42 protein-coding genes and 3 pseudogenes are annotated in these 45,127 nt (G+C 40.7%); 17 read left to right on the top strand and 28 right to left on the bottom strand.

Translation table 11 applies throughout. The features are described 5' to 3' along the window. Nucleotides 1-288: 288 nt before the first annotated feature. Nucleotides 289-678 (bottom strand): annotated as a pseudogene (locus tag FTU72_RS11440) (tautomerase family protein). Between the two features lie 183 nt (nucleotides 679-861). On the opposite strand from FTU72_RS11440, the gene FTU72_RS11435 reads away from it, so the two are divergent. Further along, nucleotides 862-1,152, top strand: a complete 291-nt coding sequence (locus FTU72_RS11435) for a hypothetical protein (protein WP_004785797.1) — start codon at nucleotides 862-864, stop codon at nucleotides 1,150-1,152. Between the two features lie 204 nt (nucleotides 1,153-1,356). Here FTU72_RS11435 and FTU72_RS11430 read toward each other — a convergent pair whose 3' ends face one another. From FTU72_RS11430 to FTU72_RS11415, 4 genes are all read right to left on the bottom strand, one after another. Further along, nucleotides 1,357-1,800: a BLUF domain-containing protein gene (locus FTU72_RS11430; RefSeq protein ID WP_179993017.1), complete on the bottom strand. Its 444-nt coding sequence runs from the start codon at nucleotides 1,798-1,800 to the stop codon at nucleotides 1,357-1,359. Nucleotides 1,801-2,015: 215 nt separating this feature from the next. Next, complete coding sequence (locus FTU72_RS11425) at nucleotides 2,016-3,023, bottom strand: HlyD family secretion protein (protein WP_179993018.1); 1,008 nt, start codon at nucleotides 3,021-3,023, stop codon at nucleotides 2,016-2,018. A 34-nt stretch (nucleotides 3,024-3,057) separates the two neighbouring features. Continuing rightward, the gene (locus FTU72_RS11420) at nucleotides 3,058-3,258 is read right to left on the bottom strand and encodes a DUF1656 domain-containing protein (protein WP_179993019.1); all 201 of its coding nucleotides are present in this window, start codon (nucleotides 3,256-3,258) and stop codon (nucleotides 3,058-3,060) included. Nucleotides 3,259-3,261: 3 nt separating this feature from the next. Next, on the bottom strand, nucleotides 3,262-5,337 hold the full coding sequence (locus FTU72_RS11415; protein WP_179993020.1) for an FUSC family protein: 2,076 nt from the start codon (nucleotides 5,335-5,337) through the stop codon (nucleotides 3,262-3,264). Nucleotides 5,338-5,761: 424 nt separating this feature from the next. Here FTU72_RS11415 and FTU72_RS11410 point away from each other — a divergent pair, with 424 nt between their 5' ends. Continuing rightward, nucleotides 5,762-6,556, top strand: a complete 795-nt coding sequence (locus FTU72_RS11410) for an IclR family transcriptional regulator (RefSeq protein WP_180052936.1) — start codon at nucleotides 5,762-5,764, stop codon at nucleotides 6,554-6,556. Between the two features lie 361 nt (nucleotides 6,557-6,917). Here FTU72_RS11410 and FTU72_RS11405 read toward each other — a convergent pair whose 3' ends face one another. Then, complete coding sequence (locus FTU72_RS11405) at nucleotides 6,918-7,847, bottom strand: LysR family transcriptional regulator (protein WP_179993022.1); 930 nt, start codon at nucleotides 7,845-7,847, stop codon at nucleotides 6,918-6,920. 134 nt (nucleotides 7,848-7,981) lie between these two features. Between FTU72_RS11405 and FTU72_RS11400 the strand changes: the two genes are divergently transcribed. From FTU72_RS11400 to FTU72_RS11390, 3 genes are all read left to right on the top strand, one after another. Further along, nucleotides 7,982-8,410 carry a DMT family transporter gene (locus tag FTU72_RS11400; protein WP_180012210.1) on the top strand — a complete coding sequence of 143 codons (429 nt, stop codon included), beginning with the start codon at nucleotides 7,982-7,984 and terminating at the stop codon, nucleotides 8,408-8,410. A gap of 12 nt (nucleotides 8,411-8,422) precedes the next feature. Further along, entirely contained in the window at nucleotides 8,423-8,887 is a 465-nt protein-coding gene (locus FTU72_RS11395) for a DMT family transporter (protein WP_034170895.1), read from the top strand. Nucleotides 8,888-9,007: 120 nt separating this feature from the next. After that, nucleotides 9,008-9,706 (top strand): DUF1826 domain-containing protein, encoded by a 699-nt coding sequence (locus tag FTU72_RS11390; RefSeq protein ID WP_180012212.1) that lies wholly within the window; start codon nucleotides 9,008-9,010, stop codon nucleotides 9,704-9,706. Between the two features lie 65 nt (nucleotides 9,707-9,771). On the opposite strand, the gene FTU72_RS11385 is transcribed toward FTU72_RS11390, so the two are convergent. The 7 genes from FTU72_RS11385 to FTU72_RS11355 form a co-directional block, all read right to left on the bottom strand. After that, complete coding sequence (locus FTU72_RS11385; RefSeq protein ID WP_180012214.1) at nucleotides 9,772-10,266, bottom strand: flavin reductase; 495 nt, start codon at nucleotides 10,264-10,266, stop codon at nucleotides 9,772-9,774. An 87-nt stretch (nucleotides 10,267-10,353) separates the two neighbouring features. Beyond that, the gene (locus tag FTU72_RS11380) at nucleotides 10,354-11,382 is read right to left on the bottom strand and encodes a methionine synthase (protein ID WP_180001986.1); all 1,029 of its coding nucleotides are present in this window, start codon (nucleotides 11,380-11,382) and stop codon (nucleotides 10,354-10,356) included. Between the two features lie 42 nt (nucleotides 11,383-11,424). Beyond that, nucleotides 11,425-12,423, bottom strand: coding sequence for a putative oxygenase MesX (locus FTU72_RS11375; RefSeq protein WP_179993026.1), 999 nt, complete (start codon nucleotides 12,421-12,423; stop codon nucleotides 11,425-11,427). Nucleotides 12,424-12,706: 283 nt separating this feature from the next. After that, the gene (locus FTU72_RS11370; RefSeq protein WP_159123558.1) at nucleotides 12,707-13,399 is read right to left on the bottom strand and encodes a metallophosphoesterase; all 693 of its coding nucleotides are present in this window, start codon (nucleotides 13,397-13,399) and stop codon (nucleotides 12,707-12,709) included. Between the two features lie 459 nt (nucleotides 13,400-13,858). Continuing rightward, nucleotides 13,859-15,175 (bottom strand): sorbosone dehydrogenase family protein, encoded by a 1,317-nt coding sequence (locus FTU72_RS11365; protein WP_179993027.1) that lies wholly within the window; start codon nucleotides 15,173-15,175, stop codon nucleotides 13,859-13,861. Nucleotides 15,176-15,351: 176 nt separating this feature from the next. Beyond that, nucleotides 15,352-17,076 carry a bifunctional protein-serine/threonine kinase/phosphatase gene (locus tag FTU72_RS11360; RefSeq protein WP_180012218.1) on the bottom strand — a complete coding sequence of 575 codons (1,725 nt, stop codon included), beginning with the start codon at nucleotides 17,074-17,076 and terminating at the stop codon, nucleotides 15,352-15,354. Nucleotides 17,077-17,128: 52 nt separating this feature from the next. Next, complete coding sequence (locus FTU72_RS11355; protein WP_125278664.1) at nucleotides 17,129-17,938, bottom strand: formate/nitrite transporter family protein; 810 nt, start codon at nucleotides 17,936-17,938, stop codon at nucleotides 17,129-17,131. Nucleotides 17,939-18,218: 280 nt separating this feature from the next. Between FTU72_RS11355 and cynS the strand changes: the two genes are divergently transcribed. The 5 genes from cynS to FTU72_RS11330 all read left to right on the top strand — a co-directional run bounded on the left by cynS (nucleotide 18,219) and on the right by FTU72_RS11330 (nucleotide 23,744). Further along, the gene (gene cynS / locus FTU72_RS11350) at nucleotides 18,219-18,668 is read left to right on the top strand and encodes a cyanase (protein ID WP_004785763.1); all 450 of its coding nucleotides are present in this window, start codon (nucleotides 18,219-18,221) and stop codon (nucleotides 18,666-18,668) included. Between the two features lie 348 nt (nucleotides 18,669-19,016). Beyond that, the gene (locus FTU72_RS11345) at nucleotides 19,017-21,173 is read left to right on the top strand and encodes a TonB-dependent siderophore receptor (RefSeq protein WP_180012220.1); all 2,157 of its coding nucleotides are present in this window, start codon (nucleotides 19,017-19,019) and stop codon (nucleotides 21,171-21,173) included. Between the two features lie 72 nt (nucleotides 21,174-21,245). Continuing rightward, on the top strand, nucleotides 21,246-21,857 hold the full coding sequence (locus FTU72_RS11340; RefSeq protein WP_159123563.1) for a DUF4198 domain-containing protein: 612 nt from the start codon (nucleotides 21,246-21,248) through the stop codon (nucleotides 21,855-21,857). A gap of 45 nt (nucleotides 21,858-21,902) precedes the next feature. Beyond that, nucleotides 21,903-22,181, top strand: coding sequence for a hypothetical protein (locus FTU72_RS11335; RefSeq protein WP_166138842.1), 279 nt, complete (start codon nucleotides 21,903-21,905; stop codon nucleotides 22,179-22,181). A 3-nt stretch (nucleotides 22,182-22,184) separates the two neighbouring features. Continuing rightward, entirely contained in the window at nucleotides 22,185-23,744 is a 1,560-nt protein-coding gene (locus FTU72_RS11330) for a PepSY domain-containing protein (protein ID WP_179993030.1), read from the top strand. A gap of 378 nt (nucleotides 23,745-24,122) precedes the next feature. Here the strand turns inward: FTU72_RS11330 and FTU72_RS11325 are convergent, their stop codons facing one another. The 6 genes from FTU72_RS11325 to FTU72_RS11300 all read right to left on the bottom strand — a co-directional run bounded on the left by FTU72_RS11325 (nucleotide 24,123) and on the right by FTU72_RS11300 (nucleotide 29,190). Then, nucleotides 24,123-25,016 (bottom strand): copper resistance protein B, encoded by an 894-nt coding sequence (locus FTU72_RS11325; RefSeq protein WP_179993031.1) that lies wholly within the window; start codon nucleotides 25,014-25,016, stop codon nucleotides 24,123-24,125. Further along, nucleotides 25,003-26,895, bottom strand: coding sequence for a copper resistance system multicopper oxidase (locus FTU72_RS11320; RefSeq protein WP_179993032.1), 1,893 nt, complete (start codon nucleotides 26,893-26,895; stop codon nucleotides 25,003-25,005). Before FTU72_RS11320 ends, FTU72_RS11325 begins: the two co-directional genes overlap by 14 nt. A gap of 39 nt (nucleotides 26,896-26,934) precedes the next feature. After that, nucleotides 26,935-27,360, bottom strand: a complete 426-nt coding sequence (locus FTU72_RS11315) for a hypothetical protein (RefSeq protein ID WP_179993033.1) — start codon at nucleotides 27,358-27,360, stop codon at nucleotides 26,935-26,937. A gap of 118 nt (nucleotides 27,361-27,478) precedes the next feature. Continuing rightward, nucleotides 27,479-28,354, bottom strand: a complete 876-nt coding sequence (locus FTU72_RS11310; protein WP_180012222.1) for an MBL fold metallo-hydrolase — start codon at nucleotides 28,352-28,354, stop codon at nucleotides 27,479-27,481. A 2-nt stretch (nucleotides 28,355-28,356) separates the two neighbouring features. After that, complete coding sequence (locus FTU72_RS11305) at nucleotides 28,357-28,773, bottom strand: DUF6691 family protein (protein WP_179993035.1); 417 nt, start codon at nucleotides 28,771-28,773, stop codon at nucleotides 28,357-28,359. Next, nucleotides 28,774-29,190, bottom strand: coding sequence for a YeeE/YedE family protein (locus FTU72_RS11300; protein ID WP_179993036.1), 417 nt, complete (start codon nucleotides 29,188-29,190; stop codon nucleotides 28,774-28,776). A gap of 99 nt (nucleotides 29,191-29,289) precedes the next feature. Here FTU72_RS11300 and FTU72_RS11295 point away from each other — a divergent pair, with 99 nt between their 5' ends. After that, nucleotides 29,290-29,601 carry a metalloregulator ArsR/SmtB family transcription factor gene (locus FTU72_RS11295; RefSeq protein ID WP_125278654.1) on the top strand — a complete coding sequence of 104 codons (312 nt, stop codon included), beginning with the start codon at nucleotides 29,290-29,292 and terminating at the stop codon, nucleotides 29,599-29,601. Nucleotides 29,602-29,664: 63 nt separating this feature from the next. On the opposite strand, the gene FTU72_RS11290 is transcribed toward FTU72_RS11295, so the two are convergent. From FTU72_RS11290 to FTU72_RS11280, 3 genes are read right to left on the bottom strand one after another with little or no spacing between them, the layout of a single operon-like run. Further along, entirely contained in the window at nucleotides 29,665-30,396 is a 732-nt protein-coding gene (locus FTU72_RS11290) for an ABC transporter ATP-binding protein (protein WP_179993037.1), read from the bottom strand. After that, entirely contained in the window at nucleotides 30,389-31,612 is a 1,224-nt protein-coding gene (locus FTU72_RS11285) for an ABC transporter permease (protein WP_179993038.1), read from the bottom strand. Before FTU72_RS11285 ends, FTU72_RS11290 begins: the two co-directional genes overlap by 8 nt. Further along, a complete protein-coding gene (locus FTU72_RS11280) occupies nucleotides 31,609-32,832 on the bottom strand; it encodes an efflux RND transporter periplasmic adaptor subunit (RefSeq protein WP_179993039.1) in 1,224 nt (407 codons plus the stop codon). The genes FTU72_RS11285 and FTU72_RS11280 overlap by 4 nt, the downstream gene beginning before the upstream one ends. Nucleotides 32,833-33,210: 378 nt before the next feature. Here FTU72_RS11280 and FTU72_RS11275 point away from each other — a divergent pair. Continuing rightward, nucleotides 33,211-33,582 (top strand): annotated as a pseudogene (locus tag FTU72_RS11275) (SDR family NAD(P)-dependent oxidoreductase); the annotation flags it as partial. 8 nt (nucleotides 33,583-33,590) lie between these two features. On the opposite strand, the gene FTU72_RS11270 reads toward FTU72_RS11275, so the two are convergent. Beyond that, nucleotides 33,591-34,619: a transposase gene (locus tag FTU72_RS11270; RefSeq protein WP_180087659.1), complete on the bottom strand. Its 1,029-nt coding sequence runs from the start codon at nucleotides 34,617-34,619 to the stop codon at nucleotides 33,591-33,593. Nucleotides 34,620-34,679: 60 nt separating this feature from the next. On the opposite strand from FTU72_RS11270, the pseudogene FTU72_RS11265 reads away from it, so the two are divergent. The 3 genes and pseudogenes from FTU72_RS11265 to FTU72_RS11255 form a co-directional block, all read left to right on the top strand. Continuing rightward, nucleotides 34,680-35,186, top strand: a pseudogene (locus tag FTU72_RS11265) (SDR family oxidoreductase); the annotation flags it as partial. Nucleotides 35,187-35,413: 227 nt separating this feature from the next. Further along, nucleotides 35,414-35,578 carry a hypothetical protein gene (locus tag FTU72_RS11260; protein WP_166138732.1) on the top strand — a complete coding sequence of 55 codons (165 nt, stop codon included), beginning with the start codon at nucleotides 35,414-35,416 and terminating at the stop codon, nucleotides 35,576-35,578. Between the two features lie 174 nt (nucleotides 35,579-35,752). Further along, the gene (locus tag FTU72_RS11255) at nucleotides 35,753-36,430 is read left to right on the top strand and encodes a type 1 glutamine amidotransferase domain-containing protein (RefSeq protein WP_179993040.1); all 678 of its coding nucleotides are present in this window, start codon (nucleotides 35,753-35,755) and stop codon (nucleotides 36,428-36,430) included. Between the two features lie 100 nt (nucleotides 36,431-36,530). Here the strand turns inward: FTU72_RS11255 and aliA are convergent, their stop codons facing one another. Genes aliA through FTU72_RS11235 form a run of 4 tightly spaced genes read right to left on the bottom strand, consistent with a single transcriptional unit; the run spans nucleotide 36,531 to nucleotide 41,028 of the window. Continuing rightward, entirely contained in the window at nucleotides 36,531-38,198 is a 1,668-nt protein-coding gene (gene aliA, locus FTU72_RS11250; RefSeq protein WP_179993041.1) for a cyclohexanecarboxylate-CoA ligase, read from the bottom strand. 54 nt (nucleotides 38,199-38,252) lie between these two features. Next, nucleotides 38,253-39,410, bottom strand: a complete 1,158-nt coding sequence (gene aliB / locus FTU72_RS11245) for a cyclohexanecarboxyl-CoA dehydrogenase (RefSeq protein WP_180012224.1) — start codon at nucleotides 39,408-39,410, stop codon at nucleotides 38,253-38,255. A gap of 12 nt (nucleotides 39,411-39,422) precedes the next feature. After that, the gene (gene badI / locus FTU72_RS11240) at nucleotides 39,423-40,205 is read right to left on the bottom strand and encodes a 2-ketocyclohexanecarboxyl-CoA hydrolase (RefSeq protein ID WP_179993043.1); all 783 of its coding nucleotides are present in this window, start codon (nucleotides 40,203-40,205) and stop codon (nucleotides 39,423-39,425) included. Nucleotides 40,206-40,263: 58 nt separating this feature from the next. Continuing rightward, nucleotides 40,264-41,028, bottom strand: a complete 765-nt coding sequence (locus FTU72_RS11235; RefSeq protein ID WP_166138714.1) for a glucose 1-dehydrogenase — start codon at nucleotides 41,026-41,028, stop codon at nucleotides 40,264-40,266. 505 nt (nucleotides 41,029-41,533) lie between these two features. On the opposite strand from FTU72_RS11235, the gene FTU72_RS11230 reads away from it, so the two are divergent. Next, on the top strand, nucleotides 41,534-42,022 hold the full coding sequence (locus FTU72_RS11230; protein ID WP_034706362.1) for a MarR family winged helix-turn-helix transcriptional regulator: 489 nt from the start codon (nucleotides 41,534-41,536) through the stop codon (nucleotides 42,020-42,022). An 87-nt stretch (nucleotides 42,023-42,109) separates the two neighbouring features. On the opposite strand, the gene FTU72_RS11225 is transcribed toward FTU72_RS11230, so the two are convergent. After that, nucleotides 42,110-43,399: an MFS transporter gene (locus FTU72_RS11225; protein ID WP_180053091.1), complete on the bottom strand. Its 1,290-nt coding sequence runs from the start codon at nucleotides 43,397-43,399 to the stop codon at nucleotides 42,110-42,112. A 345-nt stretch (nucleotides 43,400-43,744) separates the two neighbouring features. Between FTU72_RS11225 and FTU72_RS11220 the strand changes: the two genes are divergently transcribed. Continuing rightward, on the top strand, nucleotides 43,745-44,968 hold the full coding sequence (locus FTU72_RS11220; RefSeq protein ID WP_159123583.1) for a CaiB/BaiF CoA-transferase family protein: 1,224 nt from the start codon (nucleotides 43,745-43,747) through the stop codon (nucleotides 44,966-44,968). Nucleotides 44,969-45,127 lie beyond the last annotated feature (159 nt).

The following is a 45,127-nucleotide window of genomic DNA, read 5'->3' as shown; positions in this document are numbered from 1 at the left end:
GTTGAATTTCCTTGTCAGACATAGTGATCAACATCTCTAATTTATATCCAGTCCATGATGGTAAAAACCATCATAAACTAGACATTTTTATTGGTGAGAATATAGACACTTTAAATGGTTTCTAACAGATTCATTTCGTATAATGTATATTATGTTAAATAAGATATTATGCATATAGCCTATTCCTGTATGTAGCACTCACTAATTAGTTAATATGTCTTTTTCATCCTCGTCGTGTTAAAACGTAGTTATTAAGATTAGTTTGAAAGTTTTCTTTATATAAATCACTTAAATATTTACCTCATAACCTAGATGAAGCTCATCCGCAATTTTCCCTCGAACACCCCAATTTTCTTTTAGGAGTTTCAAATATAGTTATTTGAATATCATTAGATTTAATTTCACATAAATGACTTATATTTTTAAATAAAGCCAAAACAAATGCTTTCTTGGTCTCTTTTGTTCTTCCTTCAAATATTGAAATCTCGATAATGATATAAAATCTAGATCGATTCTTTAGGTAAATAAAATTTTCAGACTCTAAAGGTATAAATCGTTGAAAAATCTTTTGTCGGGACAACTTAGCTTTTTGATTAAAGCTTGATGGATAGCTTGAATCAGTTCTATTCTATGTACTTCGATTGTTTCATGTAAAGCATAAATTTTTATTTGAGACATTGTTTTCTACGCGCTTATAGTTAAAGTTTTAATTATAGTTAGCACTTTAATCTGGCCGACGTTGTAGTACAGCATCATTCATAAAAAGTTCAATTATTTATACAAAACAACTAAATGCTGCCCTGTCTAAATTGATAAAATTCTGGTCCTCTATAAAAAACTTGAAGATCGATAAGGACTAAAGTGAACAGACAACATGATTTACCTGAACTAAGTAAATATAGTGAGCTAAGTAGCGATGAACAAGTAGCTATTCATCAAATGCTTATCTCTTACGTACGCTCAGATCACTTTTATAATATTATCTTGACTCACAATGTTGAACCCTATGACTTGGTTAAGCTTGTAAGTATTAGTTTTGAGAATAGAGATGCAGCTATCTGGGTTCATTTCGAAACAATAACGGCTGAAAGACTAACTATGCCTCTCGATTTTATTTCAAGAATAGAAATATGTAATCAGGAAATATTTTAAATACTGAGACTTGAAGTGTTGAAATTTATTTAAGTTGCCTCGGAATTTTAAATCTATTAAAAAATAGAGACGGTTAACCCTCTCTATTTTTTAAAACTAAAAATTTAATTATTTTATAAATTTCAATAACTTAAAATTATAAATATAGCATGTAATATATCAATTTCTTTAAATTAACATATCACATGTTACATCTTAATTTGATTAGGCCATCACCTGGGCTTTGTATAAATCATCTTCGTGCTGTCTGAGTAATTCTATAAAAGCAGGAATAGTATCTGGATCCAGGAGATAAGGATTAAATCCATCATGATGATTCTTGATAAAGAACTCAATGAGATCATTATGGACATTGGCATACTTCATGTGCCAACTAGAGAAAAGATATGAGTCAATTAGTTCATAAGAAAGAATTTCACAGTTCTTATGGCGTGGATCTTTAACTATTCGATTATAGAAAAGGTCTTTTACACTTTCTTCAGTGCCTTCCAAACACTGGACAAAATAATTATTTCCGAAATAGAGTGCACCAAAGATTTTGTGTAACTCATTAAATTCTAAGGCTTCTGTTAAAATATTATAAAGTTCAGAAGTAGAGTATCTCTCATCTTTGAACTTACTTACATATAAAAGCCTTACGTCATTCATAATAAAAAATTCCTCCTGTTTAAAAAAAGTTCATACGAAAATATAAAAATTTGAACGAATGGTCAATAAAAATGTAATGACAAGGTAATTTATTGATTGAATTATATACTTCTTATTATTGGGGTTTTCATATAGCTGTTTGATCTTTTAAATCAGGATTCATGACAAGGTTCTCTTTTCTTCAAGAACCTTGTGTTATTGAATTACAGGTCAGTTTATTTTTCTTGCTTTTCTATATGCACTGTTGCTGTTCGCCCTGCAACGAAGGCAAGTTCATTCTTTGGTAATTCATCCAGAATAATCTTAACAGGGACACGTTGGGCTAAACGTACCCAGCTAAAGGTTGGATTCACATTCGCTAAAAGACCTGAACCAGCAGTACGTTCGCGATCTTCAATCCCCGAGGCAATACCTTGCACATGGCCCTTAAGTTTTTGCGAATCACCCATCAGCTGAATTATAGCTGGTGCCCCTACGTAAATTTTATCCAGTTTTGTTTCTTCAAAATAACCCACTACATAGAGTTGTTTGCGATCTAGTAATGCTGCAACCGCTTGGCCAACTTTGACATAGTTCCCTTCTTTTAATTCAAAATTTGATAATGTCCCATTTGCTGGAGCAACAACTTCTGAACGATGTAAATTAAGTTGCGCGAGATTGAGGTTATTCTCGGCGACTTGTATTAGTGCTTTTTGCTGTTCGATATTCGCTTTTGCCTGTTCGATTGCAGCTAAGGACTGCTCATGCTCGGCATGTGATTCATCTCGTGCAGCAAAAATCTGATCCTGTTCCTGTTTTGAAATAGCACCATCCATTAAACTTGAATAACGGCTCGCATTCTTGTCTGCCAGATGAATACTTGCTTGGGATTTCACGACATTGGCTTTAGCATTCGCCAGTTCAGCCTCAGCTTGCGCTAAACCTGCTTTTGCTTTCGCAAGATCCGCACGAGCTTCTTCAACATCTAGTTCTTGACGTTCAACATCAATTTTAAATAATGGTTGCCCTTTCTTGATGGTCTGGTTATCTTGCACCAGTACTTCTGTGACCAGGCCTGAAATATCTGATGACACCTGAATAACATCACCACGTACACGCCCGTCCCTCGTCCATGGCTCAGAATTATAATAATTCCAGATATGTCGAATCACTAAAATGGCGAGAACAGCCACTACCGTCAAAAGTACAGGTCGCAAATATTTGCGTAAATTGACAGATGTCATATACGGTTTCCCTCAATCATTTTAATATCAGGCCTCATAGTAATAAGCCTGCCCAATGGACGGCGCCCAGCAAAAGTACGTAAATGCATAAGTAGAAAATATTCGGCATGATGATCCAGTCATTTGCGACTAGTTTATCTAGCCACTTCATCAAGATTCTGAGCAGTACATAGGCAATCACAGCTTGAATCAATAAAATCGGCACATACACACCATAGATATTCAGCTCTCCCATGTATTAATCTCCTGCGCCTGCATATCTTGGCGGTGTCTTGATATGACATAAGCTGCTACGAATATTGTTGAGTGAAATATGCAGCCGTTCTACAACATCTGTATGTTCCTGCATGATGAGATCTGCTTCTAGAGCCTGTATGTTGTTAATTAACTGTGTGAAGGCAGCATCATAATTTTGTCCAATTTCTTTGGCACGAAAATATTCATCCAGCTGTATTTGAAGATCTTCGAGTTGCTGGGTCAAAGGCTGCTGTTCAGGTAACTTGAGTATGAGTTCCTGTAACCGTGCCAGATCCACGACGGCGCTGGATTCAATGAGTGCCTGATTGATTTTATTTTTCAGATCTTCAGATTCTACTGCTTTAGTATTTAATACCCCGATGCGGTCAATCATCGTACGTAAATGAATACGGAACCGTACCCCATAAGGAATATACAGTGCCTGACGAATGGCTCGATTATGAATAGCCAAAATGCGCTGTACGGTTATATCTGGCGACATTGCACGGATCATATGGATAATAAATACAGCGATGATTGGCCCGATCACTGTACCAATTGCTGCATCGAAGAAAGAAATTTGATCCAGGGTATAACGGTTCTGAAAATTCAGCCCCATGATCGTCCCCATCAACAAAGGCAAACCAATTCCAACTAAGGGTGGATGCAAAAAAAGCATCAGGCAATATACGCAGAATGGTGCAAGTACAAGTGCTAACTGCCAAAATTCTATAATGTTTGGAAAAATTCCATAGGCATATATGAAGATCACGATCGAAGCATATAAGCTACTGCGAATAAACAGCTTCAATGCAGGCACCGGATTATCCAGCGCCGTTAAGATACATGCACTGATCGCAGCCATTTCAGCCAGCATAAATCCAGCTTTCCAGCCGCTTAAGATCCAAAAGGCAGTAGCAATAAAAACTGTGAGGCATGCAGAAACCCCGCCCCGCACTGCTACGCCATGATCACGATGTAAAGTTGGATAGTTTGTAGTAAGTGGAACAATCATTTCAGGCAGTGAAGTATCCCCCTGTTGGATTCGCTGCCAGATCAACTTAATTGCATGGATATTCTGAATAAAATGACGGATATCCATTTTCAAACTTTTCAATATTACAATTTGCTCATCTTTTGAATGTTCAAAAATTTTTAGGAAATCTGTTTCAAAATCAGTAGGAAGCTGATTCAATTCAGACTCTTTCAATAGATGTTCATCTGTTAGATATGTATTAATTTTGGAATGTAAATCTGCCAATGACTGGCGATATCCTGTATCAATGAAGTCTAACTGTTGCATGCGTTCAGACATCGCCACCAAATTACTCACCAGCATTGTGATCTGGTTCAGCATTTCCTGTAGTGGTTTGGTCATTCCCTGTAGAGCTGACTTTTCATAGCTTAAATGCACAGCCATGACATGAATATCTGCAATATCTGCAGCCAATTGGCTTAAAGCTTTTGTATAGTTCTGGTCTTGACGTGGTTCTAATAGAATTTTATTAAAAATCTGCTGAGTATCCGCTAAGGTTTTACTGACACGACTTTTCACTGCGGGGCCAATATGCATTGGAAATATGGTCGTCGTCACAATCGCGCTGCAAACGACGCCAATAGTAATTTCCAGAAAGCGTCCTACCGCCATATCAAATAATGAAGCAGTATCAATAAAGTAAATGATATTAAAGCAGACGATGACTGTCGTATATCCAGCCAGCATCAATATATAACTGCGCGGTGTACGATCAAGCAGAGAGAAATATAAGCAAAGACCAACCCAACAGGATAAAAACAGCGTAAACAACCACGGCGTATTGATTAGCCAAGGAGTAACTGCAACTGCCACAATTGCGCCTAATAAAGTACCTAGTACACGATAGATACTTTTTGAAGCGGTCATTCCCGTATAAGGATTGGCAATAACGAAAACTGTGCCAATAGCCCAAATCGGATAAGCAAGATCCAAACTCAACGCAACGTAGAGCGCCAAAATACCAGCCACAAACGTTTTAGTCGCAAAAATCCAGTCCATTTTATTTGGACGAAATGCGAGTAAAGATTTTATAAGCAGCATGGTTTCTCTCTAAGAGCTTATTTTATTTTCTAAAGCAAATAACCTGCCCACCAAGCCCAAAGAACTCAGTGACAAAATTTTTACTTGTTGAAAGTCTATAAAATTAGAATATTCAGCTGATTAAACTGAAACTGGTTGATGAAAATATAAAAAGCAAAAGATAATGCTTTGCTTAATTATTCATCATTGGATATTTGTGTAAGTAATTTTTTCAAATAAACGCTTTATTGTCAATAAAAATATCTCTATATGAGAATAAGTATGATTTTTTATCATTGCACAGGCAGTTAGGCTGAATATTTGTATCTTTTCTTCCTCTATCCTCATGATTCGAGAATTTAAGATAAATAGTTGCCTCTACTACCCTCTTTTAAGCTAAAGTGAGTCATCATCTTTTTCAATGGTCAGCACTTCAGGTTTTTTTATGGCGCAAGCAAGTTTTGGAAAAATTCTTACGGTTCTCGATCTATTTTCGTTATCACGTTCAGTGATTAATGTAGATATCATCAGTGAAGAATTAAACCTCTCCAAACCTACCAGTTATCGCTATTTAAAAGAATTGGTATCGGCTGAATTATTACAGCGAATCAGTGGCACATCCGGTGACTATACGCTGGGTTCGAAAATTGCTGTTCTGGATTATATTTCAAGAAAAACTGATCCTTTGGTTCAGATCAGCATTCCCTTTATGCAGGAAATCGTCGAACGGACTGAGTTCTCTTGTATATTGACTCATCTCAATTATGATTCTTGTATCGACTTACATGACGAAGTCTTTAAAAATGCACATCTGCTTTCATTCGGACGCGGTTGTCCACGTCCTGTCTATGTAGGTTCATCTTCAAAAGTCATCATGGCACATTTACCGAAACAAGTGTTGCTTGACTATTATCAACGTTATGCAGATGCATTTGCAGAAGTAGGATTTGTGCAGAATGAAACCGCTTTTCTGGAACAAATGAGAAAGATCAAAAAACAGGGATATTATTATTCTAGTGGTGAACTTGATCCTCAAGTTGCAGGTTTGTCTGTACCAGTTAAATTCTCTCTTAAAGAGCCACCTTTAGCGCTTACTTTATTAGCTTCAAAAAATAGATTTGATTTTGTAAATCTGGAAAAATTAGTACAAATTCTTCAGGAGAAAGCACAGATTATTAAAAAGAAGCTCCTGCACCATCCTGAAAGCACAAGTGACATTCGTAATAATTTAACCAAATAAAATTTAAATTATGTTTGAAAAACTATTTATATTCTCATAATATGATTATCAGTCTTTAAGCCATAGCATTCTTACTGAATTAAATGGCGAGAAGATTCCTCAGAGGTAAAAAAGCCTATTTCGAATGAGATAGGCTTTTTTATTTTAATTTTGGATTTATAGCAATAATGCAGATACATTTAAGGAAAGTTAAGAATTTTGCAATTGCAATGTGTAGATAAAATCTAAAATCAGAAATCTAAAAACGTATAAATTCATCCATTTTATGCTTTTCATCTTAGCTCTGCTTTAGAACCCTTCTTGATCGAAAAAAGATAACTAAGAAATCAATTAAGCTTTCTCTAATTAGATCATAAAAATTTTATAATTTAAGAATATTATCCCAGTAAGGCGGATCTCCAATTTCTTTTAAAATGAAATCAAGCACAGTTCTGACTTTTTGTGAACGAATTCTGTTTTCGGGAGAAACCAGATGAATCCCTATAGAATAAGGCTCTACTGTACTGATCCAGTCAGGAAGAAGTTGAACCAGTTTATGGGTTTTAAAATAGTCTTCCGTAAAAATCCAGGTTGGAAATAATACAATCCCCCGTCCTTCCAATGCCGCATCTACCAAGACTTCTGCATTATTACTTCTTAAAGGCCCTTGTGGCTCAATTAAAACCGGAGTGTCATGCTCTTGCTGACGGAAATACCAACGTTGGCTGCCTGAAACGCCCTTATACACCAAACATTGATGATTCTGAATCTCGTGTGGGGAATGTGGAGTTCCATATTTTTCAAGATATGCAGGACTCGCACACAGCACATATTGTTGATCACAGATCTTGCGTGCGATTAATGCTGAATCTTGTAATGAGCCAATCCGTATGGCAATGTCTACACCTTCTTGTACAGGGTCAATAAAAGTATCCGTCAAGATCAGCTCGACTGAAAGATCTGGAAAGCTATCATGCAATTTATTCACTATATGCGATATATGTAGCCTTCCCAGCGCAACCGCTGTATTGATACGAATTAACCCTCTGATCGCATTTTTACCAGAAATTTCTTCATTGGCCAGATCTAGCGTATCAAGCACTTCCTTAATTTGCACAAAGTACTTTTCTCCTATGTCAGTTAGCCGAACAGAGCGTGTATTACGATAAAAAAGTTGTTGCCCAATTTCCTGTTCAAGTTTGGAAATAAAACGAGATACTGAGGAAGATGAAACCTGAAAATGCTTTGCCGTAGCTGAAAAACTGCCTGTCGTTGCCACCATCACAAAATAGCGTAATGCATTGAGTTGCATACTTGATCTATCCCTGAATTTAATTCAATCATTTTATTATTGTCATAATAGCAATTATGTTTTGAAAAATTGCGGAATTGTAGCTTTTAAATAAGAGAATATAATTCGTTGCTTTCTTCCTTTGGAAAGCATATATGAAACAGTTGTGGATTTTCCCATTAGTCGTTCTTGCAGGTATGGGGTTATCTGTTGAAGCGGGTTTACTGGGTCCACTCGGGGAAGAAATTGGGCATTTCTGGGCGACCTTGGGAATTTTCGCGATCGGATCACTGCTCTTAACCTTGGGGTTGATCTTCAACCGTCCAAAGCTTTCTCTTATGTTCAAGCAGCCACGGTGGCAACTGACTGGCGGTATATTAGGCCCTATATATGTAGTGGCTTTAACTGTAGCGACACCTCATATTGGCGTTGGCCTGACCATGGTGGGCATCCTGTTTGGCCAGGTTGCAACCAGTCTTATTATTGATCACTGGGGTTTGTTAGGTAGCCATAAACGGGCTGTAGACAAATATCGTATTGGCGCGCTGGTAGCTATTTTAGCTGCATTATGGCTTATTCAATAAGGAAGCTTCTCCATGATTTATATAATGTTATTAGTCGTTATTTTTGGCGGAGCAGTTTTATGTGCTCAATCTTCAATTAATGGTCGTTTGGGTGCTAAAGTAGGTGTATTAGAAAGTTCTTGGCTGACATTTGTCTTAGGTGCTCTAGTCAGTTTTCTAATCGCTTTCTTTCTTGAACCCAACCATGCATTGAATTTATTCACCGCACCAAGATGGCAATTAACAGGTGCATTTTTTGGCGTGGCCTATATGCTTACGATTGTATTTGCTATGCCTAGACTGGGCGCTGCTGCCACCACTGTCGCCGTCATTAGTGGCCAGTTATTAATGAGTCTGCTCATCGATCATTTTGGATGGTTGAATAATCCGGTGATTCATTTAGATGGATCCAGACTAGCAGCAATTGCCCTATTAGCTGTTGCACTATTTTTTATCTATAAAAGTAATATTGCAGCCAAAGCACAAGCTGAAAATTAAGATACTGTGAAAGGAAAGAGATTTTAGGTTTTAAAATCTCTTTTTTTATGAGCTCATAAAGTTATTTTGAGGAATCTAAGGGTAATATTAGGCATAGTTCATAAGTCATTTCACTTAAGCATGCATAATCAATTTTCAGGCAATAAACAAATTCGTGTAGTCTCAAACTTTTCAGAACTCGTTAATTCGGATTTTAAGGGTGCGATGAATGCGATTTGCTGGTCTAGAAATTTAGCGGGTGATTTTGCCGAGATCGTGAATAAGCTTCATTTACAGGAAAATATGACTGAAGTTTCAATTGATGATCTTATGAAACTCCAGCTGTCAGAAAGCGGTCATCTGGCAAGAAAGATTATCTTAGAAGATATACAGCTACTGACTGACTACGGCGCTTCCCCTTCACTCAATCTGCTCAAATGCTATGAACGGGATGATGAGCTTGATTTTATTACTACAGATGTCTATTCATTTCATGTCGATCGCTCACCGATTGAAACAGATACTTTCTTATGTACCTATCATGGCGCTGCAAGCGATATCTTGCCTAATGATCAGGTGGAACAAAAGATTCTGATTCCAGAAATCAGGGCAAAGCTGAAAGAATTATATGATGGCCCAGAAGCCGGATTTGAAGATTTTCTGGAAGAGTATTTCTTTGATCTGCATTATCAACCTAAGCCTAATGCAAAACCTGTAAATTTAGGTCAGGGACATCTTTGGCGATTGGCAGTCGATCATCCAGCCCAAAGAGCCCTACCTTGTGTACATCGGGCTCCGGTTGAAAATGAGGGTGAATATCGATTGCTTTTGATTTGTTAAATTCGATACAAATCTTAAAAATGAGAAAATCCACATTATCTTATTGTCATTTTTCTCATTTTCATTCAAGCAAATTCTAACTGTCCAACCGAATGGTAAGTACGATTAAAATACACCAGGCTCTGATCTTGTTCGCTCCGTTGAATCGCAACCACTCGACACATAAAGATACTATGTGTCCCTACTTGCTGGATATTCTCGATTTCACAGTCAAAACTCACTAATGCATCGCCTAGTACAGGTGAGCCTGTTTTTAGTATTGTCCAAGAACCTAATTGAAATCTTCGTTCAGAACTGAATTTGCTGGATGCGAATGCATTAGAAATCTGTTCGTGCTGTGGACCCAAGACATTCACCGACAAAATTTTGTTCTCGATAAAATGCGCATGTGAGCGAGATGACTGATTCATACAGACCAGCAATGTCGGTGGTGTATCAGTCACGCTGCATACTGCAGATGCCGTAAAACCATGCATTCCTGTCTCACCCGAGGTTGTAATGACATTCACTGCTGTGGTGAGTAAGGACATGGCATTTCTAAAGTCAGTCGCTTCAATCATCTCTTAAATCCCTAATTGACTATCGCTTTGATGAAGAGCGGTAAAAGTACATGTATTCCTTATACAGCTCTTAAGACAAATGAATACTCAGGCTGTCAGTTCTTGACGAACAATAGCTGCGCCAGCACTTAAAGCATTCAGTTTGCCTTGTGCGACTTGACGCGATAAAGGTGCCATACCACAGTTGGTTGAAGGATACAGCTTGTCAGCATCCACGAACTGAAGCGCCTTTCGTAAAGTATCTGCAACCTGTTCTGGTGTTTCAATTTGATTGGTTGCGACATCTATGGCGCCGACCATGACTTTTTTGCCACGAATCAATTCAATCAGATCCATTGGTACATGAGAGTTTTGGCATTCAAGTGAAACAATGTCAATCTTGGACTTTTGCAGTTTCGGAAAAATTGCTTCGTATTGGCGCCACTCTGAACCTAGAGTCTTTTTCCAGTCCGTATTGGCTTTGATACCGTAACCATAGCAGATGTGTACTGCTGTTTCACATTTCAGACCTTCAAGCGCTCGTTCTAATGTGGCAATGCCCCAGTCATTTACTTCATCAAAAAATACATTAAATGCAGGCTCATCAAACTGGATGATATCTACACCTGCTGCTTCGAGTTCAAGTGCTTCCTGATTCAGGATTTTTGCAAATTCCCAAGCCAGTTTTTCACGGCTCTTATAATGAGCATCATAAAGCGTATCGATCATGGTCATTGGACCCGGCAACGCCCATTTGATTGGCTGCTTAGTTTGACTACGCAAGAACTTGGCATCATCTACAAATACAGGTTTCTTGCGAGCGACAGCACCCACGACGGATGGCACACTCGCATCATAGCGATTTCGAATACGCACCGTCTCACGCTTTTCGAAATCCACACCTTCCAGATGTTCAATAAAGGTGGTCACGAAGTGCTGACGGGTTTGTTCGCCATCACTGACGATATCAATGCCTGCCTGTAGTTGCTCATGTAGGGACAAGCTCAAAGCATCTCGCTTGGCTTCAAGGAGCTGCTCGCCTTCCAGTTTCCAGGGTGACCAAAGTTGCTCAGGTTCGGCAAGCCAAGACGGTTTCGGCAAGCTGCCAGCTGTAGATGTTGGGAGTAAAATGCTCATGTCTAATCTTCTATCTCTATATTCGTTAATTTATTTCTTCATTCAGGCAGTATGCTCTTGATGAGCATTATCTACAGTAAAATTTGCGGCCCACTTTTCAAGAATGTCTTTATACGGCTTAATAAAATTTTCTTCTGTCCATTTGCCCTGCTTAACTGCTAATTGACTACGCTCCACACGGTCGTAAACGATTTGTGTCAACGAATAATCCTGATAATTCAGGCTTGGTTGATAGATCAAACCTGCAGGCGAATTGGTGTTGTAAATTTCAGGACGATAAATCTTCTGGAAACTTTCCATGGTACTGATCGCACTGATAAGTTCGAAGTCCGTGTAATCACGCAATAAGTCACCGGCAAAATAGAATGCCAACGGTGCATTACCATGTTCAGGTTTGAAATAGCGAACGCTTAAGCCCATCTTTCTGAAGTATGCATCTGTACGTGAATAATCATCATTTTTATATTCCACACCGAGTACAGGATGCACATGTGCAGTACGGTAATAGGTTTTCGTGGTAGATACACTCAGGCAAATCACCGGCTGTTTCTTAAACTCGGCTTTAAACACATCTGAATGAATTAAATGCTGATAAAGTTTGCCGTGCAAATCACCAAAGTCGTCAAGCTTTGCATCAGCTTTATCACTGAAAGTTGGCAATACAACGCTAAAGTCATAATCACGTACATAAGATGAAAAGCTGTTGCCAGTCATGCCTTCAATGCGTTCATTGGTTTGATGATCAATGACGGTACTTTTCAGCATCTCGATAAAAGGGAAAGTTTGACCATGGCCTTCAACATCAAGTTCCGCAGAGATAATGTCAATTTCAAGGGAATAACGGTCGCCTTTAGGATTATCACTTGTCGCTAATGAATTAAAACGATGATTTATCATGGCTAGAGTTCTGCGCAGATTTTCCTGTCGACTTTCACCACGTGCCAGATTGGCAAAGTTGGTTGTTAAACGTGTGTTGTCTGCGGGTTGATAATTTTCATCGAAACGGATGCGCTTGATTGAGCATGTAAATTGATTATCCATGGAGATTCACTATCCTAAATTTTTAAATAAAGCCAAATTTCTGTATAACTTCATTTAAACGTGAATCTAGAGATGAGTAAAACGATATAAATTCAGTAAAACATGAGAGAAATTCACTATAGCTGAATTAATTGTATGAATACTTACTCAAAATTAAATAGAACGAAATACAGTTTCTCATTCAAAAATAAATATAGATCGCCTTTTATAAAAATGAGCTATCAATTTAATTTTAAAGGTAAAAATTATTGATGTGTCTTTCAATTGGCTCTTGCTGTAGCACCTAGTTTGCATCATTTATTTTAACAACACACAACTTCTGCGTATAAGCAGAACCGACATCGATATAGTGGCAATTATCAATTTGAGTATGGTTTTTTACAATCGTATGACCCAGATAGATCTCATCGATATTTTTAACGGTTCCATAGCGATAAGAATGATTGCGAATTCTCCCTCTACCCCAAAGAGCATTGGTATATGCTGAAGTTAAGCCTGGAATTCTATTTTCACCTTTTGCAATTTTCTTTTTAAATACATTCCAGTCATTAAGCGCAATATCTGCGTGTAAAATGCCAATCTTTTTATGTTTTAGGTTTAGTTCAATGGCCAAAGGAAGTGCAGAAAAAATTTCACTGAGTTCATCCTGTTTTTCGGTAGATAAAAGATAGAACCACTCACCGCCATTCTGGGCATGCATATCCTGAATCCATGCATCGTCACGGCCCTTAATACACATTTCCTCATGATTACCGCGAACGCAATAAAACCAGGGTTGACTAACCAATGAAACACATTCCAGGTTTTCATTACCTCGATCGACCAGATCTCCGGTACAAATCAGTAGATCTTTCTCAAAATTAAAATGAACTTTCTCTAATTCTTGCATGAGCAAGCTATAACAACCATGCAGATCCCCAACCACATATATGGCAGAGAAATCAGATCCATAAATTACCTTAGTTAAAGTGTTCATAAGTATCTTCTATAACATGGAACCCTGTCTGCCAAACCTGAAGCAAAAGATGATTCTTAAATCATATCTTTTAATTTTAATGCTGTTTAAAACCTTAAAGATGATTTTTTAACATTATTTATCTACTACAATTAAATTATTTTAGTCATAAAGCCCTTTGTAAAATATAGGAAAGTTCACATAATGTTAACTTTTGTATAAATATATTATTTTTTTTGTAAGTTTAAGCTTACATCGATTGGAGCAAATACTCTATATCCTGTTTCCTCAATTTTTGACATTATGTTTCACATAAAGAGTCAGCAAGGAAAGCTGATAATAATCGCATTACAATGATAATAAAGTCGAAAGACAGCGAACTTACTGGGATGGTAAGTGATAAAAGTAGAGACTACAGCCGCTAAGCCTTATAGTTTTGGGAGAGACTATAAGGCTTTTATTTTATTAGCATCTACTTATTTATTGATTCGGTGATACTCGCCAAATCACGTTCCCTACATCATCAGCAACTAATATTGCGCCTTGAGCATCTGTAGCTACACCCACAGGCCGACCAAATGCATCTCCATTTTTGCTTAAAAATCCGGTCAGAACCTCTTGAGGCTGACCAGAAGGCTGACCATTTTGAAATGGCACAAAAATAACTTTATAACCACTATGAGGTTTCCTATTCCAGGAACCATGCTGGCCAATGAGTGCACCATCACGATATTGGGATATTAAATTAGCCTTATAAAATGTCAGACTCAGTGATGCAGTATGATTCCCCAATGCATAATCTGGCTTAATTGCTTTCGCGACCAGTTCAGGCTTTTGCGGTTTTACCCGGGTATCCACATGCTGGCCATAATAACTATAAGGCCAGCCATAAAAAGCGCCATCTTTTACTGAGGTCATATAATCAGGAACCAGATCATTGCCCAGTTCATCGCGCTCATTCACTACAGTCCATAATGCTTCACTCTGAGGCTGCCAGTCCATGCCATTGGGATTACGCAAGCCTGTAGCAAACGGCCGGGTTTTACCTGTAGAAAGATCCAATTCCATGATCAGGGCGCGTCCTTCTTCCTGAGCTATGCCATTTTCAGCCACATTACTATTGGAGCCTACCGTAATGTAGAGCTTTGTCCCTGCAGGATTGGCAATAACATTTTTTGTCCAGTGATGATTTAAGAGGCCAGCGGGTAAGTCCAATACTTTAGTGCCTTTTTCTTTGATCTGGGTCATACCTGGCTGATAAGAGAATCGCACTAAAGCATCTGTATTTGCGACATAAAGCATATTACCCACTAAGGTCATTCCAAACGGCGAGTTTAAATTTTGCAGAAATACTGTTTTCTGATCAGCAATGCCGTCTTGATCGCTGTCACGCAACAGGCTAATACGGTTGGCGCTCGGATAGGATGATCCTGCTCTTCTCATCACCATTTTCATGATTTTGCCTTTAATGCCTTTACTATCTTCGGGCTTAGGCGGAGCATCGGTTTCAGCCACCAGTACATCTCCATTCGGCAATACATATAACCAGCGCGGGTGTTGAAGGCCTTGTGCAAATGCTTGCACTTTTAAACCCGATGCCGGCGTCGGCATGACGCCTTCAGGCCAACCTTTTGCAGGGGCAATGTTGACGACCGGAAACGGTCTTGATTTTGGTTCAGGTAAAGACGGCTGAGCGCCATAACTATCTGTTACGGGTGTTTTGGATGAAACTGTACAGCCGGTAAATGCCAATATGATTACGGTACTTAAGGCTGATAGGAGAAATTGAGCCGCCATGGTATTTCCTTGCTTTTTGTTTTTATCTCTCCCATTTTAAAAGGTGGTTGAAATCGTAATGATATAGTTCTTGTAGTTTCTGGTTGTGGATTGATTGCCGTAAATATACTAGTGACGCAAGCTGCCCAAAGCATAGAACACGGTCTAATTTTTTACTTATATTCACTCCAATCTTCTTAAATAAATGGCCATGCAATACTTAATAAAAGTAAAAGTCCTAATACAGCACAACTGATTTGCCAGAAACGTAAAGGATCACGTTCAATCATGGTAGGAGCTTTGGATTTTAATAATTCCTTGGATGGGTGTTCCAGATCATGGATCAATTCAGTCAATGCCTCATAACGATGCATCGGCTCGATATTCAGTGCCTTTTTTAGAATCTGGTCTAACCAGAGTGGTAAATCCGGCCGATATTTTTGAATGGAATGATATTGAACTTTTTTCATCTGTTTCAATGACTTACATCGAGCTAAATCTGTACCATAAGGAAGCTGTTTAGTCAGTAAATAATAAGCCATGGCTGCCAAAGAAAATTGATCGGACTGAATCGATGGTGAATGTTCAATGAAATATTCAGGCGCCATAAATGCCAAGGTACCAAGTGGCCGATTCACATGTTTAGGATTAATTTCGACTAAACCTCGTACAGCAGTTGAACCATAATCAATCAGTTTGACTTTAAGTGTATTATCAACGTTTAAGACCATAATATTTTCAGGACGTACATCTTGATGCAACATTTCCAGTCGGTGCATTGCATTTAAGGCCAATGCTGTTTGCTGCAAAATAGGGAGAATATCTTCCATCTGCAAAGGCTTTTTCTGTTGATGCAGCCAGCGATCTAAGGTTTCTCCCTGCAAATATTCATAACTCTGGAATAAATATTTTTTCTCTGATTGATGCGGATAACATTGCAGCAGATTTTCGTGCTTAAGACGCTTTGACACCCAGTCCTCAAGTTGAAACTGTTCAACAGCCTGTTCATCTTGCTGCAAATCTACTGCCAGAGTTTTAATCACTAGCGGTTGCCGATCATGATCGTGTGCCAAATACAGGCAACTGCGGTGATTTTGGTGCAGGATTTTGTCAATGGCATAGCCTTCAAATGCTTCACCTTTGCTGAGCTGGGGTGGAAAGACATAATCCTGGTGCATATAAAACTGATCTGGTTCAAGCAACTGCTCAATACGGAGCACTTGAAGACTTAAATTATCATCACTGCCCTGTTTTAAAGCCTGTTCAACCAGGAATTTGGCAAGCTGATTTAAGTGATCTGCTGCTAAGGTGAAATCTAATAATTGTTGGTCTGTAACAAACTCATAAACCCCATCAGTCATGAGTAGAAAGACATCTTTTTCTTTTAGTTCAAGGCTTTGATAATCAATTTCAATACGATAATCCACCCCTAAGGCACGACTGAGATAATGTTCTGTCGAAGACAGACAGACGCGATGATCATGGGTTAATAATTCAATTTCACCATCTCGGATTCGATAGATACGACTATCACCGACGTGAAAAATATGCGCCTGATGCTGCTTTAAAATAAGTGCGGATAAGGTACAGACATAGCCCCGGTCTTTATCGAAACGTCCCTGACTTTGTTGAGTTTGTGCATATAACCATGAATTTGTGGCGCGAATCACCCGTGCTGCTGAAGTCTGGGTGCTCCAGGCATCCGAAGTCGAATAATAATCTGAGAGAAAACTGCTGACGGCTGTTTCTGCGGCAATGTGACTGACATTGCTACTGCCGATCCCGTCGGCAATCGCACAAGCTATACCTTTTTGCTTCAGTACATGACCTTCTGGTAAAAAGATGCCATAAAAATCCTGATTCTGATCTTTAATACCAGCCGTAGAATATTGTCCAATAGCGACTTTTAATGTTTTTTTCATATTGAAAACTCAAAAAAGGGATCATATTGATCCCTTTAAAAATGATTCATTATTAGAATTCTTTTTTCGCGCCAGTACGTACATGTGTGGTGTAAAGTGCCAGACCTGTTAAGGCTAAACCACCGACCAGATTACCTAAAGCAACCGGTAATTCATTCCACAGGAAATAATCTGCAATCGAGAAGTCACCACCCATCATCATGGCAAATGGGAACAGGAACATGTTTACCACTGAATGTTCAAAGCCCATGGCAAAGAACAGCATCACTGGCATCCACATTGCGATGAACTTGCCACTCACTGTAGTTGACATCATCGCACCAATCACCCCTAAAGACACCATCCAGTTACACAGCATGCCGCGAATAAAAATAGTTATCCAACCTGAGAAACCATAAGCCGCATAACCTAAGGTACGGTCTTCACCAATATGAGAAATCTTTTCACCGACTGGATTCGGATCAGTCGCAAAGCCCATGGTATAAACAGCAGCCATCAGTACTGCAACGACTAAACACCCAGTAAAGTTACCTAAAAATACCAGTCCCCAGTTTTTTAAAATGCGTGCCCAGGTTACGCCAGGACGTTTATCCAGCCATGCCAGCGGTGTTAATACAAATACCCCGGTTAGCAAGTCATAGCCCAATAAATACAACATGCAGAAGCCGACAGGAAACAGTAATGCGCCAATCAGCGGCACACCAGTTTGCACTGCAATCGTAATTGCAAATACGGCTGCCAAGGCCAAAATCGCACCTGCCATAAAGGCACGAATCAAAACATCACGGGTTGCCATATGAAGCTTGGATTCACCCGCATCTACTACTTTTTTTGCAAACTCCGCAGGAGCAAGATATGCCATGTTGTCGTCCTCTTTTTCAATATACGGACCTGTTTTTCGAAAAAAAGACGCCTAAGATCATTGAAGACCTTAGGCGCCGTTGCCTTGAATATTAGAACAGGTAATGGTGAATGGCGTCGTTGCCATGTATATCGAAATAGAAGCAAAAGCTATGCCACAAATAATTAACAATCGCTTAAATATTCATTTTCTATTTAGCATGAACTCTAGAATGCTGTTGGCATGATATCTGCATTATCCGTTCTGCATACATTCATTTGAGAATAATATGGAGAGGATTATGATTACCCATCGTCAACAAGTAACTGATATGATCATTTCAGCGAAAGTTTTAAAGTCAATTAAGTGGTCAGATGTTGCCAAAGAGATTGGTCTTTCTAAAGAATGGGTAACCGCTGCATGTTTAGGTCAGATGGCGTTTAATAAAGAGCAAGCAGAAAAGATTGGTCAGATTTTTGGCTTAAGTGATGAAGCCGTTGCATGGCTACAGATCGTGCCATATAAAGGTTCCCTGCCAACCAGCGTACCGACCGATCCTTTAATTTATCGTTGGTATGAAGTGGTGAATGTATATGGTTCTACCATTAAAGAACTGATTCATGAAGAATTTGGTGACGGTATTATGAGCGCGATTGATTTTAGTATGGATATTCAACGCGAAGAAAATCCGAATGGCGACCGTGTCAATGTCGTATTGTCTGGCAAGTTCTTGCCTTATAAAACTTATTGATCAATATCATTTATAAAAAGCCATCAATGTGATGGCTTTTTTTTATTTCATTTTTCTTTTTATATTTGAGTATTAATCTCATTCTCTACATGAAAAAAATTTAGCGAATATACTTTATAAATTTAAAAATTAATATGAAGTCAATAATTTACATATTATTTTACTAAAATAAATCGTTTTTATTTTAAGCAAAATCTTAACCCCTTCTTCTTTTAATCTGCTTTAACTGCAAAGTATTCCTCTATCAATGAGTAATTTTTAATTTAAATTTCCTATTGTATTTAGATTGATTTAAAAATATCTAATCAATAACATTAGCGATAATTATTATCATTTACATTCATTAAAATGTTTTATACCAATCATCCAACTTTCAAGCTATCTTTGCTCAGTTTTGCCATATTGATGACACAGCAAAGTTTTGCAGAAAATAGTCAGCAACTTCCTACCATCACGATAGTCACTGATGCAGCACAAACAACAGAAAGCTCTGAACAGACTAAAAGCTATATTATTCAAAATTCTGCAACAGCTTCTAAACTAAATATTCCTCTTAAGGAAACGCCACAAACAGTGAATGTAGTGACGCGTCAACAATTAGATGACTTTGCACTGGATAATACCCGTGATGTACTCCGCAACTCACCGGGGATCACTGTAAGTAACCAGGAGACCGAACGAACTTCCTATCTATCACGTGGTTTTGAAATCTCAAACGTATTGGTAGACGGCGTTGGGATTCCGCTTGAAGGCTATAACTACAATAATGACAATCCAGACAGCTTTTTATTTGACCGTATAGAGATCGTTAAAGGTGCAAATGCCTTAAATAATGGTATTGGCGATCCGGGCGCTACCATTAATATGATTAGAAAACGCCCTACTCAGGAACTTCAGGCCGCGTTTAATACCAGTTATGGTTCATGGAATACCCAACGTTATGAAGCAGATGTTTCCTCTCCCCTGACACAGGATGGAAAAATCAGAGGCCGAGTATTTGGCTATCAGCAGACAGGTGATAGTTATCTGGATCACTATGAACTCGAAAAAAATGGCATTGGTGCCGTGGTTGAGGCTGACCTGACTGATTCGACCTTAATAACTGCTGGTTATACTGAAACGAATCATAATCCCAATGGTGTCAATTGGGGTTCCAATCCTTTAATCAATACTGAAGGTGAACAGTTAAGCTATTCAAGAAATTATAATTACAGTCCGGACTGGGCCTACTGGGACAGTAATATTAAAAACTATTTTGCCGAGATCGAACAACAACTTGGCGCTGATTGGAAAGCTAAACTGAGTTATGAGGAAAAACGGACTGAACGGGATTCAAAACTTTTATTCCTGTCCGGTAAACCTGGTGCTGACGGTACTTCAGGTATTTTCTTATATCCAGGTATGTATATTGATGACAACAAGGAACAGCAGGCCAGTCTGAGTTTTAGTGGCACCTATCCACTTTGGGGACAACAACATGAGGCATCTTTTGGCTATATCTGGGCTGAAAACAATCTGAATGAGTTAGGTTATGCTGGCAGCTTTACCAACCCACTTACCACAGATCTATCCAGTTTTACGCCGCCCGAACCAGTTTGGGATATGTCAAAAACCAGTGGTGAAATGCACATCCGGCAAAAAAACCAAAGCCTATATGCCGCCACCCGTTTACATATGACTGACGATCTGAAACTGCTTTTAGGTGCCAACTATGTTCAGGCTGAAAGTACAGGCAGCAGTTATGGAACAGACACGATTTATGATGAGAATAAGCTATTACCTTATGCAGGCCTGACTTATGAATTTAGTCCTGAATATACAGGTTATCTAAGCTATACCTCAATTTTCCGTCCACAAACAACTAAAGCTCTGGATGGCAGTGTTAATAAACCGGTTGAAGGTGAAAGTTATGAAGCCGGGATTAAAAGTTCCTGGCTAGATGATAAGCTCACCGCCAGCATGGCCGTATTCAGAACAGAACAAAGCAATTATCCGTTGCGAGATTCTGACGGTATCCCGACTTTACGTAAAACCCAGGTGAGTGATCTACGTTCACAAGGTTATGAATTTGGTTTGGCTGGTCAGTTAACGGATCATTTAAATCTAAGCTTTGGCTATACTCAGTTTAGTCTTAAAGATCTGATCAACGGTGGTGATGCCCGTACCTTTAATCCTAATCAGTCTTTTAATCTTCTGACCACCTATCAGGTGCCACAGATTCCAAAACTGAAACTGGGCCTTGGTGTGCAATGGCAGGATAAAACTTATCTAGAAGTTCCTGAAGCTGCTACAGAGGGTGTTGTTACCCAACAAGCAGGCATTATCAAACAGGATGCATATGCGCTTGTGAATCTGATGGCCAGTTATGAACTCAATGATCACATTACTTTGCAGGCCAACGGGAATAATCTGACCAATGAAAAATACTTATTTAATTTCCCGAATCAGCAAGGCTTCTATGGTGCACCGGCAAATTACAGTGTGGCCGTAAAATTCAAATATTAATTTTTCGCTTGAGCTTTGAAAGAATATTCGGAGCTCATTTTCTTATATGTAAACAATAATCAGGTAGAATTCATGAAAAAAATCATTACTTTGACAATTGGACTGTCACTGACCCTTTCTGCTCAGGCCCATATGCTTTGGCTAGAACGTGCTTCAGATGCAAAAACACATGCATTCTTTGGTGAATATAGTGAACAGCTCAAAGAGACTCAAGAAGGTGCCTTAAAGTCATTCAGCCAAGCAAAAGCGATTCAGACTAAAAAACAATTTAGTCCCCAACTACACCAGGATCATCTGGTCTACTCTACAAAAGATCAAGCAGATGTAGAGCTCTATCATGAACTGATCTATGGGGAATCCTTACTCAGCTATCACGCGAAATCCGGCAGACAAAACCTGAAAGCAGACTCAGAGCTGGATATCGTACCGGTTCAACCGAACAGTAATACTTTTACAGTCATGTATCAGGGTAAACCCGCTGCGGATGTCAAAGTGACTGTCTATTCCCCACAGCACTGGCTTAAAAACTATACGACCAACAAGCATGGCCAAATTAATATTGCTACGCCATGGAAGGGTCAATATGTACTAGAGGTGAGTCAAGAAGTAGACAAGACAGGAAAATTGAATCAGCAAGTGTATAAGAAACAGTACCTGGTCACGACCTTAAGCTTCGTGCATTAAGTTGCCTCAATATTTATTTATACAGATTCATATAAAGGCCTTTCCATGATTTCTACCCTTCAGCCACTTGCTATCCTGTATCGATTAGGCATGAGCTTTGGTATTGGTTATTTATGTAGTTATCTGATTGCTCTCGATCTGGCCTATTTTTTACAGGCGAGTTTACCCAAAGCTGAATCGGTTTATCTGGCTGCCTTTATTGCCCTCATTTTTTATGTCTGTTTTGTGATTGGAATCTTCTGTATCCAAAGTCTTAAAACACTTTCAGTCTATAGCCTGATTCCTCTCATTGTTTTATTTGTCATTTCCCGCTTCATAGGTTAAACCATGCATAAATCTGTCCGTCAATCTATGGCATGGCTACATTCATGGCTAGGTTTAAGTTTTGGCTGGCTCCTCTTCGCGATCTTTTTAACAGGTGCGGTTACCTATTATCGCCATGAAATTACAATGTGGATGCAGCCACAATTTGTCATGATGCAGGTGAACCAGGAAACAGCTTTAAAAACTGCTTATAGCTATTTACAGCAACATGCACCTGATGCACAGAACTGGTATATCGGGGTAGCAAATCATGATTTACCGGTTAATAAAATTTATTGGCAAACTGCAGAGGGTGCTTATCAACTTAAAACCTTGGATGCTATGACAGGTAAGGAATTAACGCTTTCGGCTACACAGGGCGGAGATTTTTTCTATAACTTTCATTTTCAGCTATATGGCGTACCTTATACCATTGGCCGTCTGATTGTCACCATTGCTGCATTCATCATGTTGATGACCCTGATTTCCGGAATCATTACCCATAAAAAAATTCTGACCGACTTCTTTACTCTGAGAGCTTTTAAAGGACAACGTTCCTATCTGGATTTTCATAATGTCAGTTCCGTCATTGCGCTACCGTTCTTTTTAACTATGACTTTTACTGGACTGGCTATTTTCTTTTATATTGTTTTGCCTTCTGGCATGAAGCAGCTATATCCAGAAAATCCATTTCAATATTTTGAAGAAATCCGAACCAAAAATGTGCTTGCTCCCTCTGCTGTGCCCATTAAAACGGAGATGTTACCGATTCAACATTTTATCACTACGGCGCAGCAGCACTGGGGAAAATCAGAATTTGACAATATTACCGTGAAGCAGCCGAATACCCAGCTGGCAAAGATTACCTTAACCGAATTGAAAGATCATTCTATTACCCGCAATCAGGCACAACTCGTATTCAATGCGACGACAGGCAAATTGCTTGAAAACACCCGTAATGACAGTGCAATTGCTACCCTGAATGCTGGAGTATATGGTTTGCATATGGCACGTTTTGCCGAACCTGTTTTACGTTTCGCCCTATTTTTCTCAGGCATATTAGGCTGTGCCATGATCGCTTCCGGATTATTGCTCTGGAGCCTGAAACGACAGATGCAGAAAAAATCGGATCGTTTTCACTTTGGATATTATCTGGTGAATCGTCTGAATATCACCATTATAATTGGTTTACCTATTGCCATGCTGGCTTATCTTTATGCAAACCGTTTGATTCACATTCCTGTGGGCACCACAAATTATGAAATCTATATCTTCTTTAGTATTTGGCTGAGTAGTTTTATCTTGGCCTGTTTAACGCCACAACAGCATTTATGGAAAACGCAGCTTAAAATTCTCATCTGTGCCGCTTTTATGCTTCCACTCATCGACCTGTATTATTTGTGGTCCCAGCATTATCTGGATTCTTTTGCGAACTATTGGCTGTTTTTGCGTATCGATCTGATGCTCTGGATCTTGGCACTTCTCGCTTACTTCCTACATCAGAAAATTACACCTATCCAGCAAAAAGCTGTTCATAAAATTCAGGCCAAGCTTAAAACTGCACAGCAGGAGTCTTCTTCATGATATGGATGGCAATAGTAGGACTGATCTGGATGGCCTGTTTTGGTTTTTATGCAGTGAGTGAAAAACAGATTTTAAAAACCAGACAGTCTCGATATTCTTTTCTGGTGAGTTATCCGGTCATCGTTAAATTGATCTCAGGCAGTCTTTTACTATTGGTATTGTCCCTTTTACGAACTCAATTCAGTAGTAGTATTAGCTTTATGGCACTTTGGGTTGTTATAAGTCCAATCGTATTTATATTTATTCTGAAGATGAATAATTTAAAACAAAGAAAAATTTAAAAGTTTATAAAGGCCTTAAGAATAAAATATAGCTGAGTATATGAGGCGAGAAAATGATTTTCCCGCCTCATAAATATTAGCTTATATAGATATCTGTTTAGAACATCATTCTTAAACCGATTCCATAACGTCCGCCCTGTTCAGAATCAGATGCGTCCTGCCATGAGGTTTTCTCATTGCCCTTGGAATATTCATAAGCAATATCAAGGTAAGGCATGATCTTTTTATTGATCTCATAACGGGTTTCCAGACCGAATGCCGCATGACTTATTCCAGTCTTTTTGGCATTGGCTGCTTTATCCTTCAAAATGAGGTCAACTTCAACATAAGGCTGCAAAATCAGTTTTTGTGTGAGTAGCAGATCACGTTCTGTTTCTAGCTCAAGTCCGATAAAATCATCTTGACCAAGATACAGATGTGCATTGGTTTCAAAGAAATACGGCGCCAACCCATGGAATCCAAATATTGCATCTACATGTTCAATATTTTGCCCAGCATTAGGCTGACCCAAATTTTCCTGACGGTAGCGAAGACCCGCCTGAGCATCCCAGAAATCTGAAATATTCCGGCTATACAGAGCTTGGACTGCATATTCTGTTGCTCTGGATTCCTGCTTGTCAGCTTTGAGTTTAATGAACAGTTTATTTTCATCCGTGCCAATCCGAAGCTCATTCTCAGACTGTAAGCCTCCCTCACCTTCTGAGTTTTTGATCCATTTATTGTCCAGTTTGACCCGCGTATAAATTTGCCCTCCATGTTCCTTGCGATGATCATGTTCGCTGGAATAGGTTGAAGCTGAATCTGGAATTAAATTTTCAGTAATTTCCGGTGCTACTGAAGTTAAATGATGCTCTGACGATTGAAGTGATTGTTGATGATGCATCGAATGATCAGCATGCTGTTGAGATATATCTTCGGCAAAAACAGTCATATTTCCCAACGCCAATACACTAGCCAAAACAGGCTTCAGACAAAGATTAATGGTGTGCATGAGCATCTCCTTGTTTTTCTACTGGTTTTGTCATGTGATGATGGGAATGCTCTTCCCGCACAGTATTCTGAGTCGAAACGCCATTTTCCTGAACATTTGCTACAATCAGTTTATTCATCATGCCGGCAGTCATGTGATACAACAGATGACAATGAATCGCCCATTCACCTAGTTCATCTGCAGTCAGCAAAGTCGTAACGGTTTTTCCAGGTGGGACAATCACTGTATGTTTATTCGGCATATCTATTGCAGACTGGCCATTTTCGAGCTGCATGAACATGCCATGTAAATGCATCGGATGTGCCATCATACTGTCATTGATAAATTTCAGCCTGATCCGTTCCCCAAATTTCACTTTGAGCGGCTCTGCTTCATTAAATTTCTTGCCGTTCATGGTCCAGATATACCGTTCCATGGTGCCGCCTAAACGAATCACCAATTCGCTTTCTGCGTCGCGAATATCTTTTTGCGGAGTTAAAGATTTGAGGTCGCTATATTGCAAAGCTTTATGCCCTACCGGTGTAGAGGCATTGGCCCAGCCGTAAACTGGTTGCTGCGTAAAAGTTTTGGCATCTTTTTCATGTTGCATATCCCCGGTCATATTTGAGTGATTCACATGATCTATAGCGGATGAAGTATCTGAATGCTCGGTATGATTGTCCTCTCCTTGTTCGATAATTTTGGCTGATGCATGCTGCTTATGTCCCATCATCGAATGTTCAGTATCTTTTTTAACATTTATGTCATGGCTAGCATGATTCTGATGATTCATCTGCTCGTGTGCTTCACCCTGCATATTGCCATGTCCCATATCTTCCATGGTCAATAAGGCACGAGGACGGGATATAGGTTTGTGTATGGCATGATGAGCTGGCTTTAATTCATTCTGTAAGCTGCCAATCGCAAAACCGGAACGGTCAATCGATTCAGCTTCAATCTGATAATGTTCCGCAGTGGGCTCTACAATTACATCATAGGTTTCTGCGGCACCAATGCGGAATTCATCGACCGCTACAGGTTTGACAGGCTGCCCGTCTGCACTGACGACTGTCATTTTTAACTGTGGAATACGCACATCAAAAAATGACATGGCAGAGGCATTGATAAAACGCAGTCGCACTTTTTCATTCGGTTTAAACTGTCCTATCCAGTTCTGTTCAGGCGTTTTTCCATTCACCAAAAAGGTATAGCCGGTTACATCAGACAGATCGGTTTTCAGCATGCGCATCTGGTTCCACATTTTGCGATCATTCCAGGTGGCTTTAAGCCCTTCCCGTTTGATTTGCTGAAAAACATCGCTCAGAGTTTCACGCTGATTTTGATAATACTCGGCAGATTTTTTTAAATTATTCATGATCTGCTGGCCGGACTGCTCATGAAATTCTGAAAGCATGACCACATAATCACGCTCGGTCTGCTCATGTGCAGGAACTTCCGCCTGGTTTTTGGGATAGATTACAAAGGCGCCGTAAAGGCCGTCCTGTTCCTGCCCCTTGGAATGGGCATGATACCAGTAGGTTCCACTCTGACGAATTTTAAAGCGATAGACAAATTCCTGATTAGGTGCAATGCCCTGAAACCCGTTAAAACCGGGGACACCATCCATCAGGCCGGGTAGCAATAAACCATGCCAATGCAGAGAGCTTTCTTTATTCTTTAGCTTGTTTTTGACGCGAATAACAGCTTCATCACCTTCCTCAAACTCCAGTAAAGGTGCAGGAAATTTTCCATTCACTGTAATACGTTGTACGGTTTTACCGGTGATATTGACTGGACCTTCATCAATAACCAGCTGATATTCTTTTACAGCAGCCAATAATGAAGACGAGATCACTAAACTTAAGCCCAATAACAGGCTTTGACTAATTTTAATCGACATAACTTAATCCTTGATTTATTAAAATATAAATAACGAGGATTAAGTTTTAGGTGGGCGCAGAATTTCCTGCCAATACCCGGCAAGGTGCTTGGCTTGATAATTAGAGATAAAAGTGGTTTCTAAGGCATGAATCTCAGGAAGAGTTAACTTCGAGATTTCCACATCGATCCAGCTACTCAGGTTATGGCAAGAGCTATAAATACAATCCAGACAGTCATCTTTGTGTTCATTTAAATCGGAGTGGCAATCCATGTCCTGACTCATATCATGAGCAGAATCATGCATAGCTTGATGCTGGCGATGTAACTTCTCTATTTTTTCCATTTCCTTACAATGGGAACCCATCTGCTTGGTTGACGTTTCCAGATGCATCGTTTTTGCTGAAGCAATCGACATGCCGCTCCAGCTTACGGCGAATACCATAAGCATCACAAACCAGATCTGTTTAAAGAACTGTCTGAGCACGATGCACCCTGAAAATATAAAAATGAGTTAACCCAAATAGCATAGGGTGGAATATTAAAATTCGCAAACTTTATAAGCGCTTAATTTAAAGATTAATATTTTGTTCCTGATAAATTGATCACTTCTTAAAATAATTTAGCGGCAGCTTCACATAAGACACACCATTGGCTTCTGGCATTGGGAACTGTCCGCCATTCATATTAATCTGGATCGCAGGCAAAATCAGTTTAGGCATACTTAGACCTGCATCACGCTGCTGACGCATCTGTACAAATTCAGATTTGCTAATCCCTTCACGGATATGAACGTTTTGCTGTTTTTGCTGCTGAATCGTGGTTTCACATTGATATTCATGACGTGACTCTGGCAAATAGTCATGACACAAAAATACACGGGTGCTTTCCGGGAGCTGAAACAGCTTGTGAACAGAATCATATAAAACCGAGGCACTGCCATTTGGAAAATCACAACGAGCCGTGCCATAGTCCGGCATAAACAGTGTATCCCCTACAAAGACGGCGTTACCAATCACATAGCTTAAACAGGCAGGTGTATGTCCTGGCGTAGGAATATTATAAACTTCCAGCTTGCCAATCTTGAAATGCTCACCATCCTCAAACAGATAGTCAAAAGGCTGATGCGCATTGATCTGTTTCATGTCCAGATGATAAATCTCGGCAAACGTTTCCTGTACCAGCGCAATTTTTTTACTGATTGCAATCTTGCCGCCTAATTGCTGTTTCAGATATTGGGCAGCTGTCAGATGATCAGCATGTACATGAGTTTCCAGAATCCATTCCACCGTCAAACCTTGTGATTTCACATAGGCAATCATCTGATCGGCATGCTCGGTCGATGTGGTGGCAGACGCAGCATCGTAATCCAGCACGCTATCAATAATGGCACATTGGGCAGTTTGAGGATCGCTCACCACATAACTAAAAGTATTGGTATTTTTATCAAAAAACGCTTTGACGTTTGGCTGCTGTGTCATATTTATACTCCTGCCCATTTACGGTGAATCCAGATCCCAAGCAGCATAGCTGCAATAAAATACAAGGCTTGATAATGTCCCAAACCAATCAGGGTAAAACTGGGTGCCGGACAAATGCCTGCAATTCCCCAACCGATACCAAATAATAAACTACCCGACAGCAGTTTAGGATCAATCTTTTGATTCTTTGGTAAATCAATGGGTTCATTAAATAAAGTGGTCGGATGTGGATTATGTTTAGCTTTCTGGAAAGGAATAAAAGCCACCAGAATTGCCCCCATCATGACAAAGGCAAGACTGGCATCCCAATCCCCAAACAGATCCAGAAAATCCAGAACTTTTTCAGGATTAGACATACCTGAGAGCATTAAGCCGACTGAAAACAGGCCACCAAATAGAAAAGCGAATAGATTTTTCATTTAGATAGCTCCAACCAGATGACGAACAACATAAACCGTGATAAATCCCGCCAGCATAAAAGACCCGGTCGCAATAAAGGAGCGATTTGACAGACGGCTAATCCCACAGATGCCATGTCCACTGGTACAACCTGAACCTAAACGTGTACCAAAACCAACCAGCAAACCGGCAATGACCATCATCCATGGGCTGGCATTCAGCTCAATTTCTGGCTGAAACAATACGCCGTAGATAAATGGAACTATAAATAGTCCTGCTAAAAACCAGACCGCAGGAGTTTTGAAAATTGTCTTTCGATTAAGTACCTGCCCAACCAACCCACTCACGCCCGCAATACGGCCATTCACATACAGATAGCCGACCACTGAAAGACCAAGCAGTAATCCACCGAGAAACGCTGCCAAAAAGTCATGCATGAGCATATTCCACTTAAAATATATAATTTTATATTATATAATTATAAATATTAATCAAGACGGTTTTTAAATATTGTGTGACTAATACAGGTTTTTTATATGACAGCAGATGAAACTCAGACACGTATTGATTTTTCTCAGGCTCATGTGGTAAGCGAACGCTTAAAAGTGTTGTCGAATTCTGACCGACTGAAAATTCTATGTGTACTGGTCGATAGTGAAATGAATGTGCAACAGATTGAGCTACAAACAGATATTCACCAACCCACTCTCTCACAACAACTTACGGTGCTCCGAAAAGCCGAAATGGTCAGCACGCGTCGTGAAGGAAAGCAGATTTTCTATCAGCTTTCCGACCCCAAAGTACTTACCCTGATGCAAACCTTGTATCAGCTTTATTGCAAGGCTTAAGTGATAAGAAAAATCTTTATTTATCCATAATTGGAGAATACAAATTCTTAAAATATTTAAAAATTAAGTATTTTCAGGAATATCTGCTGGAGCTGTTCTGGTATCACTTTGAATCAGGCCGTCAACTAACTTGATGGTGCGATCACAACTAACAGACAAGCGCGGATCATGAGTCACCAGCAAAATGGCACAGCCCTGTTCCTTATTTACTTTACGAAACAGTTCAAAAACTTCAGACGCGGTCTGGGTATCCAGGTTCCCGGTCGGTTCATCGGCCAGTAACAAGGCGGGTTCTGTAATCAGTGCCCGAGCAATTGCAACACGCTGTTGTTGCCCGCCGGAAAGCTCATTCGGTTTTCGATGTGCATACTTTTCCAGCCCGACTGCAGCCAGAAGTTCATGAGCGCGGTCTAGAGCTTTTTGATCCGGTTTACCATGTGCCATCATTAACGGCATTAGGACATTGTCTAATGCATTAAAAGCTTGAATCAGATGATGAAACTGAAATACAAATCCAATACTGCTGCCGCGTAATACGGTACGTGCAGCGTCATCCATACGGCTGGTGGGTTGACCAAGCAGATATAGTTCACCGCTAGTTGGCTGGTCCAATAGACCCAGAATATTCAATAAAGTACTTTTCCCCGAGCCTGAAGGACCAATTAGTGCTGCAAAGTCATTACGTTCAATACACAAATCAATGCCATGCAGAACTTCGACTTCATTAGGCTGACCAATATTATAAGATTTACGTAGTGCTTCCAGCCGCAAGACTTCATTCGATGAATCAGACATGACGAATTGCCTCCACAGGATCAAGTGCCGCAGCACGACGGGATGGTATAGCCGCTGCCACTACACCAGTCAATGTGGCCAGCAATAAAGCCAGCAATAGCAGATTGATTGAAATTGGAATATAGAACAGGCCTGGGCCAAATTCATTAAAGATCCAGACCAGTAAATAACTGACTGCACTGCCGATAATAGACCCCAACAAGCCAAAAATTGCGCCCTGAAACAGGAAAACGCGCAGGATTTGTCTTTGTGTGGCCCCTGTTGCCCTTAAGATGCCAATTTCACGAGTCCGTTGTACGACACTGACTGACAAGACGCTGGCAATACCAAAAGCGACGGAGATGGCCACAAAAATAATAATCATATTGGTTGAAAGGCTCTGCGCTGAGATGGCATTCATTAACTGACCATTGGTTTTAATCCAGCTTTCTGCCTGTAAGGAAGTCAAACGCCCGACCTGCGTTGCAATATTTTCTGCTTCAAAAATATTTTCTACCGTCAGGTCGATTACAGTGATCCCGCCTGGCAGGCTGAGTAAAGACTGTGCCTGTTTTAAATCCATATAGACATAGCGCGAATCCAGCTCACGTACTCCAAGTTCAAAAATTCCGGAAATATTTACGACAGTACTGTTGTCCTGACCGGTGTCTAATCGTAATTTGCTACCCACCTGTACACCCAGATCTTTAGCCAGCTGACTGCCAATCATTACATCATCTGCACCGACACGTAACTGCCCACTGATCATATATTCTTTAAGTGGAATTATTTTCTGATAACGTTCTGGATCCATGCCCACCAGCGCAACCGATTCCTGAGCTTCACCACGCTGTGCGAATGCAGGTCCAGAAACTACTGGAGAAACAGCTGTCAATAAAGGCACCTGATCCAAGGTCGTCACGACCTCTTGCCAATTATTGATAGAGCGTAGTCTTTGGGCCCGTTTATCTTCTAGAACCAGCTGCACAGTGCCTGCGGGTGCGGGTATAACTTGGTTCACTTCATCGGGGGACAGTAAACGGATATGCGCCTGTGTCCCTAAAGTCCTTTCGATGATATTAGACTGCAAGCCCTGTATCAGTGCCGAGATAAAAACAATCACAGACACCCCTACAGCAACACCCACTGTAATCATCAGAGACTGCATTCGGCCTTCTCGCAAAAAACTGATTGCGATCTTCCATTCAATCCAGAGACGCCCTAGTAATTTTTTCACTCGAATTTCACCGGTAATTCATTTTTATTGCTGGCATCATTATTCTGGTCGGCATAGTTGATTTCTTCGGGCTTAAATCGAACTCGTGTGCCATCTTTTAAAGTTGAAGTTGCATCTGACAGTACCTGGTCACCCACTTTTAAACCGGAAATCACTTCAGACATGGCAAGTCCGCGCAGACCCAGTTTCACTTTTTGTCGCTGGATTTTGCTATCACGTACCAGTAATACGGTGGCCTGATCGCCCTGTACTTTCCCTAGCGCATCATTCGGAATCGCTAAGGTACGATCACGGCGACCTGTCTCGACATTAACCGATACCGTCATATCCTGACGCAGGAAATCAGGTACCGGATCAACCGATAGACGCACTTCTACCGTGCCGCGTTGAGGATCGATACTCGGTGCAATAAAATTAATCCGGGCTGGGAAAGGTTTATCCGGGTAAGCATCGGCAATTGCAGTCGCTTTCTGGGACAACGCCAGTCGTGACAGATTACGTTCATCCAGTGGTACACGGATTTCGGTATTACCATCCATTGCAATGGTAAATAAGGTACGTCCTGGCTGAACCAGATCGCCAGGCTCAACATCACGGGTCAGCACCGTTCCAGCAACAGTTGCCCGGATTTTAGTTTTAGCCAGTTGAGCCTGTGCTACCGAAAGCTGCTCACGCAATGAAGCCTCCTCTACCTGACCAGGTGCCAGTGCAGCTGCTTTTAAACGCACAGTTTCATAATTATTGCGTGCTACCCTTTCTGCCTCTACAGCCTGTTCAATTTCTTCTGCCGAAAGGATGCCTGCTTCGGCATTGCGACGACGCGTCGCTTCACGGCTGGCCTGTTCCAGCTGAGCTTTTGCTGAAGCCAATTCTGCTGAGGCTTGTGGACGGCGATTGGTTGCCAGTTCATTCAATGCGACTTCTGCCTGACGAACTTGGGCTGCCAGTTCATCCGATTTAAGTACAACTAGCAAATCGCCCGGTTTGACCCGATCGCCTTCCTTGACCCGACGTTCTAGTACCACGCCGGTTACTTCACTACCGACTTGAGCACGTGAAACGGTGATGACCTGCCCGGTGGCAACCACTGATTGCACCAGCGGCATCGGCTCTAAGGTATAACCTGTGACTTGTGGCCCTTGCCACCAGCGAAATACGCCAAATGCAACGAGCAAAAGTAAAAGGATCAGGACAATATATTTATAGCGGATAGCGCGCAATGTGCTTCTCCATTCTGGTTAAAAGCGCAGTTGTAAAGAAATACTTGTAGCTTATCTAGCTGTATATTTTAGATTTATTTGGTTGTAAATAAGTTATTGGTTTTATTTTGCAGATTGGTTCCTAAATCGACTTAACTCTTCTGTAATCCACTGAAGGTATATTCCTGCTTATCGCTCTTTTCCTTAAAAAGAAACCCGATATTTCATTCTAGAAGTGAAATTTGAATAACCAAAACAGGCAGTTCTAAAGTGTCAATTTAAGCTAAATGTATAAATGCTAAATCTTGCACAGGTTCTGTTATGAAATGTTGAGTCTAATTCAATCCCAACTAAAAGCTCCTAATATATTTTTTCATCAAGAGCAATCATGGAAAAAATATGAATAACTATCCTGAAACTCCAGCTTCAACTGAAACCCAAGCCCATCAACCGGGTGACCAGACTAAAATGGATCCTAATCCGGAAGTCATTAAAGAAAATTATAAAGGTAGCGATAAATTAAAAGGCAAAGTAGCACTCATTACAGGTGGTGACAGCGGGATTGGTCGCTCTGTATCAGTATTATTTGCCCGCGAAGGCGCCGATATTGCCATTTGCTATCTGGATGAAGATCAGGATGCGCTTGATACCAAAAAAATGGTTGAAGCAGAAGGACGCCGTTGTCTGCTGATTCAATGCGATTTACAGCATCCTGATGAAATCAAGAAAATGGTTGAGCAGACCCTTCAGGAATTTAAAACCATAGGACTTACGCACTATTATTTATAGATTCTCTGTGGTAGCAGATGATTTTTATCGAGAATAAAGTCATCAATGAAGTTTTTGATAACTGGTCTAAATAATTTCTTCTGCCAACGATATACATTTTCAAAGATCCGCTCAAACTGGTTCTTTTGTATCTCAACGTAGGCCATCAAGGCTGAAAAAATATGATTCAAAATCAGTTTAGATCGTCTTACTTGAAACTTTTCAATATGACAAACCTGTTTAACCACCCGGTGATATTGCTCTATTTTCCAATGACTTGAATGTAATTCATGAAAACCCTCAAAGGACAATAAATCATCTTCATCTTGATGCACAATATAAAACCTCTGCTGTTCTTTTAACTGAGTCTTAAATAATTGTACAAAGCCAAAATCTTTGAGCCAGACCACTTGACCCTGATGGAAATCTGGCAATAAACGCAGTTGAAACCATTGTCCTTTTTCTGGGGAAACCTTACGGTTACAGTCGATACCAAACATAAATCGAATACCATGTTTTCTTATGGTTTTTAGATTTCCAGTCGATGAATACCAACTATCACCTGTAATAAATTGAATCTTTGCACCCCAACTGAGTACTTCACTTAACATATCCATAAAGTAATCATTCTTGGTTTTACTTTCAGATTTGTCATAAATTCGGAAATTAATTGGAATATTTTGACCATTTTGATCTGTCGCATACAAGGTAATGAGATTAATACCCTTGACGGATCGGTGGTGTTTGCCTGACCAAAAATAGCTAACTAAGTCCATATGTTGACTATATGGTTTATCTAAAACAGTATCATCAATACTGACTATAAGTTTATTATTATCAATATGTTGAATTGATTCTTGATATAGGTCGTGAGGTGTGTAGTCTTCACGCTCTAGAAAGCGATTTACACTATCATGCGAGATATTATAAGTCTCGGCAAGTTGTGTGCAGCTAATAGAGTTCGGTTCTGTCATGAGAAAGCCCATATAAATGGGTAATGTACAAGTTGCTGTAGAAGCATGTTTAATTCGTCTGATCACAGATACTTTATAAAGTATTTTAATACTTTTTTGAATCCGTCAATGCGTAAGTCCTAAACCATTAATATTCTGGTAAATAATGCAGGTGTGCAGTATCCGCAGGACAGTATTACCGATATTTCTCCAGACCAGTTATTCAAGACCTTCAATGTCAATATCCTGTCCATGTTCCATCTGACTCAGGCGGTACTTCCACATATGCAGGCAGGTGACAGTATTATCAATACCACCAGTATCACCAGCTATCATGGACATGACACACTGATAGACTATTCAAGCACCAAAGGTGCGATTACTTCTTTTACCCGCAGCTTATCTACCAATCTGGCGAAAAATAAAACCGGAATTCGTGTGAATGGTGTTGCACCAGGCCCAATCTGGACACCACTCATTCCAAGCAGCTTTGATGAAGAACAACTGGAAGATTTTGGTAAACAGACACCAATGGGACGTATGGGACAACCGAGTGAAGTCGCTCCTGCCTATTTATTTCTGGCCAGTGAAGAAGCTAGCTATATTTCAGGTCAGGTCATTCATGTAAATGGCGGCAGTATTATTAACGGCTAATCAAAGTTTGAAAGTAGATAACAGCCTTTCTAGCTGTTATCTACTTTTTTCTAAAATATTTAATACGTTTTAGTTTTAGAATCTTTGAAAAACAGAATTTGATGGATATCTATAAAATTCATCTTAAAGCTATAAAACAATTCAAACAAATCCTGACAGATGATTACCCGCGCCAAAATAATCCCTTGTTATAGTGATTTCAGCCCCTACCTGATGAGGATAGTAAAATGTCTAGAGGTGATAAATCAGCTTATACCGAAAAGCAAAAACGACAGGCTAAGCATATTGAAGACAGTGAAAAAGATCGTGGTCGTCCTGAAGACGAAGCAGAGCGTATTGCCTGGTCGACTGTGAATAAGCAGGACGGCGGTGGCAAGAAAAAGAAAAACTGAGCTATCCAAAGTTCAAGGAAAGTGATGCTATTGATTTAGCATCAGTTCAACTATCTAGATTTTATTCCTTTTATTTTTTAAGCAATCGAAAAAGTCTGATGGCCTTAGGTATTCAGATTCTTTCCTTTGTTTCGTTATTTCATCAAGTCATTCAAGATAATTTTAAGGAAAAATATGAAAATTCTGATTGTATTAACCTCCCATGATCAACTTGGCGAAACGGGTAAAAAAACCGGATTCTGGCTCGAAGAACTGGCTGCTCCTTATTACACTTTTATTGATGCAGGCGCAGACGTAACGTTGGCCTCTCCAGCCGGTGGCCAGCCACCACTTGATCCAAAAAGCAATGAACCTGATGCGCAAACCGAAACGACCAAACGTTTTGAAGCAGATGAAGTGGCCATGCAGGCTCTTGCCAATACGCATAAATTAAGTGATGTGCTGAATCAGGATTTTGATGCGATCTTTTATCCGGGCGGCCATGGACCGTTATGGGATCTGGCAAATGACCAGAATTCTATTTCCTTAATTGAACAGACTCTACAGGCCAATAAACCTGTGGCACTCGTCTGTCATGCACCGGGTGTGCTTCGCGATGTTAAAAATGCAGAAGGCCGACCTATCGTCGAAGGTAAATCAGTGACTGGCTTTAGTAACACTGAAGAAGATGGTGTTGGCCTGACTGATATCGTGCCATTTTTAGTTGAAGATACGCTGAAAGAAAAAGGCGGACAGTATTCCAAGGCTGAGGACTGGCAGGTACATGTACAGCAAGATGGCCTGTTAATTACCGGACAGAATCCGGCATCTTCTGCTGCAACGGCTGAGGCGCTGTTAAAGTTATTAAAATAATTTCATCCAGATATAAGTCATTGGAGACCAGTTACTTATTTGCTGGTAAAAAACCCTGATGTGATGTCACATCAGGGTTTATTCGTTTTATGTTGAGATTCTAATTCGCTACTGCCACAGTTGATGCAATATGCTGGGCCAGTAATTCTCTGAGTTTAAATTTCTGGATTTTCCCCGATGGCGTCATCGGAATCTCGTCCCAAATCTCCAAACGTTCTGGAATATATTGCATTGCCAGATTATGGGTTTTCAGAAAATCCACCAGCTCATTAAAACTTAAAGACTGTGCCGGATCTTTCAACTTGATAATCGCACAGGCACGCTCACCTAGCCGTTCATCTGCATAAGCCACTAAAGCGACCACCGCCACATTGGGATGTTTATATAAAAGTGATTCAATTTCTGCGACCGGAATATTTTCACCGCCACGAATGATTACATCCTTTTTACGGCCACAAATCCGGATATAACCTTTTTCATCCTGATAGGCGATATCGCCCGTATCAAACCAGCCATCTGCATCGGTATCATTTAAATGAGCACGTTTGAGGTAGCCACCGAATCCAGAACAAGCGCGAATCATCAAGCGACCAGACTCATTCACCGGCTTGGCCTTCCCTGTTTTATCGACAATTTTGACGTCTACACCCGGCAAGGCGATGCCATCAGTATTAAAAGAACGTTCATCGTCATCTTCTGGACAGGTAGTAGTGACCGCGCCACATTCAGTCATTCCCCAGGCTGAAATCACTTTTACGCCTAAAATCTCCCGGGCTTTTTGCACTAATGGTCCCGGAATTGGCGCACCAGCACAAAGGAAAATTTTCAGTGAATCGACTTTGTCATGCTGTTCAGCCACAGTATTGGACAGGTCGTTCAAAAATGGCGTTGAAGCCATGGTGAAATTCACCTGATGCTGATGAATCAAGTCTACTGCTTTGGAGACATCCCAGACATCCTGTAATACCACTTTGGTATTGAGCTGAATCGGCATCATCAGGCCATACATAAATCCGGTCTGATGCGCCATCGGTGACGCCATCAATACCACATCATTTTCAGTTAAATGCAAACGCTCTGCATAAGGCACAATATTGGAAAATAAGGTATTGGCCGTATGCATCACGCCTTTCGGTTCACCTGTAGTGCCCGAGGTAAAGATTAGTTGGGTAATATCATCTGGGCCAGATTCAAGCCCATCTAGCTCAGCAATGGCTGCAGCATTCTGTTCCAGACTATGATTAAGCAACAGGCGATCAAAATTATTCTCGCCATCCCCATTCACTACAACTACGTGTTTTAGGGTGTCCAGCTTGTTGTGTAGCTGATTGGCCAACTGTTCATGGCCAAAATTACGAAAGATTTTAGGCACAACAAATACTTTAGATTCACCATGTTTAAGCATGAATTCCAATTCACGTTCACGGAATATCGGCATGAGTGGATTCAATACGGCGCCAATACGGCTACAAGCCAGATACAGCAAGGTAAATTCCCACCAGTTCGGCAACTGGCAAGACACCACATCATTTTTCTCAATACCCAACTGTTTCAAGCCCAGCGCAATTTTGTTGGTCATGTCCCAAATCTGCTGGTAGCTGAAAGTCTGTTCAGTTTGATTCTCGACCTTAAAACTCACTAAAGCTGTTTTGTCCGGATTTTTTTCTACCGCACTGCGTAAAAAATCGAGAATTGTTTGATTGAGCCAGTGTCCTTGTTTGAGCATGGCCTCTTTTCTTGTCGGGATCAGAACCGCATCGAAATCCATTCGCTTACTCCTTATTTTTTATAATAGTCTTATTCAGGCTGGGGCGTATTTTCCTTAAGCTGGTACAGCCTTACGTCCTGCCTTATGCCGAGCGATAATTGTTTTCATGATCTGTGCTGTGCCATCGCCAATCTGGAATCCTAGTACATCACGCATGCGTTGTTCCATCACACCACGGTCATAACCGGCATGACCATAAGTCAACAGGCATTGATGAATCACATCATAAGCCAGCTTTGGTCCCCACCATTTACACATGCCTGCTTCAGAGGTATGTGGTAGATGGTTATCTTTGAGCCATAAAGTTTGCAGGCAAAGTAAGCGTGCAGCTTCAACCTGAGTTTCGTATTCAGCGAGTGGATGCGAAACTCCCTGAAAAGCAGTCAATGGCTGACCAAAAGCTTCGCGTTGCGTGGCATATTCCCAAGCTTCATCCAGACTCACCCGGGCAACGGCCAAAACCTGTAAACCGATCAGAGCACGAGAAAAATCAAAGCCCTGCATCACCTGCACAAAACCTTTGTTTTCATCCCCTAGACGGTGATTGACTGGCACACGAACATTGTCAAAGAAGATTGAACCGCGACCAATGGCGCGCTGACCATGACAGTCAAATCGTGTGGTACAGATGCCCGGTAAATTCATCGGAACCAAGAGCGCTGTCACGCCATGTGCACCATCTTCATTGGCGCCAGTGCGACCGAAAACCACCGAAGCATCTGCCTGATCGGCCGCAGAAATTGAAGTTTTTTCGCCATTAATGACATATTCGTCGCCATCACGTTCAATCTTTAAACGTAAATTTGCTGCATCAGAACCGCCTCGCGGCTCGGTCAAGGCAATTGAGAAGATAGCCTCGCCTGCAGTGAGTTTTTTCAGCCAGGGCTCAACCACTTCAGGCTGCCCATGTTCGGCCAGAATTTGGCCATTTAGGGAAGCAAGCAGGTTGATATAGGAGAAACTTAAATCCGCTTTGGCAATGGCTTCATGGATAATCCCTGCTGCCAGTCGGCCCATACCCTGACCACCGTATTGTTCAGGGAGTTCGGGGGCTATAAAGCCCATTTCCCCCATTTTTTTCACCAGATCACGATCAAAGACTCGGCTTTGGTCGCGCTCCAGAAATCCCGGAGCCACATATTTCTGGGCAAATTTTTCTGCCGTTTCAGCTAAAAGTTCTAGATCTTCGGTGATATAAGGATTCTTTTTCATTGATCAGTCTCCTTATTTGGCATATTTACGGAATTCAGGCTGACGTTTTTCTTTCAGTGCATTGACGCCTTCACGAGACTCTTCAGTATCGTAATAAAGTTTTAGCGCATACATGCCCATGCCAGCGATCCCTGCCTGATGTGCGGTATCCATATTGAAACTGCGTTTGGCAATCGCGATTGCGGTCGGACTACGCTGACAGATTTCTTCGCCCCATGCCTGAACTTCTGCATCGAGTTGATCTGCTGGTACACATTTATTGGCCAATCCAATTTCAACCGCTTCCTGACCAGAATAACGGCGGCACATGTACCAGATTTCACGGGCTTTCTTCTCACCCACGACGCGTGCTAAAAATGCTGTGCCATAACCTGGATCGACTGAACCCATTTTTGGTCCGACCTGACCAAAGATTGCTTTATCTGAACAGATCGTCAGATCACAAATCGTGGCCAGTACATTACCTCCCCCAATCGCATAACCTTGTACGCGCGCAATTACCGGTTTGGGGACATCACGAATGGCGGTATGCAATTCTTCCATCGGTAAACCAATGGTACCGCGACCGTCATAATTACCATCATGCGCAGACTGATCACCACCAGTACAAAACGCTTTTTCACCCGCGCCGGCCAATACAATCGCCCCAACGTTACGGTCATAGCCTGCCTTATTTAAAGCCTTGATCAGTTCATCACAGGTCGTACCACGAAAGGCATTCATTTTTTCTGGACGGTTAATCGTGATCCAGGCTACACCGTTTTTTACTTCATATAAGATATCTTCAAAATTCATGTTCATTACGTCCTGTACTGTTTTATCTGTCTAATTTAGTGTTAATTAATTTGATGCTTTAACCATTCATGGTCAAACCGCCAGAGACACTAAGGACCTGTCCGGTAATAAAGCTGGCATCTTCACTTAAGAAAAAAGCAATCGCAGAAGCTAAATCATCCGGCTGACCCAAACGGCCCAGTGGAATAGCACGAACAAAGGCTTCACGTAATTTTTCTGGATTTGAAGCACCTTCAGTCACGCCTGCAAGTAAAGCGGTATCGGTTGGTCCTGGGCAAATCACATTAATTTTGATGTTATGGCGTGAATGTTCGCGTGCCAGAGTTTTGGAGAAAGATAGCAATCCTCCCTTACAGGCAGCATAGACTGCTTCGCCCGAAGAACCGACACGGGCTGCATCTGAGGCAATATTAACGATGCTGCCGGAATTACGTTCGACCATGCCTTTCAGCACAGCAAAGTGCATATTCAGCATACCGACCAGATTGATCTGGATCAGTTTCTGCCATTCGTCTGGGGTGCTTTTAATGAAGGGTTTAAAAATGTCCCAACCAGCATTATTCACTAGTCCATCGATCGGGCCTAATTCAGTTTCCGTTTTTTGAACCGCCTGTTCAACGACGTCACTTTGGGTAATATCACATTGAATCGCCAGCGCCCGACCGTATTGATTAATTTCATTTGCCAACTTCTCGGCAGCTTCCAGATTCATATCAAAAATAGCAACTTTAGCGCCTTCTTCTGCCAAACGTCGGCAGGTTGCGGAACCTATTCCGCCTGCACCGCCTGTCACAATCACGACCTTATCTTTTAATCCTTTCATTGTTTTATCCCTACGCTATTTGTTGTCGAATTTAATCGGCTATTGTTCTAATTCGGTGTGTTTTATCTAAAATAGAAAGAGATTGAATTTATGTCAACATATTTACATAAAATAATATTTATATTTTTATAAATGTATAAATAACAATTATTTAATAATTTTATTTATTCAATGTATTGACCTATATTGACATTTATCTTTAGAGTAACCTATATCTAGCCCCAGTTTATTACTAAGCTGTTTCTGTTTCATGAAGGATGTTTTATTTCTTTAGTTTGCTAGATGACTGCCTTGATATTCAGCTAGAGAACAAACTGAAACTGTGAATATCAAGAAAGATATTTTTAAATGATTTAATCGCTTAGTACAGGATTTAAAGATGCAGATTTCTACTAAAAAACTATGATTTTTAAAACAAATTATAAAAGAAACTGATTTATGCGAAAAAGCGATAGGTTATACTTTGCACCGTTTGGCTATTTCAGTATTGAGGATGTTGCATATAGTGAGTGATACTTTGTCAAAAAAATATGATCAATCCTTATATTCCGCTCATAACCGGCTGTTTTTCCGGCTGTTTCAGGTGGGAAACAGTCTGGATCGAAAATGCTTAAATGAGCTAAAAATATCTCCAGTGCATTGGGCCGTGCTGGGTGCCCTGTCTCGTCCTAAAGTTAAATCTGGTATGTCTTTTTCAGATCTGACCGAATATCTGGGTGTAAGCCGACAAAATCTGGATGCTGTCTTAAAACGACTGGAACGTGATGGACTGGTAGAGCGTGTTATCAATGAGCAGGATCGACGTGCCAAAATTGTTGCGCTTACCACGGAAGGTTTTCAGACCTGGGATAGCCTGCAGGATGATTTTTTTGAGTTTTATGGACAAGCCTTAAATAAACTGGCTTTTGATGATGTGATTACCCTGATTCATTTACTCAATAAAGTAAATGATGGTCTGAAAAGTATTCATCTGCAAAAAGAGTCGGACCAATAAAAAATAGAAATCTTATTTTTAAATTAAACAGATAAAAAAATGAGCCCTTATGAGGCTCATTTTTAACATCATTGTTTAAAATGATCATTATGCTTTTTGTGGGTCATATTGACGATCTTTGATAAAGATCCCAGACACTGCACCACACAAGAAATAGGCACCGCCCATAATCAGGAAGCCCAAGCCAATTGAACCACCGCTAGCTGCCGCGCCAATAATTGCAGGGGCAAACATGGCCCCAATACGCCCTGCATTATAGGCACCACCGACTGCTGTACCGCGGATTGACGTCGCAAAGCTTTCAGTCATATATGTGGCATTAATCGCATACGGAATACCATAGAGAAAGCCGAAGAAAATCAGCAGATAGGCAATATTATCCGGGGTGTTGAACAGCACAATGACCGGTAAGAAAATCGCCGTACCGATCGCGCCAAAAGAGAAAACGGCGCGTCGACCTAATCGGTCTGCAGCAAAACCGGCCAGAACTTTACCAAAAATCATGGCGATATAGGTTCCGATCATATAACCCGCCATTGATTTAAAGTTCATGTGTAATTCAGATTCTAGATAAGCAGGCATCCAGTTATTTACACCGTAATAGCCAAACTGCAGAAACCCAGCCGTGAAAATCCATAAAATAAACATCTTGCGATTCGCAGGATCCGCAAAGATTTCTTTGACAGTACTTTTCTTAACAGGCTGTTTGGTGGTTTCTTCAGCGGGTGCATATAAACGCAGTAATCTTGCACGCTGCCACGATTCTGGTTCAGGAACCAGTTTCTGGATAAAAATCGCCATAACGGATGGGATAATCGCGACAAAAAACAGTGTACGCCAGCCATATTCAGGAATAATCCAACCTGCCAATACAGTAGCTACGATATAGCCAACCGTCCAACCTGCCTGTAAGGTACCTAAAATTGTAGTCCGGTATTTGGTTGGTACATATTCAGCCATCAGTGTACTGGCTGCAATATATAAAGATCCGATCCCAAACGCAGACAGGAAACGTAGTACGGCGAACTGTTCATAGTTTTGGGTAAAGCCCAAGGCTGCAGTTAATACTGAAAAGATCAGAATTGAAATCACGACTGTACGTACCCGGCCTAAACGGTCACAAGCCCAGCCACCAATAAAACCACCAATCGCCATACCCGCCAGTGTAAAACTACCCAAGGTACCGGCTTGTAAATTACTTAAACCAAATTCTGCTTTCAGGCTGTTTAAGCTGAAAGACAGCAGTAGCATGTCCGCGCCATCGACCAGGAGTGCCAAAAAGGCAAAGACAAAGGCGATCTGCTGGGTTCGTTTGGCAGTGGGTTTTATCTTTGCGAGTTCTCTTTCTAAAACTTGTTCTCTTACTAATTCCGTCATATTTAAATCTCTATTCCTATCCTTAGGTTTTTTCATTCTGATCTTGTGTATGCACACTTCTGTATGCATGCGCTTTAAGCGAGATCCGTTTTCAAAGCACAGTACTTACTCCTGTTCTTATAATCTCATTCCCGAGACTTTTCCCTCTCCTGTTATTTTTGAATCGTATTTATTCTCGTCATCAGGCTAAAGAAGTTAGGATGATTTTTCAATCATTTTAGATGTTTTATTTTGTTAGACGAAATTAAGTATCGTAAAGTTGATTGTTTTTCCATTTTCATATAGCTTTAAAGCGATTATTAAAATGACATGTAATCTAAATAACATCGAACAAGGAGCGTAACGATGGGTGCTTTAACGGGCTTTCGTGTACTGGATTTAAGCCGGATTTTGGCTGGTCCTTGGTGTAGCCAGATTCTGGCGGACTTAGGTGCGGAAGTGATTAAAATTGAAAAGCCTGATCATGGAGATGACACACGCATCTGGGGACCACCTTGGCTTAAAAATAATCAGCAGGAAGATACCCATGAATCGGCTTACTATCTTTCAGCCAATCGCGGTAAACATTCAGTTGCCGTAGATTTATCTACTCCGGAAGGTCAACGCATTATCAAGAAACTCGCAGAACAGAGTGATGTAGTGATTGAGAACTATAAAGCGGGTTCGTTGAAAAGATATGGTCTGGATTATGAAAGTCTGAGCCAGATAAATCCGCGTCTGGTGTACTGTTCAATTACCGGCTTTGGCCAGAATGGCCCGCGTGCGCAAGAACCAGGCTATGACTTCATTGTTCAGGGTATGGGCGGTATGATGAGTGTTACGGGTGAACGTGATGACCTTCCAGGGGGTGGTCCGCAAAAAGCAGGTCTAGCCTTTGCTGATCTGACCACTGGCTTATATGCTGCAATTGCGATTCAAGCTGCTTTATTGTCCCGTGAAAAAACTGGTGAAGGTCAGCATATTGATATGGCACTGCTGGATACCCAGGTCGCTTCCCTCTCTGTTCTAGCCATGAATTATCTGACCTCAGGTAAAGTCCCTGGCCGCTTCGGAAATGCCCATGCCAATATTGTGCCTTATCAGGTGTTTAAAGCACAGGAAGGTGAATTCATTATTGCTTGTGGGAATGACCTGCAATTTCAAGCGCTGTGTCAGGCCGTGGGTTTGACCAAAGTGGCAGAAGATCCGCGTTTCTTGAAAAATTCAGGCCGGGTTACACATCGTGAAGAACTCACCACTCTCTTACAGGCTCATTTCTACTCTCAACCGGCAAAACACTGGGTAGATCTGATTCATGCAGTCAAAGTCCCAGTGGGCATGATCAATAACCTGAAACAGGCTTTGGAAGAAGAACAGGTTCTGGCGCGTGAAATGGTCATTCATATGCCGCATACTCTACGTGACGATTACACCTCGATTGGTTCGCCGATTAAACTTTCCAAGACCCCGGTAGAATATAAAAAAGCACCACCGTGTCTGGGTGAAGATACCGACGCCATCTTGAGCCAGTATTTAAGCCCTGCTGAAATGGAAGAGCTGAAAAGTAAAAAAGTCATCCAGCAGCGCTAAACTGCTCAGCAATAAAAAAAGGAATCGAAAGATCACTGCTGTCCCATAGTTTGCTTTAAATAAAAAAACCTGAGTCCTAACAGTTAAAATATGAGTGCAAACAAACACTTTAACGACCAGGATTCAGGTTTTGTCACATCAGAATACCGTATTTCATGA

Source organism: Acinetobacter sp. YH12137, assembly GCF_013418535.1.
In the GTDB taxonomy this organism is placed as follows: Bacteria; Pseudomonadota; Gammaproteobacteria; order Pseudomonadales; family Moraxellaceae; genus Acinetobacter.
The sequence above is the reverse complement of the archived record's forward strand: the minus strand, read 5'-3'. Positions and strand labels throughout refer to the sequence as shown.

Coding starts and splice junctions, on each gene's coding strand:
- FTU72_RS11380 (WP_180001986.1), bottom strand. CDS start 11,382: ATGAGCATTTTACTCCCAACATCTACAGCTGGCAGCTTGCCGAAACCG.
- aliA (WP_179993041.1), bottom strand. CDS start 38,198: ATGGATTTCGATGCGGTTCTGATCCCGACAAGAAAAGAGGCCATGCTC.
- FTU72_RS11370 (WP_159123558.1), bottom strand. CDS start 13,399: ATGAACACTTTAACTAAGGTAATTTATGGATCTGATTTCTCTGCCATA.
- FTU72_RS11335 (WP_166138842.1), top strand. CDS start 21,903: ATGATTTCTACCCTTCAGCCACTTGCTATCCTGTATCGATTAGGCATG.
- FTU72_RS11420 (WP_179993019.1), bottom strand. CDS start 3,258: ATGGGAGAGCTGAATATCTATGGTGTGTATGTGCCGATTTTATTGATT.
- FTU72_RS11415 (WP_179993020.1), bottom strand. CDS start 5,337: ATGCTGCTTATAAAATCTTTACTCGCATTTCGTCCAAATAAAATGGAC.
- FTU72_RS11310 (WP_180012222.1), bottom strand. CDS start 28,354: ATGACACAGCAGCCAAACGTCAAAGCGTTTTTTGATAAAAATACCAAT.
- FTU72_RS11340 (WP_159123563.1), top strand. CDS start 21,246: ATGAAAAAAATCATTACTTTGACAATTGGACTGTCACTGACCCTTTCT.
- FTU72_RS11300 (WP_179993036.1), bottom strand. CDS start 29,190: ATGCATGACTTTTTGGCAGCGTTTCTCGGTGGATTACTGCTTGGTCTT.
- FTU72_RS11295 (WP_125278654.1), top strand. CDS start 29,290: ATGACAGCAGATGAAACTCAGACACGTATTGATTTTTCTCAGGCTCAT.
- FTU72_RS11355 (WP_125278664.1), bottom strand. CDS start 17,938: ATGGCATATCTTGCTCCTGCGGAGTTTGCAAAAAAAGTAGTAGATGCG.
- FTU72_RS11255 (WP_179993040.1), top strand. CDS start 35,753: ATGAAAATTCTGATTGTATTAACCTCCCATGATCAACTTGGCGAAACG.
- FTU72_RS11330 (WP_179993030.1), top strand. CDS start 22,185: ATGCATAAATCTGTCCGTCAATCTATGGCATGGCTACATTCATGGCTA.
- FTU72_RS11225 (WP_180053091.1), bottom strand. CDS start 43,399: ATGACGGAATTAGTAAGAGAACAAGTTTTAGAAAGAGAACTCGCAAAG.
- FTU72_RS11320 (WP_179993032.1), bottom strand. CDS start 26,895: ATGTCGATTAAAATTAGTCAAAGCCTGTTATTGGGCTTAAGTTTAGTG.
- FTU72_RS11385 (WP_180012214.1), bottom strand. CDS start 10,266: ATGATTGAAGCGACTGACTTTAGAAATGCCATGTCCTTACTCACCACA.
- cynS (WP_004785763.1), top strand. CDS start 18,219: ATGATTACCCATCGTCAACAAGTAACTGATATGATCATTTCAGCGAAA.
- FTU72_RS11425 (WP_179993018.1), bottom strand. CDS start 3,023: ATGACATCTGTCAATTTACGCAAATATTTGCGACCTGTACTTTTGACG.
- FTU72_RS11390 (WP_180012212.1), top strand. CDS start 9,008: ATGCATAATCAATTTTCAGGCAATAAACAAATTCGTGTAGTCTCAAAC.
- badI (WP_179993043.1), bottom strand. CDS start 40,205: ATGAATTTTGAAGATATCTTATATGAAGTAAAAAACGGTGTAGCCTGG.
- FTU72_RS11345 (WP_180012220.1), top strand. CDS start 19,017: ATGTTTTATACCAATCATCCAACTTTCAAGCTATCTTTGCTCAGTTTT.
- aliB (WP_180012224.1), bottom strand. CDS start 39,410: ATGAAAAAGAATCCTTATATCACCGAAGATCTAGAACTTTTAGCTGAA.
- FTU72_RS11290 (WP_179993037.1), bottom strand. CDS start 30,396: ATGTCTGATTCATCGAATGAAGTCTTGCGGCTGGAAGCACTACGTAAA.
- FTU72_RS11410 (WP_180052936.1), top strand. CDS start 5,762: ATGGCGCAAGCAAGTTTTGGAAAAATTCTTACGGTTCTCGATCTATTT.
- FTU72_RS11305 (WP_179993035.1), bottom strand. CDS start 28,773: ATGAAAAATCTATTCGCTTTTCTATTTGGTGGCCTGTTTTCAGTCGGC.
- FTU72_RS11325 (WP_179993031.1), bottom strand. CDS start 25,016: ATGCACACCATTAATCTTTGTCTGAAGCCTGTTTTGGCTAGTGTATTG.
- FTU72_RS11400 (WP_180012210.1), top strand. CDS start 7,982: ATGAAACAGTTGTGGATTTTCCCATTAGTCGTTCTTGCAGGTATGGGG.
- FTU72_RS11395 (WP_034170895.1), top strand. CDS start 8,423: ATGATTTATATAATGTTATTAGTCGTTATTTTTGGCGGAGCAGTTTTA.
- FTU72_RS11360 (WP_180012218.1), bottom strand. CDS start 17,076: ATGAAAAAAACATTAAAAGTCGCTATTGGACAATATTCTACGGCTGGT.
- FTU72_RS11260 (WP_166138732.1), top strand. CDS start 35,414: ATGTCTAGAGGTGATAAATCAGCTTATACCGAAAAGCAAAAACGACAG.
- FTU72_RS11220 (WP_159123583.1), top strand. CDS start 43,745: ATGGGTGCTTTAACGGGCTTTCGTGTACTGGATTTAAGCCGGATTTTG.
- FTU72_RS11405 (WP_179993022.1), bottom strand. CDS start 7,847: ATGCAACTCAATGCATTACGCTATTTTGTGATGGTGGCAACGACAGGC.
- FTU72_RS11365 (WP_179993027.1), bottom strand. CDS start 15,175: ATGGCGGCTCAATTTCTCCTATCAGCCTTAAGTACCGTAATCATATTG.
- FTU72_RS11375 (WP_179993026.1), bottom strand. CDS start 12,423: ATGGATAATCAATTTACATGCTCAATCAAGCGCATCCGTTTCGATGAA.
- FTU72_RS11235 (WP_166138714.1), bottom strand. CDS start 41,028: ATGAAAGGATTAAAAGATAAGGTCGTGATTGTGACAGGCGGTGCAGGC.
- FTU72_RS11430 (WP_179993017.1), bottom strand. CDS start 1,800: ATGAATGACGTAAGGCTTTTATATGTAAGTAAGTTCAAAGATGAGAGA.